The organism is Eggerthella sp. BIOML-A1, from assembly GCF_009875595.1.
In the GTDB taxonomy this organism is placed as follows: domain Bacteria; phylum Actinomycetota; class Coriobacteriia; order Coriobacteriales; family Eggerthellaceae; genus Eggerthella; species Eggerthella lenta.
Genome location: NZ_WWRZ01000002.1, coordinates 1 through 57,671, shown reverse-complemented (window position 1 = coordinate 57,671; position 57,671 = coordinate 1). Strand labels below are relative to the sequence as shown.

49 protein-coding genes (1 of these 49 running past the window's edge) are annotated in these 57,671 nt (G+C 61.5%); 17 read left to right on the top strand and 32 right to left on the bottom strand.

The window, feature by feature from the left end; translation table 11 throughout:
• Window positions 1–1,331: the 3' portion of a hypothetical protein gene (locus tag GT590_RS02025; protein ID WP_161170859.1), read on the top strand. 310 nt of this gene lie to the left of the window's left edge; only the last 1,331 of its 1,641 coding nucleotides appear in the window; the start codon falls outside the window, past its left edge; its stop codon occupies window positions 1,329–1,331.
• 342 nt (window positions 1,332–1,673) lie between these two features.
• Here the strand turns inward: GT590_RS02025 and istA are convergent, their stop codons facing one another.
• From istA to GT590_RS02010, 3 genes are all read right to left on the bottom strand, one after another.
• Window positions 1,674–5,168 carry an IS21 family transposase gene (gene istA, locus GT590_RS02020; protein WP_161170858.1) on the bottom strand — a complete coding sequence of 1,165 codons (3,495 nt, stop codon included), beginning with the start codon at window positions 5,166–5,168 and terminating at the stop codon, window positions 1,674–1,676.
• A 32-nt stretch (window positions 5,169–5,200) separates the two neighbouring features.
• Window positions 5,201–6,442 carry a hypothetical protein gene (locus tag GT590_RS02015; protein WP_161170857.1) on the bottom strand — a complete coding sequence of 414 codons (1,242 nt, stop codon included), beginning with the start codon at window positions 6,440–6,442 and terminating at the stop codon, window positions 5,201–5,203.
• 72 nt (window positions 6,443–6,514) lie between these two features.
• On the bottom strand, window positions 6,515–7,054 hold the full coding sequence (locus tag GT590_RS02010; RefSeq protein WP_161170900.1) for a recombinase family protein: 540 nt from the start codon (window positions 7,052–7,054) through the stop codon (window positions 6,515–6,517).
• A gap of 116 nt (window positions 7,055–7,170) precedes the next feature.
• On the opposite strand from GT590_RS02010, the gene GT590_RS02005 reads away from it, so the two are divergent.
• The 3 genes from GT590_RS02005 to GT590_RS01995 all read left to right on the top strand — a co-directional run bounded on the left by GT590_RS02005 (window position 7,171) and on the right by GT590_RS01995 (window position 9,783).
• Complete coding sequence (locus tag GT590_RS02005; protein ID WP_161170856.1) at window positions 7,171–8,214, top strand: ArdC-like ssDNA-binding domain-containing protein; 1,044 nt, start codon at window positions 7,171–7,173, stop codon at window positions 8,212–8,214.
• Window positions 8,215–8,407: 193 nt separating this feature from the next.
• Window positions 8,408–8,935, top strand: a complete 528-nt coding sequence (locus GT590_RS02000) for a type IV toxin-antitoxin system AbiEi family antitoxin domain-containing protein (RefSeq protein WP_161170855.1) — start codon at window positions 8,408–8,410, stop codon at window positions 8,933–8,935.
• Window positions 8,932–9,783, top strand: coding sequence for a nucleotidyl transferase AbiEii/AbiGii toxin family protein (locus tag GT590_RS01995; protein WP_240129739.1), 852 nt, complete (start codon window positions 8,932–8,934; stop codon window positions 9,781–9,783). The genes GT590_RS02000 and GT590_RS01995 overlap by 4 nt, the downstream gene beginning before the upstream one ends.
• Before the next feature lie 180 nt (window positions 9,784–9,963).
• Here GT590_RS01995 and GT590_RS01990 read toward each other — a convergent pair whose 3' ends face one another.
• From GT590_RS01990 to GT590_RS01935, 12 genes are all read right to left on the bottom strand, one after another.
• Window positions 9,964–10,506, bottom strand: coding sequence for a hypothetical protein (locus GT590_RS01990; protein WP_161170853.1), 543 nt, complete (start codon window positions 10,504–10,506; stop codon window positions 9,964–9,966).
• A 2-nt stretch (window positions 10,507–10,508) separates the two neighbouring features.
• Entirely contained in the window at window positions 10,509–11,717 is a 1,209-nt protein-coding gene (locus tag GT590_RS01985; RefSeq protein ID WP_161170852.1) for a relaxase/mobilization nuclease domain-containing protein, read from the bottom strand.
• A 2-nt stretch (window positions 11,718–11,719) separates the two neighbouring features.
• The gene (locus tag GT590_RS01980) at window positions 11,720–12,124 is read right to left on the bottom strand and encodes a hypothetical protein (protein WP_161170851.1); all 405 of its coding nucleotides are present in this window, start codon (window positions 12,122–12,124) and stop codon (window positions 11,720–11,722) included.
• A gap of 219 nt (window positions 12,125–12,343) precedes the next feature.
• Window positions 12,344–13,294 carry a ParB/RepB/Spo0J family partition protein gene (locus GT590_RS01975; RefSeq protein ID WP_161170850.1) on the bottom strand — a complete coding sequence of 317 codons (951 nt, stop codon included), beginning with the start codon at window positions 13,292–13,294 and terminating at the stop codon, window positions 12,344–12,346.
• Entirely contained in the window at window positions 13,282–14,049 is a 768-nt protein-coding gene (locus GT590_RS01970; RefSeq protein WP_161170849.1) for a ParA family protein, read from the bottom strand. The genes GT590_RS01975 and GT590_RS01970 overlap by 13 nt, the downstream gene beginning before the upstream one ends.
• Window positions 14,050–14,126: 77 nt before the next feature.
• A complete protein-coding gene (locus tag GT590_RS01965) occupies window positions 14,127–14,372 on the bottom strand; it encodes a DUF6870 family protein (protein ID WP_161170848.1) in 246 nt (81 codons plus the stop codon).
• Window positions 14,373–14,755: 383 nt separating this feature from the next.
• Window positions 14,756–15,127, bottom strand: a complete 372-nt coding sequence (locus GT590_RS01960; protein ID WP_161170847.1) for a YraN family protein — start codon at window positions 15,125–15,127, stop codon at window positions 14,756–14,758.
• 267 nt (window positions 15,128–15,394) lie between these two features.
• Entirely contained in the window at window positions 15,395–16,918 is a 1,524-nt protein-coding gene (locus tag GT590_RS01955; RefSeq protein WP_161170846.1) for a recombinase family protein, read from the bottom strand.
• Window positions 16,915–18,585, bottom strand: a complete 1,671-nt coding sequence (locus tag GT590_RS01950) for a recombinase family protein (RefSeq protein WP_161170845.1) — start codon at window positions 18,583–18,585, stop codon at window positions 16,915–16,917. The genes GT590_RS01955 and GT590_RS01950 overlap by 4 nt, the downstream gene beginning before the upstream one ends.
• Window positions 18,575–19,024: a hypothetical protein gene (locus tag GT590_RS01945; RefSeq protein WP_161170844.1), complete on the bottom strand. Its 450-nt coding sequence runs from the start codon at window positions 19,022–19,024 to the stop codon at window positions 18,575–18,577. The genes GT590_RS01950 and GT590_RS01945 overlap by 11 nt, the downstream gene beginning before the upstream one ends.
• Complete coding sequence (locus tag GT590_RS01940; protein WP_161170843.1) at window positions 19,021–20,652, bottom strand: recombinase family protein; 1,632 nt, start codon at window positions 20,650–20,652, stop codon at window positions 19,021–19,023. Before GT590_RS01940 ends, GT590_RS01945 begins: the two co-directional genes overlap by 4 nt.
• 132 nt (window positions 20,653–20,784) lie before the next feature.
• Window positions 20,785–20,991, bottom strand: coding sequence for a DUF6870 family protein (locus tag GT590_RS01935; RefSeq protein WP_161170842.1), 207 nt, complete (start codon window positions 20,989–20,991; stop codon window positions 20,785–20,787).
• Between the two features lie 190 nt (window positions 20,992–21,181).
• On the opposite strand from GT590_RS01935, the gene GT590_RS01930 reads away from it, so the two are divergent.
• The 12 genes from GT590_RS01930 (at window position 21,182) to GT590_RS01875 (ending at window position 35,575) form a co-directional block, all read left to right on the top strand.
• Window positions 21,182–22,219: a helix-turn-helix domain-containing protein gene (locus GT590_RS01930; protein ID WP_161170841.1), complete on the top strand. Its 1,038-nt coding sequence runs from the start codon at window positions 21,182–21,184 to the stop codon at window positions 22,217–22,219.
• Between the two features lie 55 nt (window positions 22,220–22,274).
• A complete protein-coding gene (locus GT590_RS01925) occupies window positions 22,275–22,940 on the top strand; it encodes a hypothetical protein (protein WP_161170840.1) in 666 nt (221 codons plus the stop codon).
• Window positions 22,940–24,817 (top strand): VirD4-like conjugal transfer protein, CD1115 family, encoded by a 1,878-nt coding sequence (locus tag GT590_RS01920; protein ID WP_161170839.1) that lies wholly within the window; start codon window positions 22,940–22,942, stop codon window positions 24,815–24,817. The genes GT590_RS01925 and GT590_RS01920 overlap by 1 nt, the downstream gene beginning before the upstream one ends.
• Window positions 24,818–24,898: 81 nt before the next feature.
• Window positions 24,899–25,120: a hypothetical protein gene (locus GT590_RS01915; RefSeq protein ID WP_161170838.1), complete on the top strand. Its 222-nt coding sequence runs from the start codon at window positions 24,899–24,901 to the stop codon at window positions 25,118–25,120.
• Between the two features lie 9 nt (window positions 25,121–25,129).
• Complete coding sequence (locus tag GT590_RS01910; protein ID WP_161170837.1) at window positions 25,130–25,453, top strand: PrgI family protein; 324 nt, start codon at window positions 25,130–25,132, stop codon at window positions 25,451–25,453.
• A 70-nt stretch (window positions 25,454–25,523) separates the two neighbouring features.
• The gene (locus tag GT590_RS01905; RefSeq protein WP_192925273.1) at window positions 25,524–27,926 is read left to right on the top strand and encodes a VirB4-like conjugal transfer ATPase, CD1110 family; all 2,403 of its coding nucleotides are present in this window, start codon (window positions 25,524–25,526) and stop codon (window positions 27,924–27,926) included.
• On the top strand, window positions 27,916–29,517 hold the full coding sequence (locus tag GT590_RS01900) for a glucosaminidase domain-containing protein (protein WP_161170835.1): 1,602 nt from the start codon (window positions 27,916–27,918) through the stop codon (window positions 29,515–29,517). Before GT590_RS01905 ends, GT590_RS01900 begins: the two co-directional genes overlap by 11 nt.
• A gap of 13 nt (window positions 29,518–29,530) precedes the next feature.
• Complete coding sequence (locus tag GT590_RS01895) at window positions 29,531–30,295, top strand: hypothetical protein (RefSeq protein WP_161170834.1); 765 nt, start codon at window positions 29,531–29,533, stop codon at window positions 30,293–30,295.
• A 125-nt stretch (window positions 30,296–30,420) separates the two neighbouring features.
• Window positions 30,421–31,335 (top strand): type IV secretion system protein, encoded by a 915-nt coding sequence (locus tag GT590_RS01890; RefSeq protein ID WP_240129753.1) that lies wholly within the window; start codon window positions 30,421–30,423, stop codon window positions 31,333–31,335.
• Window positions 31,336–31,553: 218 nt separating this feature from the next.
• A complete protein-coding gene (locus GT590_RS01885; RefSeq protein WP_161170833.1) occupies window positions 31,554–32,042 on the top strand; it encodes a DNA gyrase in 489 nt (162 codons plus the stop codon).
• Window positions 32,043–32,055: 13 nt separating this feature from the next.
• On the top strand, window positions 32,056–34,803 hold the full coding sequence (locus tag GT590_RS01880; RefSeq protein ID WP_161170832.1) for a VaFE repeat-containing surface-anchored protein: 2,748 nt from the start codon (window positions 32,056–32,058) through the stop codon (window positions 34,801–34,803).
• A gap of 61 nt (window positions 34,804–34,864) precedes the next feature.
• Window positions 34,865–35,575, top strand: a complete 711-nt coding sequence (locus tag GT590_RS01875; RefSeq protein ID WP_161170831.1) for a class B sortase — start codon at window positions 34,865–34,867, stop codon at window positions 35,573–35,575.
• 113 nt (window positions 35,576–35,688) lie between these two features.
• Here the strand turns inward: GT590_RS01875 and GT590_RS01870 are convergent, their stop codons facing one another.
• Window positions 35,689–39,780: an NACHT domain-containing NTPase gene (locus GT590_RS01870; protein ID WP_161170830.1), complete on the bottom strand. Its 4,092-nt coding sequence runs from the start codon at window positions 39,778–39,780 to the stop codon at window positions 35,689–35,691.
• A gap of 353 nt (window positions 39,781–40,133) precedes the next feature.
• Between GT590_RS01870 and GT590_RS14655 the strand changes: the two genes are divergently transcribed.
• Window positions 40,134–40,952 (top strand): sigma factor-like helix-turn-helix DNA-binding protein, encoded by an 819-nt coding sequence (locus GT590_RS14655; protein WP_161170829.1) that lies wholly within the window; start codon window positions 40,134–40,136, stop codon window positions 40,950–40,952.
• Between the two features lie 314 nt (window positions 40,953–41,266).
• Here the strand turns inward: GT590_RS14655 and GT590_RS01860 are convergent, their stop codons facing one another.
• The 16 genes from GT590_RS01860 to GT590_RS01785 form a co-directional block, all read right to left on the bottom strand.
• Complete coding sequence (locus tag GT590_RS01860) at window positions 41,267–42,496, bottom strand: Coenzyme F420 hydrogenase/dehydrogenase, beta subunit C-terminal domain (protein ID WP_161170828.1); 1,230 nt, start codon at window positions 42,494–42,496, stop codon at window positions 41,267–41,269.
• 5 nt (window positions 42,497–42,501) lie between these two features.
• The gene (locus GT590_RS01855; RefSeq protein ID WP_161170827.1) at window positions 42,502–43,905 is read right to left on the bottom strand and encodes a lipopolysaccharide biosynthesis protein; all 1,404 of its coding nucleotides are present in this window, start codon (window positions 43,903–43,905) and stop codon (window positions 42,502–42,504) included.
• Window positions 43,906–43,953: 48 nt separating this feature from the next.
• A complete protein-coding gene (locus GT590_RS01850; protein WP_161170826.1) occupies window positions 43,954–45,096 on the bottom strand; it encodes a polysaccharide pyruvyl transferase family protein in 1,143 nt (380 codons plus the stop codon).
• A complete protein-coding gene (locus tag GT590_RS01845) occupies window positions 45,077–46,318 on the bottom strand; it encodes a hypothetical protein (protein WP_161170825.1) in 1,242 nt (413 codons plus the stop codon). The genes GT590_RS01850 and GT590_RS01845 overlap by 20 nt, the downstream gene beginning before the upstream one ends.
• Window positions 46,318–47,382: a glycosyltransferase family 4 protein gene (locus tag GT590_RS01840; protein WP_161170824.1), complete on the bottom strand. Its 1,065-nt coding sequence runs from the start codon at window positions 47,380–47,382 to the stop codon at window positions 46,318–46,320. Before GT590_RS01840 ends, GT590_RS01845 begins: the two co-directional genes overlap by 1 nt.
• A gap of 1 nt (window position 47,383) precedes the next feature.
• Window positions 47,384–48,487, bottom strand: a complete 1,104-nt coding sequence (locus GT590_RS01835; RefSeq protein ID WP_271802104.1) for a UDP-N-acetyl glucosamine 2-epimerase — start codon at window positions 48,485–48,487, stop codon at window positions 47,384–47,386.
• A gap of 21 nt (window positions 48,488–48,508) precedes the next feature.
• A complete protein-coding gene (locus tag GT590_RS01830; RefSeq protein ID WP_161170822.1) occupies window positions 48,509–49,369 on the bottom strand; it encodes a sugar nucleotide-binding protein in 861 nt (286 codons plus the stop codon).
• Window positions 49,369–50,424: a polysaccharide biosynthesis protein gene (locus GT590_RS01825; protein WP_161170821.1), complete on the bottom strand. Its 1,056-nt coding sequence runs from the start codon at window positions 50,422–50,424 to the stop codon at window positions 49,369–49,371. The genes GT590_RS01830 and GT590_RS01825 overlap by 1 nt, the downstream gene beginning before the upstream one ends.
• Window positions 50,425–51,639 (bottom strand): glycosyltransferase family 4 protein, encoded by a 1,215-nt coding sequence (locus GT590_RS01820; protein ID WP_161170820.1) that lies wholly within the window; start codon window positions 51,637–51,639, stop codon window positions 50,425–50,427.
• On the bottom strand, window positions 51,636–52,439 hold the full coding sequence (locus tag GT590_RS01815; RefSeq protein ID WP_205289539.1) for a sugar transferase: 804 nt from the start codon (window positions 52,437–52,439) through the stop codon (window positions 51,636–51,638). Before GT590_RS01815 ends, GT590_RS01820 begins: the two co-directional genes overlap by 4 nt.
• 215 nt (window positions 52,440–52,654) lie before the next feature.
• Window positions 52,655–53,185 carry a sugar transferase gene (locus tag GT590_RS01810; protein ID WP_240129742.1) on the bottom strand — a complete coding sequence of 177 codons (531 nt, stop codon included), beginning with the start codon at window positions 53,183–53,185 and terminating at the stop codon, window positions 52,655–52,657.
• A gap of 91 nt (window positions 53,186–53,276) precedes the next feature.
• Window positions 53,277–53,795, bottom strand: coding sequence for an antiterminator LoaP (gene loaP / locus GT590_RS01805; RefSeq protein WP_015761186.1), 519 nt, complete (start codon window positions 53,793–53,795; stop codon window positions 53,277–53,279).
• 254 nt (window positions 53,796–54,049) lie between these two features.
• Window positions 54,050–54,703 carry a CpsB/CapC family capsule biosynthesis tyrosine phosphatase gene (locus GT590_RS01800; RefSeq protein ID WP_009609354.1) on the bottom strand — a complete coding sequence of 218 codons (654 nt, stop codon included), beginning with the start codon at window positions 54,701–54,703 and terminating at the stop codon, window positions 54,050–54,052.
• Window positions 54,703–55,539: a CpsD/CapB family tyrosine-protein kinase gene (locus tag GT590_RS01795; RefSeq protein WP_114516547.1), complete on the bottom strand. Its 837-nt coding sequence runs from the start codon at window positions 55,537–55,539 to the stop codon at window positions 54,703–54,705. The genes GT590_RS01800 and GT590_RS01795 overlap by 1 nt, the downstream gene beginning before the upstream one ends.
• Before the next feature lie 13 nt (window positions 55,540–55,552).
• A complete protein-coding gene (locus GT590_RS01790; protein ID WP_009306552.1) occupies window positions 55,553–56,212 on the bottom strand; it encodes a YveK family protein in 660 nt (219 codons plus the stop codon).
• Between the two features lie 41 nt (window positions 56,213–56,253).
• Window positions 56,254–57,474 carry an LCP family protein gene (locus GT590_RS01785; RefSeq protein ID WP_009609431.1) on the bottom strand — a complete coding sequence of 407 codons (1,221 nt, stop codon included), beginning with the start codon at window positions 57,472–57,474 and terminating at the stop codon, window positions 56,254–56,256.
• Window positions 57,475–57,671: the final 197 nt, after the last annotated feature.

Genomic DNA, 57,671 nt, shown 5'->3' with positions numbered 1-57,671 from the left:
GGAAACTCGGCGAGAAATCCGGAACCCCAGATCTCGACAAGGAGAACAGGAAAATCCTCATTGAGCTGGTCTCCGAAATAGCCGTCCAGCTTTTCGGCAAAACCGACGTCTCGGAAGAGGACAGGAACAGAATCCGGAATAGACTTTGCTCCCTAGAACGAACCATGTCTGAGAAGGTCCAGAAGAAAACAGCTCCCGCCATCGACCTTAGACAGGCGGAAACCATCTCCGCTTCCGTTGACCTCCTGATGAAAGGCCTGGATCTCCCCGACGAAAAAGGCTTCTTGAAACCAGAGGACGAGCAGAACGCATGGAAGGCCCTATCCAACACCTACTGCGGCGGGATAAAAATCGACACCATCATCCAATCAGGGCTCGACCTAGGGCTGTTCGACCGCTACGGGGCGCAAATCGAGGTGATGATGCGGCATTTCGCATCAAAGTTCAATCTCAAACGCGGCAAGGTGGAGAAGAGCAACAACGATTTGGGACGCTTGACCAGAGCCCTTGAAAGCAATCGGTCCAAGATTGACGGCACATGCATTTTGAGAATGTCCGCGCTGGCGGAGATAAGGAAGCTGACAAACAACGCCGTGCCATCGGCCGAGCACGTGAGTCGTTTCGAATTCGCCCTGGGATCCCTGAAGGACCTCCGCTATTGCTCGGACGGTTACAAGGCATACGAAACGGCATCGGCCATAGGGGCGGAAGTCACCAACGCCTTGGCTAAGGGGCCGGCAAGCAACGGCCCCGCGATTGCTGGCCTCGAGAAACTGACGGTCGAGCACAGCGAGATGATCGAGCAGTTTCCTGAGCAATTGGGCAACCAACAAGTCGTCGCCATCTCCCTCCGATGGTTTATGGAACTGTCCAAACTCGCCGGCAAACCCGCCTCGGATAGAAACACACGGGTGCTTTTCGGAATCGCCGTCGATGGGCTGCAGGAAGCTCGCATAAGGAAGAATTCCCTCTTCCATATTCAGTGCGTCATGGTCATCTCGATTTGCGCCATGTGCGAGGGGCACGAAGACTTGTTCTTCTCGCTAGGTTTCATCGTCGCCAAGCTGAAAAACGCCTTCGGCATAAAGGAAACGCAGGAGGGGGTATGGCAGCTTATCTCCATCATGAATTACATGAAGAGGGGATCATCCAAAAAGCTGCTAGCCGACCCCAATCAGCAGATGAATCGCATGAAGGATAGGCGTTCGCCCCTCATCGGCTGGACCATGAGCCTTGACAGCATGTACCGCAACCAGGTAGAAGACCGCAAGCAGGTATATAAGGTCGATATCGAAAACGAGATCCTGAAACTCGAAGCCTTTCCTTCTTAGCCCACGGCAAAAGTTCGCCCGTACGTAAAAAATGGATCGAATCGGAATTTCTTTCGAAACGGACACCCTTCTTTCGACCTCATTAGTGAAGCCGCGAGGATACGCGGAAGAACCCGGCGGGAAACCCGCCACGACAAAGGAGGTCATCATGGAACCTGAGCGCGACGAACTTGGACGTGTCTGTGGGAGCGATGGAGGGGTCATCCCCGAGGACTATCGCATCGAAGAGCGCGACGACGATGGCGACGAGGACGACGATTAGCTTAGACTCGAACTAAGACTGGCGTCCATCTGGGGAAGGGGCGGCGATGCCGTCCCTTCCCCTTTTTTGCGTCAAAGAACCTACTTCAACTTGACGGGGCGCTCTATCTTCATCCGCCTCGAGCATATCGGGCAATATCCCGGCTTCGCCCTCGCTTTCTTCCTTATCGAAAGCATGAAATGATGCCCGCAAGGAGCTATCCACCATGCCTTTTTCGAACTGCTGGGAAGAATCTCTCGTGGATCCATCCTCCGGTTCTGAATCTTGTTCCATTCCTTCATGAGCTCGGGGTACGTCGTCGCAAGGTCGTTGAATCCAGGCAGCGCTTTCCTGCCCTTGCAGTACGGACAGCCCGGATCGCGTTCTCCCGCCCGCCTGAAGATCTCCATGGCAAACGAATGCCCCTCGCCGCACCTCCACCAGACCTTCTTGTGCGAACGCGCGGTCACGTCCCTTGCCTTGAGGCTGCCGTTCCTTTCTTCATCCCACTGCTTCGCCAGCTTCCTGTGCGTGGTCTGCAGGTCGTTCACCCCGGAAACGCACTTCTTATTGCTGCAGACGGGGCATCCGCTGCTGTTGCGATGGCGGTTGTTCACGCTATCCGCCCACTCGTGGCCATGCTCGCAAATCCACCAAATTCTGAGCCTGCTGCTGCCCGGCATAACATCGTCGGGACCGAGGTCGCCGTTCTTCGTCGGGTGCCACTGCGCCGCCAAGGCCGGATCCGCGGTCTGCAGGTCGTTGAATCCTTTGAGCAGGCGCTTGCCCGAGCAGTAAGGGCACCTCCCCTCCGAGGCCACCGCGCTCGAAACCTTCATCTTCCACGAATGCCCGCACCCCTCGCTTCTCCACCAAGCAGCCTCCCCCGAGTTGAAGCGGACGGTATCCGGGGTCGCTCCCCCGTTGAGGTCTGCATCCCACAGGGCGGCGACATCCGGCCTCACGGTCGCCAAGTCGTTGAACCCCTTGAGTAGCTTCCTGTTGCCGCAGTAGGGACACGGCTCGCCCTTGATCGCGGATACCCGATCGATCCTCGCCTTCCACACGTGGCCGCACTTCCCCCTCCACCAGAACGGTTTCTTCGCCTTGGTGAAGCACTTGTCGAGGGTCATCCTCCCGTTGAGATCTCCGGCCCACAGCTCGGAGAGCCTCTCCTTGTCCGAGGCCCGGTTCCTCCCCGCAACCAGATAGCCCGATCTTTCTCTGTTGCAAGACGGGCAGGTCCTCGAATGCGAATTGGTCTTGCGCAGGCCTTCCTGCCACTCGTAGCCGCAGACGGGGCATTGCCGCCAGAACCTGCGATGGTCGCGATCGCTCACATCTGCGGGAGTGAGATCGCCGTTCTTCGTCAGATGCCACAGCTTCAACGTCGCGGGAGCCAGGGATGCCGCACTGCTGTACCCCGGAAGGATGCGCGCCCTGCTGCAATACACGCACCCGTTGTCGTCGTACACCCTGTCGCGCACCGAAGCGCGCCACTCGTGCCCGCACGAGCCCTTCCACCAGACCTTCTCCTGGCTGCTGTACGGCACGTCGCGGGGAAGCAGTCCACCGTTGCGGTCGCCGTCCCATTCTTTGAGGAGGTCCTCGTGATTGAAGGCGAGGCACCAATCCTGCAGGCTCATGCCCCGCAGGCCCGTTCCGGTGATGAACCGCGCCCATTTCACGGTGGACTTCCCTTTGCCCAACCTCTGCATAGAACTCATCTCACAGGAGGAATCGATCGCCTTGGCCTCTCTGCAGACGGCTTCGAACGGCTCTATCCTGTCAGCCATACCATGGCGCACCATCCACGACCTCGGGGTTTCTCTCCAGATACGCGTCAGAGGGCCATCCCACAGATAGACCGCATGCGGCGCCAGGATGCTCATATCCTCCGGCCTCAGCCCCCTGTTCTTCGCCGGGTGCCAATGCGCCGCAAGCTCAGGGCACACGGTCGCCACGTCGTTGAAGCCCTTCAATGCCTTCCTGCCCGAGCAATACGGGCACAGCCGTCCCACCGCGCTTCCCACGCGCTTTGCAATCGGAGCGCACCACTCGTGTCCGCATTTGCCCAGCCACCAGACGCGCTGCCGGTAGTCGGAGAAGACCTCAGAAGGCGACAGCGGGTTCTTGTCCGGATGCCACTCCTCCGCGATCTCGGGGAACAACGTCGCCAGGTCGTTCTTGCCCGCAACGAGCTCGACCCCGCAGCAGGCGAGGCAATCGTCGAAGCCGCGCTGGGTGCGTCTCGCCACGGCCTCCTCCCATTCGAAACCGCAGTCGGGGCATTTCCACCACACCTTCTTGTGCGACTTGCAAACGATGTCCCCAGGGGTAAGATCGCCGTTCTTCTGGAAATCCCACTGGTCGAGCAGCAGGGTCCTGCCGTTGCCCGTGCACCAATCGGCAAGCGGTCGGAACCTGTCGGGGCAAACGCCGGGCAACCCGTCGAAGGTCTCCGATCCGTCCTCGCGTCGGGGGTACTCGGCAAGGAGCTGTCTGCCGTCTCCGGTGAAGATCGAGATGTCGTGCACTCCGATCCTCACCCTCGCCTTCGAGCCCGCATGCCCCTCGGGAACGCCGTAGTAGTTCCCGCGGACGGCGACGACGTCGTCTTTCGCCACGCGGCAGCTCCGCCAGCTGCACGGCGAATACGGCTCTTCCGGCAGCCGCTGAAGGCAGGGCAGCTCGTCCACGACGAACAGCTCGTGCCTACTCATGCCGCCCAAGGCAGGGCTCGGCTTGGAGTTGTACAGCGCGAGCAGTTCGGATACCGCCCGGTTGAGCTGGTTGATGGAGCTGAAGCTCAGCCCTTCGAGCGTCTTCATCGCCCTGTTTGCCATGATCCTGACATGGCCCTCCACCGCGCCCTTGTCGGTTGGCGTCGCCACCCTCGTCGGCTCGACCATGATCCCGTAGTGGTCCGCCAGGTCCTGGTACTTGCGGTTGACGACCTTCCCGCCGCCTTTTTTGAAGTAGACGGCCTGCGCCAGGTTGTCCGGCGCGAGCCAGATGGGAACCCCGCCGAAGAACTCGAACATGCTGCAATGATGCTCGAGCCAGGTCTGCATGCCCATGTCCAGCGATGCGCGGATGAAGGTGTACCCGCTGTACGGCATGGTGGCGACGAACAGGAACGCGGGCGCCGTTCTCCCATCCGCGCCGACGATGTCCAGCGTCCTCCCCGCCCAATCCACTTGCACTTCCTCGCCGGCCGCCCAGTTGATCCTCATGGAGACGCCTTCGCCCGAAGGCCCAAGCCAATTGAGCAGGGCGCGCTTGAACGTTGCCTTCACGTAGGGTTTCGTGGAGGCGAGCTCCGCCTCGGCGACGTAGGCGTCGTAGGCGGCATCGAGGTCCTCCTCTTTCAGGTGGCCGCCGAGGATCTCGCGTATCACCGGGAAATTCGGCTGGTGCCTGCGCCAAGGATTGAGCGGATCGACCAACTGCTCCAGCTCGTCGTCGCTGAGCTCTGCGGGCACGGGCCATCCTATGCCGAGCCTTCGTGCGGAGCCGATCACTTCGCTGACCTTCTTCACGCCGCACCCGCACAGGCTTGCGACCTTCCTCTCGGACAGCCCGACGGACCTCATCTCGATTATTTCCCTGTAAGGCAAACGGGGCATCAGGCTCTCACCGCCATCTCCTGGCGTACCGCTTCGACGGAGAAGGGGTCGCCGGACCCTATGGCCTTCCTGCACGCCTCGTCGAGCGTTGTATGCGAGGACTCTTTCGATAAATCGATGAGCTCCTTGCATCTCTTGAAGCCACGCCCCTCGGATCGGCACTGGCGCAGCGCGACCTTCATCGCTTTGACGACCCAAGGTCCCAGTTCGGACGCCAACGCAAGGAACCTTCTCTCCACCCTCTTGGCGAACCACCTATGGCCGGGAGGCCTGTGGGTTTCATCGGTTACCGTCCTCGCGGTCGTTCCTTTCCCCGGCATGACGTGTCGGGCTACGAGCTCTCCCATGTGGTACGCCTCGATCGCTCCATCAGCGACGCGGACCCTCACCTCCTCGAAGGCGTAGCGGAACGGCACGGAATAGCGAACGCCTCCGTAGAGGAAATGATGGTCCCGTTGAACCGTGCGCCTCGCCCATCGGTCGAACCCGTACTCCCCTTCGGGAAGCAGGAGGAGCAGCTCGGCCTCGGTCTCTTCGAAAAGGGTGCGGCGCGACGGCTCGCCGCCGAACGACGTGGAGTTGTAGAGGTCCGCTCTGTCGACGATCAGGGCGTTGGCTTCGTCCTCCGACAGGAAGGCCACGTGGGCGAAGTCGGCGCGCACATGGGAGGCGACGAATGAGGAGCCCTTCTCATCGAGGAGCCCTCCCCTCCTGACCGCCGTCTTCATCGATTTTGGTCGGGCTCCGTAGAGGACGGTCCTGAAATGCGCGGCAAAGGCCTCGAGCGTGGCCGCCCCGTCGCGCGACAGATTGGGATAGGGGCAGCAGGTGACGTAGGGAACGCCGCCGAAGTATTCGTACGCCGCGGCGCAGCAGCGCATCCAGTCACGGTAGCTACGGCCCTTCGAGGCAAGGCAGAACGTCATATCGCTTGATGAAAGCTGGGCGACGAACAGGTCGAGCCGCCCCTCCCTCTCCCCGATGGTGGACCAGTAGGTGGTCGCCCTCTCAGCGGGGTACCACTCCCCCGTTTGCTCCGCCCTCACCTGCTTGCGCCATGCGAGAAGCTCACGGCAGAAGGAGTTGAACGAATACGCGCGGAACCCCTCCCTCTTGCAGGCCTGCTCGTACTCCGCGTAAAGGTATCGTCTCCAATAATGCCTCTGGGAATCCATCTTCCTGCTGAAATACTCGAAGTTCGGCAGCGCGCAACGCCTCCCCGTCCCATAGGGCGAGAACACGAGCTGGACCCCGTTTGTGGAATCGGCGCTATGCGGGAGCGGGCCTTCGGGAGCCTTGGCGCCCCCTGCTCTCTATGTATCGCCGGCGCCGGCCTTGCCCAAATGACGGTAGAGGGTCGCTTTGCTGACACCCGTCGCCTTGACGATCTCCCGGACGGTGAACTCGCCGCTTTTCTTCATGCTCATCGCCTCTTCGAGTGCGGACGAGTCCGCCGCCGGCCTCCCCACGCTCCCTCCTTTGGCGCGCGCCTTTCCCATGCCGTTCCGTATGGTTCGGGATCGGGCGCGGGAAGCCACCTTCGACAACGCGCCCATATGGGAGAAGAACGGGTCGCCGGGAGCTGCCTCTATCCCTTCGTCGAGCGCCATGAAAGTCGCCCCCGCGCACTCGATCCTAGCCAGCGCGTCGAGGACTCCGCACACATCGGGCGCGAGCAGCGACAGGCTGGGGACGACGACGGTATCCGCATCGGAAGCGCCTGCGACGACCTCATCGAAGAATACCCGGGAGCCCGCATCCGCCGACACGGCGTCGCAGCCATGCTCCTCGAGAGCCCTCACGGCGGCATCCCTTTCGGCATCGTCGCTGCTCCTGGCATATCCGTAGATCATCGCATGCCCCCTTTCGCGTTCCAATTATTTTACGACGCGAGGAACGAGCTATCGAAACGACGCCCTCTTTCTCGACCACGTAGTCAGGAAGGCAGGCAAGAGAGAGGCGGATGACGATGGCGAAGAGCAGCTGGAAAAGCGCAGATGCCGCAGCGAAGCGAGAAGAGGAGCTGCAGCAGACCCTCCAGAGATTGGAAGAGGGCGTCGAGGAGATCTTCACCTCGGGGAAGTACATGGAATACCTCACCGTGATGTCCCACTTCCACAACTACAGCTTCAACAACTGTATGCTCATCGCATGGCAGAGGCCGGACGCCACCCTGGTTGCGGGATACCGCGCTTGGCAGGACAAGTTCGGAAGGCACGTCAAAAAGGGAGAGCGAGGCATCCGGATCCTCAGCCCCATCGTCGTGAAGGGCAAGCTGCCCGAAGACGAACAGCATGACACCGGCGATCCGGATGCCGAGAAAGCCGAAGCGAAGCGCCTCGTGGGTTTCCGTCTCGCCACCGTGTTCGACGTGAGCCAGACCGAAGGCAGGGATCTTCCGTCCATGGGCGTCGATGAGCTGCAGGGCGATGTCGGGGAATTCGAAACCGTGATGGACGCGATCGGGAAGATCAGCAAATACCCGATCTCTTTCGAGGAGATCAGCGGCGGCGCGAAGGGCTTTTTCTCCCACGCCGACCCCAAGAGGATCGTGATCCAGGAAGGGATGCCTCAGGCGCAGACACTCAAAACCGCCGTCCACGAGCTCGCCCACAGCGTCATGCACGACTTCGAGCCCGAAGACAAGAGCCGCCCGCTGCCCGACCGGAACACTCGCGAGGTCCAAGCGGAGAGCGTCGCCTTCGTCGTCTCCAACTGGCTCGGGCTCGACACGAGCGACTACAGCTTCGGCTACATCGCCTCATGGAGCAGCGGCAAGGAGATCTCCGAGTTGCGCGCGTCGCTCGACGATGTTCGCCTGGCATCGCACGGCATCATCGACGGCATCGAGGAGCAGATACTTGGGACACGAAAGCCGGGAGAACGGGAACGCGGAGAGATGGAGAGGACGCCAGGGCGCGATGCGAGGCGCCTAACCGAGCGCGCCGGAGCAGCCCGCACCGCATCCGCCGAGAACCGAACCGCCGAGAGAGCCGTCGATGCAAGCCGGTAGAACGCGCAAACTAAGAGACATCGTCCGATTTGTCAGTTCACCGTAGCCGCTTCGTCTATCTTCTCGAAAAGAGCGTACAGCTAATCAGAAACGAGGTAAGGACTTTCCTGAACCCGCAGGATAGCCTCCTATCTGGGAATTGCCCTTCTGTACGATACTGTCAAAAGGCATACAGAAGTGTTAGTATTTTGGCATGGCTCATTTCGACGACATATACGAGATCGCGGCCGACGGGCACGGCATCGTGACCGCTTCGCAGGCGCGGGAGTCGGGCGTGACGACCGGGGAGATGACTCGCTGGTGCAACGACGGCAGGCTCATCCGCAAAGGGCACGGCGTCTACAAGCTCGCGCGCTGGGTGCCGACCCCCTACGACCCGTTCGCCGAGGCCGTCGCCCTTGCGGGCGACGGGGCGTACCTGTGGGGCGACGCCGTGCTCTCCATGCACGGCCTGGCGCTGGTGGACCCCGCCGCCGTGACCGTCGCCACGCCGAGGCGCGTTCGCAGGAGGCTGCCCGCATGGGTTCGTCTGACTCCGGCGCCGAAAGGCTGTTCCCCCACGCTCTACGAGGGGATCCCCTCCCAGAGCGTGGCGGACGCCCTGCGCGCATGCAACGGCTCCGTCATGCCCGAACGCCTGCTCGAAGCGGCGGACGAGGCGAGGGACAGGGGCCTCGTCACCGAAAAGGAATACAGGGCCCTGAAGGAGGAGCTGGCTTGACCGAACCGAAGACAAAGGCGCCCAACAGCAGGCGCAACCTCGACATCGCCATAGACAGGCTCTGCGCCCGCATGGGCGACGACCCCAACCGAATCAAGCGACTCATCGCCTCGGTCATCGTCGGGCAGATGCTCCCCGACGGAGCGGCCAAGGGCGGCAACGCGCTCAAGATCCGCTTCGGCAAGGACGAGACGCGGTTCTCCCGCGACTTCGACACCGCACGAGCCTCCTCGCTGGAGGATTACATCGGAAGGCTCGAGGAGTCGCTCGCCGCGGGGTGGGCGGGCTTCACCGGCGTAGTGGTGCCCAAGAAGCCCCACGCGCCCGAAAGCGTCCCTCCCGCCTACGTCATGCGCCCCTACGAGCTGAAGCTGTCCTACAACGGCAAGTCGTGGATGACCCTGCCTCTCGAAGTCGGGCACAACGAGATCGGCGATGCCGACGATCCCGACCTGGTCGAGTCCTCCGAGGCGGCAGCGGTCCTGGAGGAGCTTGGCTTCCCCGAACCGGGCCCCGTGCCCTGCATGAAGCTCGAGCACCAGATCGCCCAGAAGCTGCACGCCGTGAGCGGTGCGGGCAGCGAACGCGCCCACGACCTCATCGACCTGCAGATCATCGTCAACAACGGCGACGTCGACTACGGGCTGGCATGCAGGACATGCGAGAGGCTTTTCGCCTACAGAAAAGAACAGGCGTGGCCGCCGACCATAGCCAAGGGCGAGGGCTGGGATGCCCTCTACGCTGCGCAAGCGGAAGGGCTCGACGTGCTGGAGACGGCAGGCGAGGCGGTGGCGTGGGCAAACGCCCTCGTAACGAGAATCTCGTCCGCAGCACAGGACGACGCATAGGATCAACTCGCAATCATTCCCAAAGGTAATCGCAAGTGACTTGCAGCCGCCTGCGTGCCAGGATTCATCTCCGAGGTTTTTCGTTTCCTATCGAAGCGTGACTTGGCAAGCCTCACATGAACCAGCGGAACACGGCCTTGAAGAGCCATCGGAAGAATCCGAACACGCATCTGAACATGGCTATACCTCCTCGTCTTCCTCGGGTTGGGCGCTCTCCGCCTTCCTCGCCTCCACGAACGCCTCCACCGGATACCCGAACAGCGCGCAGATCGCCTCGGGGTCGCCGCGAAGGTCGGGGCGGGCCGCTTCGAGATAGTCGTAGATGCTGCAGGCCTTGTAGTTGTCCCCCGCGTTGGGGGAGTCCGAATACCAGAGCCGCTGCGCCCGCTCGAAGCGGACCCCGTCGACGAAACGCCCCGCCTGCCTCCAGGTGACGACCCGGTCGTCGACGATGACGCTCTCGATGCCGTCGAGCTCGCAGGGTTCCGCCAAGCAGACCCGATATCCCCTGCATCGGTCCGCGAACGGAACGTCGGCGTCGTCGGCTTCCGCCGCGATGTCGTGATGATGGATGTCGAGGCAGATTCCCTCGCGATCCGCCATGTCGAAACGCATGACGAGCTCTGCCGTTATGCAGGCTCTCCCGAACGGCTGGCCGGCGACCAGATTCGCGGTGTCGAAGACGCCGATCCTCCCGTCGCCGTAAACGATCTCCACCCTCATCTTCACCTTCCCCTTTCGTCCCTGTTCCTACCGCCTTGCGATGGGGGATGCTGTCGCGGCGCGCCTCCGCGAGGACCCCTCTTCGTCATCGCATGCTCGTCGTCCGGGGCCACCCTCCTGCGCTTCCTGGCGGAATGTTGCGGCAGGATGCCCTTCTCCTCGGCGTAGTCTCGGTATTCCGCGAGACGCTCCATCGACTCGTAGTCCCCGCCGGCCTCCATAGCCGCGATGCGCGCTTCGCAGTCGGCGATGCTCCTGATCCCCTCCCGCGAAAACGCGTCGAGCGCGTCGGCGAGGGCGTTCAGGTCCTGCAGACTTCCTACTTTCACGGCGTTTCGGGCGATCTCCCTCACCACGTCCGCCTTACGGGGCGCCGAGCGCAGCGCAAGCTCCTGCCGCACGGCGCGCTGGCCGAAGGAGGTTCCCAGGTTCTCGCCCCTGATCCGCCTGGCCCCCTCGCCGGAAAGCCCGTATACCCAGTCGGCGGCTCCGTTGCGGACGGCGGCATCGGACACCTCGATCCCGATCTCGTCGAGGATGCCGAGAAAGTCCGCTTCGTCCCGGGCGGCTCGCCTGGCGATGAGGACCCTGTTCCTGATGTCGGCGACCCACGAGTACCCGCCCTTCTCGAGGAGCTCTTTCTCCGCCCTGCGGAAATGCACGCTCTCCCCCGGGCGCCCCCTCCTCGAGGGGAACCTCGACGGGGAACCCGCCTGCCGATCTTCGGAGAAGAAGCTGAGGCCCCGTTCCTCGGCAAGCCGCTGGATCGATCGCATGAGCTCCTTCGGGGCCGGGTCCTGAAGACGGGAGCCGGTGTCGAGGTTGGTGTTGTTCACCACCACATGGGCGTGCATGACCCCGTTCTCGTTGTCGTCGTGGTAGACGATGGCGACCTGGAAGCCGGGGAAGTTCTCGCCCACCCAGGCCTGCGTCAGTTCGCGCAGGGATTCCAGCGAGATCTCGTCGGTGGGATCCGGGCTCACAATGTAGTGCTTGTAGGTGCGGGCGGGCCTGCCCTTCCAAGGGGTGTGGTTTCCGAACGCGATGCGCGTGAAGTCCATCTCGTCGGCCCACCCCCGGAACCCGCAGGGGTGCTCGGGGGACCAATCGAGGTTCACCAGGTCAACCGCGAGCGCGCGGCCGCCCTTGGTGAGGTAGCGCTCGATCCCTGCGCATCCCGTATGCCCGCTGATCGGTTTGACGATGGGCATCGCTAATCCCGCCTCACGGTGATGGATTCGGCGATCTCGCACAGGGCGTACTCGAGGTCGCGCCTCCCGCCCTCGACCTCCTCGAGCAGCATGCCCACATGCCCCAGCCTCGCGTCGAGCTCGGCGGGGTTCGACGGCCTCCCCTTCCTCATGTACAAGGCGATGGTGTTGAGGGCGTGGACCGCCTGGTTGTAATGGCGGCCCCAGCGGATCAGCTCGGTCGCCAGCTTCCCCATCGTCTTGCCGTCCACGGCGTAGACGGTCGTCTGCGACCTCGCCTCCGCCGGGATGCGCAGAAGCGATCGGAGGTACTCGGATTGGGACATGCCGGAGCGTGAGACCGCCTCGCCGAGCACGTCCCTGTCGTAGTCGTTCAGCCTGCAGCTGATCATGTTCTGGTAGGGCATGGGCTCGTTCCTTTCTGGGGCGCGGGGCCACCCCCGCATCGGCCTTCAGGAGCGGCACGCGGCGCTGCCGGGATGGCGCTTCTGAAGGCGCACTGCCTATGGCGCGGGCCATGGGCAGTGCGCGCTGCTGTCGTGGCGCAGGGCTCCGGAGGGCCCTGTGATACGCAACAGGCTGCTTGCTAAAACTGCCCCGGAACGGGGTTCCAGGGCAGCCGGCCGCTACATCGACGACCGGACGGCGGCCAGCTCGCGCTCGGCCTCGGCCACCGACTCCGGGCTTACCGCGGCGCCCGCGGCCATCGCCGAACGGGCCTGCCGGAGGAGCTCGGCGGCCTGCGAGACGAGCGCGGAAGGGTTACTGCGCAAATTTTGCGCAGTTGCATCTGACCTGCGCTTATCGCGCTTTTTCGAGGCGTTTTTCGAAGCCCGCTCCGCTTCCTTGATGAGCTCGGACACCGGCTTGCCCGAGGGGGCGGAGGCGGCGAGCTCCGCCTGTTCGGCGCGGCCCATCCTCGCCAGCCTCTGTATATCGGAGTCGCTCAGCTCGCCGCCCTCGGCCCTCTGCCTCCATTGGGGCTCGAGCTTCGTCTCGACCGCGCGGGCGATCCGCTCGTGGTGCTCGATGGTCCTCGGGGCGATGTCGCGCCCGGTCTGGGCCTTGATGATCGCGGCCTTGATGTCGGCGCCGCGAACCCCCTTGAGGCCGGGGTCCGCCTCCCGCATCCGCTTCACCTCGATGCCCAGCGCCTGGGTGGCGCGAGCCCTCTCCATGACGGTGAGCTCGCGCGTGAAGTAGTTTGCGGTGTGCAGGAGGGTCCGCGACTCCTCGTCGCTGATCCCTTCGATGATCCTGCAGGGGATCTTCGAGAAGGCGTCGTCCTCTGCCGCCAGCAAGGCGAACGCCGCCTTGCGGCGGTGCCCGCTTATCATCTGGAACGAGCCGTCCTCCATCCTGCGCACGAGCGGGATGTCGGTGAGGCCGTCCCTCCTGATGGAGTCCGCGAGGGAGCGGATCGCGTCCCCGTCCATGCTGTAGGCCCCGTTGTCCGGATGGTCGGCGATGGACGCCACGTCCAGCTCGACGATCGGGTACTTCTCCCGCGCCCGGGCGTTCTCGTCGAGCACGCCCGCGAGACTGAACCGCCTCGCTATGTCGTCTACTCGTCCCACAGTCCCATCTCCTTTCCAAGCGCCGCGTAGTCCTGCGCCGCGCGGTTGCCGGGCATGAACGAGACGATGGGCTTCCACTCCCAGCTCCCCTCCATGACCTTCGCGGAATGGTGGATGACCGTGTCGTACTGGCGGTCGGGGAAGAACCGGTCGAGGACCGCCGCCCCCGTGGATTCGGCGATGGTCGCCCGCCCGGGAACGCAGGTCCGCAGGATCCTCCAATCGGGCACCGGCATGCGCAGCTTCGTCGCCACGCCCTGCACCGCGGCGACCGCGGAGGCAGTGCCCCGCATGACCGTCGAGTCGAGCTTCACCGGGATCACCACGGTCCCGCGTCCGCTCGTCGCGATGTAGGCGCACATCGCGAGCTGCTTGGCGCTCGGCGCGCAGTCGAGGATGGCGACGTCGAAGTCGCCTTCGGCGTCGTCGAGGGCGAACCTCAATCGCTGCTCACGCAGCATGAGCTCGTTCTGGTCGATGAGGTCGAGCGTCGTCGGGACGCATCTCAGATGCTCGACCCGGGTCCCGTGGGCCGCCTCCGAGATCGGCATCTCCTCGTAGAGGAGGGACACCGAGTTGCGTCGCGATTCATCCGCGGCGTCGTAGAGCCCGAAATAGTCGCTCGCCGACGCCTGGGGGTCCAAGTCGACGAGGAGGGTCTCCAACCCGTGCGATGCGCACAGCACCGCGAGGTTAACGGCGGTGGTCGTTTTGCCGACCCCTCCCTTGAAGTTGCTGGCGGTGATTACCTTCATGCTGTCTTCCTTCCTTTCCGGACGGGGCGATGAGGCCCCTTGCCTATAAGGTCGTGATACGGTTCCGATTTCGACTTTCACGCGGCGCTCCCCGCGGAAGCGCCAGCCGCCTCCGGCAGCGGGAGGGGCGCGTCGTCGATCCCGAGGATCCGGGCGACGGCTCCTTCGATGGGTATCTGGCCGGCGAAGCTCAGCCTCACCTCCACCCCATGAGTCGTGAAGTGGTACGGGTCGCCGATCTGATCGGCGAACGAGCGGACCCTCTCCTCCACAGGAAGGCTCGCATCCACCGTCACGTCTTCGAGATCCCTCAGCTCTTCCACCTGATCCTCCAATCGGTCGCGTTCGGGCCCGCCGGATGCAGGCCCCGCCCTGCATCCCTTGGATGCCGCCCGGCGCGCGGTCGCCTGGACGGAGGCTCCTGCACGAAGCGGGGGCGCCATCCCCATCCAATGCGCGAAGCGGATTTGTGGCGATGTCGTGCGGGAGCCGGAGCAGAGGCGTTCGCGCGCCACAGCCCAGGCGGCGCATGAGCCGGAGACGTGCCCGACCGGCATGGAGGTCGAAGCGGGGTTCCCCAAGGGCGCCGGCGCCCTTGGGCGCCCGTGCGGGGGGGCGCTCCCCCGCGCCGCCGCGCTCGCGGCGGCATCGGACGCGGAAGGCGAGTCCCGGTCGCCCGGGGCCCGCCTTGGGACGCGGAGGGGCTCTATGCCACCGCGTCCGCCGTGCCGAACCTGTTGACGTGATGGCGGAGGAAGGCCCGGCTGTCGTCGATGACCATCATCGAAATGGCGTCGAATCTGACGGAGATGTCGACAGGCTCGTCGTCGTGCTCCGCGAGCCACTGCGCCGCCGCGGATTCGAGCCTCTCGCGGGAGGCCTCCGTGTCGATCGGGAAGCCCTTGTCGGCTCCGACCCGCGCCTTGACATCGACCACCACGATGACGCCGTCCTCGTCGCGGGCGACGATGTCGATCGCGCTGCCGCCGTTGCTCCAGTTGCGGTCGAGGATCTCGTAGCCCCTGCGCTCCAGGAACGTAGCCGATGCTTTGATCGCGCGCTCGAGCAGATCCTTCATGATGTGTACCTCCTTGACCTTTCGGCCCGCCCCTTTGGCGAGCCTCGTGGCGCGCATGGCGCCGGCGGCGAGGAGAGCGCAAGGGAGAAAAGTCAAAGGCTGCCCCGGCAGCCGTTTGTTTTCCCATTTGTTTTCGCCGCGCGACGCGCGTGGGGCGGAAAGAAATCGGAAAAGAATCGACGCCCTTGCGCACGACGCGGACGTCGGCGACTATCCGCGTCCGAGGTGCGGCGGCGGGCCTGCCGAGAAGGAGCGTCCCCATGGAGCTCAGCCCAGCCGCTCGAACACGTCGGCGTACTTGAGCGTGATGCGGACCTCGTCGTCGCCCAGAAGCTCGATGCGGTCGACGAGCGCCTCGAGCGTCTCACGGCAGAGTTCCTGCCCCTCGAGTCGCAGCGCGATCTCGAACGCGCGCTCCGCATCGATGAACGCGGAGGCCTTCCTCTCGGCGGCGGCCTCCATGCGCTCGATCTCATGCCGGACCGACTTCCCTTCCGTGTCCATGGCGGCCTTCAGCGCGGCGAACTCCTCGGGGCTCCTCTCCCCCATCCGGTACTCCTCGTAGGCCCGCATCTTCCGAGCCGACAGCCGCCTCAGCGACGAGCGCAGCCCCGCGATCCTCTCGGGCGACGCCTCCGCCGCCTCGATCGCGTCGGAGAGCCCGAAGAGCAGTTCGACATGGGTTCGCACGACCGACGCGACGGCCTCCTCGAGGTCGTGCAGGGCGATGGAGGGGGCTTCCCGGAAGCACCCGCAGTACGCCGTGTAGCAGGCGAGCCCCGGCCTCCTTCCGGCCCTGAACGAAACCGCCTTCCCGCAATGGGGGCAGAACACGAACCCCGCGAAAAGGTGCCCGAGGGGCTCTACCGTCCCCCCGCGATCGAAATCGACCATCGAACCTTGCGCGCGGGCCCAGTCCGCCGCTCCCACGATGGCCTCGTGGGCGTTCTCGAACACGAACCTCTCCCTCGGGGCCGTCTTGCGCGCCGCGCAGAGGCCGATCTCGTTCCTCCTCGTCTTGCCGAGGACGAGCGTCCCCTTGTAGTGGGGGTTCCTCACTATCCTCTTCACCATCGTGCCGGTCCAGCGCTGGTTCGGCTTCGCCTCCCATCGGCACCCTTTGCCCCGCAGCACCTTGAGGTTGTGGGGGGTGATGGCCCCTTCCTCGTTGAGTTTCGAGGCGATCTCCGTCTGATTGAGGCCGTCTAGTGCCAGATCGAAGATCCTCCGGACAACCGGGGCGCCCCTCTCGTCCACCGTGCAGGTGTACTCGCCTTCCCCTTTCCGGTAGCCGAACGGAACCGTGTGGAGGTTCATGCCCCGAGCATGCTCGCTCCTGATGCTCTGTGTGACCTTGCGCGAGAGGTCCTTCGAGTACCAGGAGTTCATGATCGCCTTGAATCCCAGCTGCATTCCCGCCGAAGCGTTCTTGCCGTCCCGCCTGGAGTCGTAGTTGTCCACCACCGCGATGACGCGCACGCCCAGCGAGGGCAGCTCGTCCTCGACCATGCCGACGCAGAAGAGGTTGTCGCGGCTGAGCCTGGACAGGTCCTTGACGACGACCGTGCTGACGCGACCCTCGCGGCAGCAGCGCAGCATCTCCTGCAGGGCCGGCCTGTTCTCGGCATGCGTGCCGCTGATCCCATCGTCGACGAAGAAGCGGTGTTCCTCGCCTTTGAGGTCGTCGCGGGACGCGACGAAGTCGGCGAGGATCAACCGCTGGTTCGCGATGGAATCCGATTCTCCCCCGTCGCCGTCGGCGACCGAGAGCCTGCAATAGAGTGCGATCATGACAGCGCCTCCTCGATCTGCTTCATCCTGCTGTAGGCGTCCGTGAATCTGAGCCGGACCGACACCCTGTCGTCCCCCTCGAAGGTAACCGACTCGATCGCCATGTCGGCTAGCTCCGCGCTGAAGCTGTCCATGAGGGACGCCCCTGCCCCTTCGGCGAACAGTCCCGCCCCGTTCTCGGCGATCGAGTCGAGGAGGTCGCGGCGCGCCACCAGGTCGTTGCGGCGCTTCTTAGCCTCCTCGAGCTGCGACCATAGCGTGCGCTCTATGCGCTTGTAGTCGCGCGAGGATATCCCGCTGCCCATGTGCTCCCCCTTGAGCTTCAGCGCCCTGTCCTCGATGTCCTCCATTTCCCTCTCGATCGCGGCGATGCCCTTCGTCGCCTCCGCAAGACGCCTCGAGAGCGTTCCGTCTGCCATCTTGGAATCCACGAGCCGTTCGATGGACACGCGCTGCTCTATCTGGCTGCGGATGACGTCCATGCAGATCGTCTCGACCAAGGGGACGGCGATGCGATGCCGCCCGCCGCCTTCCCCGGCGTCTTTCCTGTTGCACATATACTCGGCCCCCCAGAAAACGCCGTCCTCTATCCAGCGGCAGATCGACATGCGCGCGCCGCAGATGCCGCAGCGCATCTTCCCCGGGAGCCTGTCGGGGTGCTTTTGCCTGATGCGGTCGGTGGCGGCGCGCTTCTCCCTCTTCTTGGCGACCTTCTCGTCATGGGCGCGCCTTAGCTCGTCGAAGCGCTCGGGCTGCACCAGCGGCTCGTGGGCGTTTTCCACGACGAGCCATTCCCTCTCGTCGTTCTTCTCGTGGGGGATGCCCAGGTAGCGCTTCTGGGTCCACTTGTTCATGACCACCCTGCCTGCATAAACGGGGTTCTCGAGCATACGGCTGACGTTGCGCGCATGCCATCGCCTGGAATCCCTGCTGGTCGCTTCCATGCCCGCGCGAGCGTACTTAACCTCTCCGGCGGTGGGTGCCCCGACCTCTTCCAGCCAACGTGCGATAGCGGCGTTCGCCTTGCCCGCGATCTTCATGCGGAACATCTCGCGGACGATGGGAGCGGTCGCCGGATCGGGAACCAGATGGTGGGTATCGTTCGGATCGCGCAGGTACCCGTAGGGGATGTTGCCCAGGATGAGGGGGCCGCGGCGACGCGAGGATTCGAAGGTCGCGTGGATCTTCCTGCTGAGGTCCCTGCTGTACAGGTCGTTGAGGAGGCTCCTCATGTCGATGGCGAAATCGTCGAGGGTGGCGTTGTCCTTGCTGTCGACCCTGTCCGACACGAGTATGAGGCGAGCGCCCAACGAGGGCAGCATGTCCCTGATGAACGACTGGCATTCCACGTAGTCGCGGCCGAGCCTGCTGGCGTCCTTCGCCGCTATGCCGTCGATCCTCCCCGCTCTCAGATCCTCGATCATCCTCTGGAACGCATCGCGGTCCTGGTTGGTCCCGGTGAAGCCGTCGTCGACGTAGTAGGCCGCCACCACCCCGTCGGGAAGCCTGTCCACATGGTCGGCGACTATGCGCTGCTGGTTTGCTATGCTGCAGCCGTCGTCGTCGTAGCTTTTGCTGGTCCGTGCGTAGACTCCCATCCTGCACACCCTGCCCTTTGACTCCGGCTTCGCGTCGACGGCATCGCTTCTCCTGCTCCTACGAGCCATTCCCATCCCTCCTTTTCCTGGCGTTCTTCTCCATCCTCGCCATCGAGGTCAGGTGGAACGCGTACTTTCTTCCGCCCATGATCCCGGTGTCCCATCCCTCGCCGATGTCTATGACCCGCATCCCGGCGGGCACCATGAACCGCCCGATATGGAAGAACGCCGCGCGCTCCGTGGGGCCGAAATGGTTCCCGCCGCAGATGACGAGGCAGTCGTACCGCCGGTTGATCGCGTCCTCTATGAGGCGCTCGTAATCGCCCGCTTCGCCGTTCTCGTATCGGTTGCGGTAGGTGCCCACCCTCTTGAGGTAGGGACGGGCTTCGATGGCCTCCCTGCACCGCGCCGATTGCTCGGCTATGGGGATGTCGCGCCGGGTGAGCGGGGCCCAGTTAGAGGCACTCGCATATATCGCCGCGCGCAGCGTCCTATTCCCCTCCATCACGCCACCTCCCCTTCCGAGAGCCGGATTCCGGCGCGCTCTACCACGTCCTGGATGCGGAAGCGCACGTCGACCGATTTGTCTTCGTGCACGTCGATCCTCTCGACGAGCTCGACGACCTTCCTGCGGTCGAGCTCCCCAATGCTGCCGTTTCTCGCGAAGCGCCGCAGGGCGGTCTCGGCGTCCGTCACCAGCTGCGCCACTTGCTCGCGTTCGCGCTCGAGCTCGAGCACCGCGGCGCGCGCCTCGCTGATGCGCGAGGCGTAGGCGGATGCGAACAGGTTGTATTCGTCTTTGCTGATGACGCCCGCCTCGAGGTCCTCTATGAGGCCGTGGCGGAAATGCAGCGCTCGCTCCTGGCGCCTGCGGGCCTCGTCGATGCGCTCGTCCACGTCCGCCGTGCGCTCACGGACGAGCTCCTCTCGGCGATCCGCGGCGAACCGGGCGGAGTCGACGCTCATGGCAACCAGCGCCTCGGCGGCCTCGGAGACGATCCCCTTCAGGCGCTCCTCGTTGAACAGGTGCGAGCTGCAGCTACCTTTGTCGCGCTTGTTGGTCGAGCAGGTGAGGTAGCGGTTCCCGTTGCGCCCCGTGCGGATCAGCATCTGCTGGCCGCATTCCGCGCAGTAGACGAGGCCGCTGAAGAGGGCGACCCTCTTCGATCCGGGGGCGGTCCTGGTGTCCCTCAGCATGAGGTCCTGGACCACCTCGAATTCATGGCGGCTCACGAGGGCCCTGTGGGTTCCCTCCTTGCGGAACCACTCCTCCCGGGCGCGGGGAAGCGTCTTCCTGCTGCGAAAGCTCGGCGTGTAGGTCCTGCCCTGGACCATCGTGCCCGTGTATATCTCGTTGGACAGGATTCGCATGACCGTGTTGGGGCCCCATTTCGGCCTGCCTCCCCCGGCGAAGGGCATGGTGAACCGGATGCCGTTCTCCAGCTTGTACAGGCCGGGGCAGGGCTCGCCCAGGCGGTTGAGCTCGTCGGCGATGGACTGGGGCGACATTCCCTCGAGCTTCATGCGGAAGATCTTCTTGACGTTGGCGGCGGCTTGCCCGTCGGCGACGAGGTGCCCTCTCTTCTCGGGATCGTTCTTGTATCCGTACGGGGCGAAGGAGCATGCGCGCTCCCCGCGCTGCATCTTGGCGTGCAGCCCCGCGCGCGTCTTCACCGACGTGTCTCGGCTGACGTTCTCGTTGAGCATGCCGCGGAACGCGAGCATGATGCTCGACATGTAGGGGTCGCTCGACGCGGAGTCGTACCCCTCCGATATCATGATGACGCGGACCCCCCGCCCGCCGTTCATCTTGGGGAATTCCTTTTCCAGGAGAAGTCCGCTCTCGATCGAGTTGCGCCCGAATCGGCTCGAGTCCTTGACGACGAAGCCTTCGATGACGCCCGATTCCAGATCGGACATGAGCGCCTTCCAGCCCTCGCGGTCGTACGTCGTGCCCGACACGCCGTCGTCGGCGTACTCGCGCACGATCCTCAGGTCCTCCGGGCTTCTCTCGCAGTATTGGCGGATGATCTGCTGCTGGTTGACGATGCTGCCGGACACCCCGTCCAAGTCGTCGCAGCGCGACAACCTGGCGTAGCTTCCCAAGCGCACCGCCCTGTTCTTTGCTCTGGGCATAAAAAATCGACTCTCCTTCGTTGGGTGCGTGCGACCAAGCACGCGCCCGGAGAGTCGACCAAAAACGTCGCCGTTCAGCTGTTTTTCCTCAGCGACGATTCTAGCACGCTCCGGGCGCGCGCCGATAGGGCATTACTCGGATTCCAGGCCCAGCATCCGCGCGACCGCGTCCTCGATGGGCACCTGGCCCGCGAAGCTGATGCGCACCCTCACTCCATGGCTGGTGAACTCGTAGGGGTTGCCCACCTGCTCGACGAAGCTCGCGATGCGCTCCTCGACGGGGACCCCCGCGGGGATGGCGACGTCCGTCAAGTCCCTGATCTCGCTTCTCTCTTCCACGCGCGCTCCTTTCGACGGATCCTGCGGGCCCGGGCGGGACCCCCTTCGCCTATGGGGTCGAAAGGAGGGGCCGCGTTTCGAAGAATTGGGGAAATTCAATCGGGAATCTCGGGAAGCGTCGAAATGCCGGGGCATGTCCCGACCCCATAGACGTACGAGGATGGTCCCCGCACGTCGAAAGGAGGCCGGCATGCAACACAACGACAAGAGGCCGGGGCCAAGGGTCCCGCCCGAGAGCTTCTACTGCATCTTCGAGTTCATGAGCTGCAAGGAGGGCCTTTCCCTCAAAGGGGTCGAGCTCGCCGTGTACGCCCTCATCTATTCCTACAGCCAGGGGAAAGGCGGCTGCTACTACGGCAGCAACGCGATGACGGCCCATCGCGCGGGCTGCTCCGAGCGCCACGCGATCGATGTGGTGCACGGGCTGGAGGCGCGCGGGTTGATCGTCAACGTCGGGGAGCGCAAATGGGGCGGCAGGGTGACGAACATGTACGCCGCGACCCTCGAACCGGTCGCCCAGGCGATTTCGAGATGCGGCGGAGGAGGCACCCCTGAAGCCACTTCACCCGTAGACGGCGGGACGGATGAAGCCATCTCACCCCTACCCCTGATCTGGGATCAGGGGTCACCTGAGGGGAGGCCACCCAATAAGAAAGGAATAGAAAAGCCTACTAAAGATGATGGGGGGCGCGGCCTTTCGGAGCCGCGGCGGGAAGGGTCTTCCGGCGGCGATTTCGAAGCCGCCTTCGCCGAGATCTCGCGAAGCTACCCCTATATGAAAAGCGAGAAGACCGCACGTAGGCTCTACGAACCCCTGCACGGCAAGGGCGTGATGCCCTGCCATATCGCGAAGATGCTGAAGGAATGGGAGAAGCTCAACCCGCCGAAGGAGGGCAGGCGCCCGTTCTACCCGGAGCTCGGCAAGTTCCTCGACCCCAACAACCCGGAAGGCTACTGCGCCTTGGCCGAGAAGGCGAACGCGAAGGCGAAAAGAAGGCACGCGAACGAGATCAGGAACCGCACCCTCAGCTGCCCGACCGACTTGATGTACGAGCTCTACTCGCTCGACGGATGCGATCCGAAGGCGAAGGAGCTCTACGAGGCGATGCAGGCCGACGGGGCATGCCGCGGCGAGAGCTGGGACCGCTGGTACCTGTACATGGCGCGCAAGCACGACATCGACGCCCGCGAGCACTGGCTCGAGGCCCAAAAGCCCGAGGAGGGATAGCCGATGAAGACGGCATCCGCGCCAGCGCACGCGCCCCCCGACGAAACCCTCGGGCATGAATGACAACGAAGAAAAAGACCAGATGGGAGTGATCAGGATGGCAGACGATTTCGGCGACGACGCCGGCGACAAGCTCCTCGATTGGAGCATCCGAATCATGGTGGAGCGCGGGCGCCACCATGCCTACGCAAGCTCGTCGAAGCTGGCGGGCGCGCTGCGCAACGCCCAAGGACGGGTCATGGAAAGCAGCGGGGCCCCGATGCCCGAAGCGGTGGAACGCGAGGGCTGGGCGAAGCTCGACCTCCACGAGTTCACGGGCATCGACGGATGGAACGACCTCAAGGAGATCATGGACAAGGATCTCGTGGCCCGCGGCATAGTCCACGAATGGTTCGAGGACGCTTCCGACGGAAGGCGGTACCTGCTCTTCCGCACGGCCGAGGCGAAGGATCTCTCCGATGCGTTCGGGAACCTCGCCGACCGCGTGGAGAAGGCCTATGAGCAGGCGGTGAGGGCGATGGAGCGGGCAAGGGAGATCGGCAGGGACGACCCGGAGCCCGAACAGCGCGGCGAAGGCGCGGGCAAGGCCGACCCCCGCAAGGAGAAGAGGCTGCAGGAACGGGTCAGGACGGTGCGCAGGTACGCCGAGGAGGCAAGGGCGCCCGAACGGGAGACGCGCGAAACGGGGCGCGTCGAGAAACGGGAGAGGGAACGCGTCTGATGGGCAGGGTATCGACGGCGGGGATCATCGCCGCGGCAGCGGGCTCCGTCGCTGCGTTCGTCGCGGGGAACTCCTACGTCGCATGCCTTTCGGCGCTCGACGGCGCATGGACGGCCAACCTGCCGGCAGCCGCTGCCGCGCTGCCGTCCTACGTCATAGAGAACGGGCCCGTAACGCTCGAGCAGATGCCGCTCCTTGCGGGCGCGATATGCGCGATAGCGGTCTGGATCGCCTGGAGCCAGATAACGCTCGCGTCGGGCAACTTCCGGCATGGCGAAGAGCACGGCAGCGCCCGATGGCTGGCGCCGGCGGATGCGGCGAAGAGGTTCTCCGACCGCAAGCACCCCGACAACAACATCATCCTCACCCGCCACGTCGGGCTCGCTGTCGACCAATCGTGCTTGAAACGCGCCTACCGCAGGGCGAAGAACATCCTCGTCGTGGGCGGGACGGGAAGCGGGAAGACCCATATGTACGTCATGCCGAACGCGCTCCAGGCGAACCAGGACTTCTTCTTCACCGACACCAAGGGGACCCTGTCGAAGAACCTGGGGCAGATGTTCGCCGACCACGGCTACGACGTGGTGGTCTTCTCGACCAAGGACCCCGCGGCATCCGCCCACTACAACACCCTCGCCTACCTCGAAAACCCCATCGACATCATCGAATGGGTGAGGGCGTTTACATCCATCACCAACGGAGAGGAGGCGAAATCGGAGGAGGCGTTCTGGACGAACACGACGGTGCTTCTGCTCCTCACCCAGGTGAGCTACCTCGTATCCTACTGCCCGGACGAGGACCGCAACCTCAACGGGCTCATCACGCTGCTGAGCCTCGCGCAGGCGAGCGAGGAGGACGAGTCGTTCGTCAGCCCCTACGAGCTGCTCATGCGCGAGATCGCGGAAGGCACCATGCTCGTCGAGAGGCGCTCCGAACAGGCCGAGCCGCGGAAGGGCCGCCGCGATTTCAAGCGGGCGTCCTCGAGCTCGTTCGAATGGCGGCAGGTGGCGGACCCGAAGGCCCCGGAGGAGGACTTCACACTGCTGTGCTGGACGCTCCTGAAGGCCGCCGCGGGCAAGACCCTGAAATCGGTGATCATCTCCACCAACTCCCGCCTGCAGTCGATGATGGTGCCGGAGATGCGCGAGCTCACGATGTTCGACGAGATGGGCCTCGACCGCTTCGGCGAGGCGGACCGCAAGCGCGTCGTCTTCGCGGAGACGAGCGACACCACCGACGCCTTCAGCTTCCTGATGGCGATGATGGTCTGGCAGACGATCCACGTCTGCACCGAAAAGGCGGACAGGGACCACGGCGGGGAGCTGCCCCGCCCCCTGCACCTGATGTGCGACGAGTTCTACAACCTGGGGCGCCTCAGCCAGATGGACCACGTCATCACCACCGTCCGCTCGCGCAACATATCCATGTCGATCATGCTCCAGTCCGTCGCCCAGCTCGAGGCCCGCTACGGGGAGCACGAGGCGCAGATCATCATCGACAACTGCGACGTGCTCCTGTTCCTCGGCGGCAAGTCGACGAAGACCAACAAGATGCTGAGCGAGATGGTCGGCAAGGAGACGGTCGACTCCGAGACCTGGAACGTCACCCGCGGTACCACCGGGTCGACCACCAGGAACCGCAACAAGCTGGAGAGGGACCTCATCCAGGCGAGCGAAGCCGGGAAGCTGCCCCGCGACAAGGCCATCGTCATCTTCAGCGGTTCGGATCCGGTCATCGACGGCAAGTACCCCGCAGACGCCCATCCCCGATGGAGGGAGGCCGCCGGCCATGAGGGCTCGATGCACCCCGAGCCGTTCAGCTACCCGAGGCACAAAGAGGGCCTGGGCATGGAAAAAATCGAAGCGCCTTCGAAATAAGCGGGCCCTGCCGACCTCATTGATAGAGGGGAGCCGTCGCCAGAAGGGCGACGGGCCCCGCGATCACGGAGGAGGCATCACATGCTTGCGAACATCATCAACCTCGTCAGCGGGTGCGTGGCGTTCCTGGGCGGCTTCATCGTCGTCTGGGGCGCGGTCAGCCTGGGCATCGCCATCCGCTCGGAGACGGGCGCGGGCGGCGCGCAGCTGGCGAGCGCCATCGCGACCATCGCCGGCGGGGCGATCATCATCGCCGCGGCGGTCTACTTCGGGCAGCTCGACACGAGCTGGATGCCCAGCTAAGGAGCCGTCATGCAGCACACCTACGTTCACAAGGACATCGGGGAATACGAGGAGAAGATCGTCGGGAAGCTCTCGGCGCGCATGCTCGCCTGCATCGCCGCGGGCATAGCGGCGTCGGTCGCGTCCGCGGCGATATGCCATTTCGGGCTCGGGGTCCCCGTCGCGGATGCGAGCCTGCCGATCATGGCGTCGTCCATGCCGTTCTGGCTGCTCGGTTTCTGGAAACCCAAGGGGATGCGCCCCGAGCGGTTCGTGCCCCTCGCGCTGCGCCATCACACCTCGGCCGGGACCCTCGTCTACGAATCGTCGCTCTGCCTGGCGGAACAACCGTAGGAGGAGCCCGTCAAGCCGGCGATCACCCCGCGAAAGTTCAAGAAGCTCATGAGGAAGGTCGGTGAGAACTATGAGCCCACGTTTCGTCAAGAAGAAGCCCAAAGCAGCCGATGAGCAGGGCAGCAAGGGAAGGCGGAAGCGCGCCGGCAACGTCGCGGAATCCATTTCCTACAAAGCGCTGTTCCGCGACGGCGTCGCGATGAACGACTTCGGAACCTACAGCCGCACCTACCGTTTCGGCGACATCAGCTACCAGTCGGCGAGCAACGAGGCGCAGGCTGCGATATGCAAGCGCATGCGGATGCTCTACAACGGCCTCACGCCGGACGTCCGCATGCAGATGACCCTCGTCAACCGGCCCATCCACGACTCGGAGATCGGCAACCGCACCTTCTTCGAGGTGCGCGACGACACCACCGGCCCGCTCGCCGCGGAGTACAACGACATCCTGAACGCGAAGATGCTCGAGGGGGTGTCGAACCTGGTACGCGAGCGCTACATCACCTTCGCGGTGGAGGCCCAGGATGCCGAACGCGCCGTCCCCATGCTCGCGCGCATGCGGTCGATGGCCTCGAGCGTGCTGACCGGCATCCGCAGCGACGTCGTCCCGCTGGACGGCTCCGAGCGCACGAGGCTCATCCATTCGATCCTGCGTCCGGGCGAGCCGCCCCTCAGCTTCGACTGGTCGGAGCTCTCCGCGCACAGGGGCACGACGACCAAGGACCTCGTCTCGCCGAACCTCATGGACCTCAAGCCCGACGGCTGCAACGACAGGTTCACCGTCGACGGCGTGTGGTGCCAGGTGATGTCGTTCCGCCGCTTCGAGAGCAACCTTTCGGACAGGTGCTTGGCCGACATGGTTGACCTGCCCATCCCCCTCATCATCTCGACCCACATCAGGGCCCTCGAGCAGAACAAGGCGCTCTCCTTCGTGAAGCAGCGCCTCAACTGGATCGACAAGGAGGTGGTTGAGGACCAGATGAGCGCCGTCAAAAAGGGCTATGACTACACGCTGCTCCCCGCGGAGCTGCGCTACACGCGCGACGAGGCGCAGGACATGTTCGACCGCCTGAAGGACGACAGCCAGCACCTGTTCCGCTACAGCGGCCTGGCGATGACCTACGCGTCGAGCCGCGAGGAGCTCGAGGACCAGGTCATGCGCCTGGTGTCCACCGCCCAGGCGAACGGCATCGAGCTCGCCCCCTTATGCTATCGGCAGCTGGAGGGGCTGAACTCCGTCCTCCCCCTGGGGGCGAACCAGATCGACATCGAGCGCTACATGCTCACCGACGAGATCGCCATCCAGAGCCCCTTCGCCACCCTCGAGCTCAACCAGGAAGGCGGCGGCTACTACGGCCAGAACCGCCATTCCCTGAACCTCGTCATCGCCAACCGCAAGAAGCTCGCAAGCCCCATGGGATTCGTGGGAGGCAAGCCCGGAAGCGGCAAGAGCTTCCAGACCAAGCGCGAGATCACCAACACGCGCCTCGCCTACCCCGACGACGAGATCATCATCCTCGATCCCGCCCAGGAGTTCGGCCCCACCACCGTGGCCTGCGGGGGAAGGCACGTCCGGCTCTCCCCCGACTCCGGGAACTTCCTCAACCCGATGGGCATCGCCGACGTGACCCACCAGTCGGAGCAGCTCCAGATCGCATCGAAGACCGAGGCGCTCATCGCGCTGTGCGGCGCGTCGATGGCCGACGGCGACGAGCGCCAGACCGACGCCGAGCGCTCCATCGTGAGCCGCTGCTTCAAGCAGGCCCTCGCGAAAGCGCAGGAGGAGGGGCGCGAGATGCTCATCGGGGACGTTCACGAGGAGCTGAAGCACCAGCACGATCCCGAGGCGCGCTTCATCGCGCTTCGCCTGGAGCGATATGTGGACGGCGCGCTGTCCATCTTCAACCACCCCAGCAACGTGAAGTTCGACAACCCCATGATGTGCTTCAGCTTCCGAGACCTCCCGGACAGCATGCGCGCGTTCGGCATGGTCGCCGCCCTCGAGTTCATCCGCAACCGCATGTACCGGAACTTCGACCGGGGCGTGACGACATGGCTCTACGTCGACGAGGTACAGGGGCTCTTCGGGCATCCCGCGACCATCAGCTACCTGTCCAGGCTGTGGGCGGAAGGCAGGAAGTTCGGCCTCATCGCCACCGGCATCACCCAGAACGCCACCTACCTGCTGGACAACCCGCAGGGACGGACCCTCATCTTGAACAGCGACTTCCTCATGCTGTTCAAGCAGTCGCTCACCGACGGCGAGAAATGGCGCGAGCTCCTCAACCTCTCGGAGCAGGAGCTCGGATACATCGACGACAGCGTGAAGCCCGGCGAGGGCCTTCTCATCGCGGGAGCGGCGCGCGTCCCCATCGTCGACGACTGGCCCCACGGCCGCCTCTACGACCTGTGGAACACCAAGGCAGACGAGATCGCCGCGCTCAAACGCGCAGGAGCCAGCGATGGAAGCTAGCGGGACGGACCGGCGCAAGGCGGGATTCAGCTCGACCGAGCAGTTCGACGAAGGGCGGGATATGTTCCGGTCGTTGTCCGACGGCGAGTTCGGGCAGAGGCGTCCCCGGAAAAGGGAGGCATCCCCCAGCAGCGCACGGATCAAAGCTCAGGAGGCGGGGCTTGCCGCGATGAACGCGGCAATCGAGGAACTCGACGAATCGGACGAGCTGGAAGGCATCGCGGACCCCTACCGCGCCGCCCGCGCCGCAGCCGATGCCCGCGAGCGCCTATCCGGCGGGAAGGACGCCGCGGGAGCGGATGGAGGCGCCCTCGCCGAAGACGAAGCAGAGCCTCGCCGGCCCCGCGACCCATCCCTGCCTGGAGGGAAAAGCGAGGCCGCTGGGGCGCGAAGGCGCCCAGCGGCCGATGCGGACCCGCCCAAAACCCCCGGGCGCGAGGGAGCGAGAAGCGGGAAGAAGCCCGACATCATGCGCGAGCTGCAGAAACGCCGCAACTACGCGGCGTCCCGGGCGGCGGCGGAATCGAAGACGGGGGAAGCGGCGGTCCAGGGGGCGGCCAAGAGGAAGGCAGGCGCGGTAGCCTCCGCGATCTCCTCCATCGCCGCCCCCTTGGGAGGCATCCTGGCCGGAACCCTCGCCGCGGTGCTCGCCGTCGTCATGCTCTCGAGCCTCGTCGGCGCGCTCTTCGGCTTCTGGCAGAACGAGGCCTCCAAGGCCTCCCTCGAAGGGCTTCCTCCCTACATCACCGTCGAGATGGTCGAGGCGGCGCTCGAATGCCAGGAGGAGTACGGGCACCCCGCCGGATGCACCATCGCGCAGATCATCTGCGAATCGGGGGCGGGCGACCGCCTCTCGGGGCTGGCGACCAGGGACAACAACCTCTTCGGCATCAAATGGTCGTCGAGCTTCGCCCAATGCCCCGAGGTGGCGGGCAAGTCCAGCTGGCAGACCGGGGAGGAGTACGGCGGGCAGCACGTCACCGTCATGGCCGACTTCACGAGCTTCAAGTCCGTGCGCGACTGCATCGTCTTCCGCAGCAAGGTGCTGCTCCAGAGCCCGCGGTACAAGGACAACCCCCTTATCAGGGAGGCGATGGAGAAGAAGGATTCGGACCTGATGGCGGAGGGGCTCAAAGATGCAGGATACGCCACCGACTCAAGCTACGTGGAGACCCTCAAGACCATCATGGAGGCCTACGGCCTGTACCGCTTCGACGGGATGAGCCTGGAGGATTGGAAAAGCGGCGCGGCGACGGGAAGCGTCATCGTACAGGCCGCCTACAGCCAGCTCGGCGTCCCCTACGTCTGGGGAGGCTCGACCCCCGAGGTCGGCTTGGACTGCAGCGGGCTCACCCAATACTGCTACCGCCAAGCCGGCATACGGATCAGCCACTACACCGAGGACCAGCGCCGCGAGCTCGCCGCGTTCCCCCTGTCGCAAGCGCAGCCGGGGGACATCCTCTACCGGCCGGGCCACGTCGCCATCTACATAGGAGACAACCGATACATCCACGAACCCCACTCGGGCGAGGTCTGCAAGATCTCGACCGGAATAGAAAGCTTCACCTGCGCCCTCAGGCACGTGAGCTAGGAAGGAGACCGACATGAAACCGAAGGACAGCAAAACGAAGGGCAGGGTCATCGCGATCGCGGCGGCAGGAGCGCTGGCGATCCTGCTGGCATCGACGTTGGTGCGCTGCACCGTGGCCGGCATGGACGGCGGCGGGGACGGAAGCCAGAACGCGCCCGCGATCGAGCAGCAGCAACGTCCCGAAGAAAGCCCGGAAGAACCGGGAAGCGCCACCGCGCAGGAATCGGAGACAACGTTGGAGAAGGCGTCTTCCGCGAGCTGGGTATCCGATGACGGCAGCGGCGCCACCCTCCAGATCACGGACGCCTCCTTGATCGAGAAGGGCGCGGACGGCGCCATCCACACCATCGCCTACTCTTCGGCCGACGAGTCGGCGACGAACGGGCAGACGCTCGTGACGCTGACGCTCGAGGACGGGACGCCCGCCACTCTCATCATCGCGCTCGACGAGGGCGAACCTGCCGCGATCGTGTCCGACGTCCTCTCATCGGCGGAGCGCTACGTCGCCAAGTCGAACGGCGGCGCCGGGGAATCCTTCACGGTGACGGGGCTCGACGAGCAGTACCTCGCCATGATCGGCGGCAATGAAGAGGGGCTGACCCGGGCGATCGCCGAGTACGCGTCGCAGAAAGCGCCCCAGGCGAGCAGCGCCTCCTTCGACGACGAGGTGTACCTCGACCTCGAAGAGGGCATGGTTTCGGCGACCTTCCACCTGGACGACAACGCCTCGACCGTCGCAACCGTCCTGTTCAAAGACGGCGCATTCGAGATCCTGTAGGGAGGTGAGGGGAAATGGAGAGAACGAAAGGGGTCGCCCTGGCGCGACCACGCAACCCCGACGCACGCAGGCGCTTCCTGCTTGCCGCGATCGGCTCGTTCGCCCTCGTGCTGTCGCTCGTGCTCATGCCGCAGCCTGCGTTCGCCGACATCGCGGGCGACATCAACGCATGGCTTTGCGAGCAGCTGAAGGGCATCTGCAACTGGATCTTCGACGGCCAGGTCCAGGTGCTGGCGTCGATCGGATACGACGGGATCCTCTCCGAGGGCTTCGACCAGATGCTGGGAAACGCCGGGGGCATCACCATGTACGACATCGCCTACGGCGCATGGGAGAACGCCATCCTGCCGATTGGATGCGGCATCCTGTCCTTCGTCTTCACCGTGCAGCTCATAAAGATCAGCCAGCGCATGGACGGCAGCCAGTCGATGCCAGCGGTGAAGGAAGTGGTCTTCCTGCTCGTCTTATTCGCGGTGTTCCTGTCCCTGCTTCAGCACAGCTTCGAGCTATGCCAGGCGGTCTACGAGGTGACGCGCTTCGCCATCGAGAAGATCGTCGCGCTCTTCGGGTCGGGCAACCAGCTCAACCTCGATGCCGTGAGCCTCGTCACCGAAGAGGACGACGTCCCCTCCCTCATCGCCATGATGCTCGTCGCGGTGATCAGCTGGCTCGTCGTGATCGTGGCCTACGTCGTCGCGCTCGTCGTGAGCTGGGCCCGCTGCATCCAGCTCTACATCTACGCGTGCTTCGCGCCGATCCCCCTGAGCCTGCTGGCGCTCGATGACACGAGGCAGCTCGGGGTCGGCTTCCTGAGGAACTTCGCGAGCGTCTGCATCGCGGGAATCGTCATCCTCGTCATACTGGTGAGTTTCCCCATCGTGCTCTCGGGCCTCAACGCGGTCTCGGCCGGCACCCAGACCCCCATCGACTCGGTGGTGGGAGGCCTATCCTATGCGCTTCAGTACCTCGCCATGTGCATCCTGCTCATCCTGAGCCTCATCAAGAGCGGCACCTGGGCGCGCGACATCATGGGAGGCTGATGACCTCCTGGCCCAGAGCCGGAAAAGTCGGACGAAATTCGAAATGGGAGGACCCGTCCCCACCTCATAGGTGAAGGCGGGTCCTCTTCCTTTTCCGGAAGGCGTCTTTGGCCCGCCCATCTGTTCACGCGAAATCGAGGAGGCGGCGATGGGACCTTAGAGGAGAACCGGCATCCGAAACAACCAGGCAAACACTTGAAGAGACAGGAGAAACACCGATGAGCGATAGCGCCGAGAAGGTATACCTCTCCTTCCACAAGAGCTTCGTGAAGGAGAACATCCCCTACATCGACCGCAGCACCGGAGAGGACAGGACGTTCAACTCCGTGACCTTGCCCTCCGACACGGTGATCGACGGGAGGAACGTGGGCGGCTTCCAGTTCAGCCCCCTCTACGTCGACCCGAGCAAATACGACGAGAACCAGCGCGTCGTCCCCCTCCTCGCCAACCGCGAGGTGTGGCTCACGAAAACCGCACGCGATGCGGACGGCAACGTGCTGCTCGACCAGGACGGAAACCCCGAGAAGGAGACGCTGAAGGTCATGCCGGCAGCAATCAAGGAAGCTTTGGCGGAAGCGCGCAGGGCGTGGAGCCAGCAGCACTCCCAGGAGCGCAGCCTCCAGGAACGAGCCGGCACCGCGCGCAACGGCGCTGGAGCCATGCACCGCGAGGGCGACCGGCTCTCGGACCGAGACATCCCCTTTTAGATTGGAGGAACAGATGAATGAGAAGACACGAAAAGTCGCGTCTGAGAAGCTCCTGCGCTGCGCGCTTGCGCTCCTTCTGGCAACCACGGCGATGCTCTCAAGCGCGATCCCGGCGTTCGCGAAATCGAACGACGTCCAGGTGACCATCGGGGACAGCATCCCCTACGCGGGGTATTTCACCACCCATATGGCGACGGATGGCAACATCGCCTACTGCGCGGATCCCACCTCCGCCCCCCCCGCCCCGGGAACGTACTCCAAATCGCCCGTGACCGAAGCCGACCTCACCGCCGCCATGTGGTACAGCTACGGCGCCCCCGGATTCGATCCGGCCATGTTCCCGAGCAGCTGGTACGACGGCTCGGACTGGAACGAGGACAAGTACATCGCCGCAAGCCATGTGCTCCTGGCGTACGTGTATCAGGGGTCCAAGTCCGATGCGACGTACGGCACCGACCCGGCGTTCGACGCATGGGCGGACTCCGAGCTGCTGGGCACCACCTGGCAGAAGATGAGGGAATCCGCCGGCAGGGTGTCCGCGGGCTTCGAGGCCTTCCTCATCCCGACCGGCTCCAGCACCCAGGTTCTCGTGAGCTTCACGTGGGAAACCGGGGGCTTGAAGATCGCCAAGGTCGACGATGAGGCAGGCAACGGCCCCCAGGGCGACGGCAGCCTCGCCAGTGCCGTGTTCGACGTGGTCAACAGCACTGGAAAGCACGTTTACGTCGACGGGAAGTACTTCGCCCAGGGCGAGACCGTGAAGAGCATCGAGACCAAATGGGACTCCGCCGCCGGCAAGTACACCGCGCAAGCGAGCGGACTCCCCTGCGGAAACTACACCGTAGTCGAATCCGCCGCCCCCAAGGGGTACACCGCAACCGAGAGCCACAAGCAAGTCACCATCGCCGAGAACGGCCAGATGGTCGACCTGACGGGCGAGCCCGTCGAGAACGCGGTCATCCGAGGCGGCGTTCAGGTCGTCAAGTCCGACAAGGAGCTGGAAGCGTCCGAGGCAATCGGCGGCAAAGACCACGGTTCGGCCACCGGCCCCAACCTCAACGGCATCGAGTTCACGATCACCAACATGAGCGCGAACAGCATCAGCGTTGACGGCGAATGGCACGAGCCCGGCTCCATCGTCATGACCATCTCCACCGCATGGAGCGAAGAGGCGGGCGCCTACACCGCCCAAACGAAGCCGGACGCGCTCCCCTACGGCACCTACTCCATCCAGGAGACGGCGACCAACGACAGCTACCTGCTCAGCGACGGCACCCCCAGGACGTTCCAGATCCGCGAGGCGGGCAAGGTCGTGACCGCCTCCTCCGACGGGGGCTCCCTCGAGTTCTACGACCAGGTAGTGCGCAACGACCTCGAGATCCACAAGAAGGCGGAGGAGACAAACGCTTCCCTGCAGGTCCCCTTCCTCATCACCAACGTCACCACGGGCGAGCAGCACGTGATCGTCACCGACAGGAACGGCGATGCGTCCACCGCGAGCAGCTGGAACAAGCACTCCGACAACACGAACGCAAACGACGCCCTCATCGGCATGGAGGGTATTACCGCCGAGGACATGGACACCGAGGCGGGAATCTGGTTCTCGATCGGCGAGAACGGCTCCGCTGCCCCGGTCGACGACGGCCTTTCCGCGCTGCCCTACGGCGAGTACACCCTGACCGAGCTTCCCTGCGAGGCCAACGAGGGCTTCGTCCTGATCGAGAAAACGTTCTGGATCGAGCGCGATTCCACCGCGGCGAAGGCGGTCTGGATGAACCTGGACAACCAGGACGGCCCGCGTATCGGGACCACCGCAACCGCAGAGGACGGGAGCAAGCAGATTGTTCCCGGCACTGAGGTGACCATCGTGGACGAGGTGGCATACGAGAACCTCGACACGTCGAAGACCTACGAGCTCGTCGGGACGCTCATGGACAAGTCGACCGGCAAAGCAGTGCTCGACGCCGCGGGCAACGCCGTGACGAGCGCGGTGGAATTCACGCCGTCCCTCAGCACGGGCACCCAGAAGGTCGAGTTCACCTTCGACGCATCCATGCTCGGGAAGACTCAGATCGTGGCGTTCGAATCGTTGCGCTGCGAGGGCGTCGAGGTGGCGGCCCATGCCGACATCGAAGACGAGAACCAGACGGTCGATCTGGTGCCTGAGATCGGCACGAAGGCGTTCGACAAGACAGATGGCGATCAAACGATCATGGCGGGCGATGTCGAGGTCGTGGACGTCGTATCCTACGCAGGGCTCATCCCGGGAGAGGCCTATTCCATGCAGGGAACCATCATCGATAAATCGACCGGGGAACCGTTGGCGGGAGCCGATGGAAGCGAAATCACCTCTTCGGCCGAATTCGTTCCCGAAGCCGCAAGCGGCGAGATCGAAGTGACGTTCTCCTTTAACACCGGCGACCTCGCCGAGGGGGCGGAGCTCGTCGTGTTCGAGAAGTGCCTCGACTCCGAGGGCAACGTGATCGCGACCCATGAGAACATCGAGTCCGCCGACCAGACCGTTACGGTCAAGGTCCCCGAAACGCCCGAAGAGCCCCAGGAACCCGCAGAGCCGGAGAATCCCGCAGAACCCGAGGAGCCGTATGCGAAGACGGGTGCCCACACCCCTGACCCCGTGTTCGGAGCCGCGATGATCGCGGCAACGGCGGCCGTCGCAATCGGAGGCACCGCGCTGGCGATTCACACATACAGGAAAGATCAAGAAGACGAGAAGGAAAGCGAAGAGGTCGAAGGCAGGTAGTCTTCAGCCTCCAGCACGAGGACCCCGAGCCTTCGGGGTCCTCTTTCTAAGGAGGGAAGGTATGAGGAAATCATTCGCAGCCTCGCTGGCGATCGCCGCAGCCGCCGCAACGTTGACTGCGTTCATGATCATCGCGAACATCGCCACGACTGAGAGCATCCCGTACAAGGTGGCGGAGGTTCCTCGCGAGGCAGCCGAGAGCACGGTGCCCGAACAGGCGATCGCCCCCGGTGAGGAAAGCCGAATCCCCGATCCGGCAGTCGCCTGGATCACGATCCCCGGCACCACCGTCGACTACCCCGTCGTCCAGGCAAGCGGCGACCCCCCGGATTTCTATCTGACGCACGACGCGAGCGGAGAGCGCTCGGCCTGGGGCGCGCCTTTCATCCACAGCGGATGCAGGGAAGGCGTGAACAGCCCTTTGGTTATCGTTCTCGGCCACAACATGAGCGACGGGACCATGTTCGCCCCGCTCGCCAACTACTCCAGAAGGTCTTTCGCCCAAGAGCACAAGACCATCCTCGTTCGCACGGAAGAAGACACTCGCAAGCTGGAGGTGTTCGCAGCGGACGTGCTCGACGCCGATAGCGAAGGGATCGTTGCGGGATTCGACGGTAACGACGGCCTCCAGTCTTTCATCGACGACAAGCTTCGATCTTGCGAAGTGGTGCTGAACGAACCGAAAGACCTCGAGCAGGTATGGTGCTTCGTCACCTGCAGCTATCAAACCGACAACTCACGCACCGCGGTATACGCCATGGAGGTGGAATGAATGATGCACGCGATACTCTTTGCAATCGGCATGTTTATGGGAGCATGCACGGTCACCGCATTCGCCTGCTGCAAGGTAGGTGCCGACGCGGAAAGGGGATCGAACGGCCAAGCTTAAGGCAAGCCGACATTCCGAGCCCCGCTTGCCCGCACCATCTCGGCAAGCGTCTCGTTTTCGAATCGAGCTCCCTCGAAGTCGGATCCGATAAGCACGACGCCGGAAATCGGCTCTACGCATTCAATGCTTTCCAGCGTTTCGATATCCCTCGATTCGAGCCAGCCTTTTGCGGAGCTGATGAAGAACCTGCCCGTCTCGGAAATGGCGCAAAGCCCCATCAGCTCATCCCCGCCATCCTCGACCGAAACGCCGAGCACCTCGCGAGAGTCGATATCCAGCCTTACGATAACCTGGAATACACCGCCGCTATCGAAGCTCACCGCCTCGAAAGCGAGCAAGGCCAACCTCGACCCGTCGAACTCGCAGCAACCAATGCGGGCGTACTCCGGCGAAACGATGTTGGGCTCTTCATCCTCGACGCAAAATTCCCTCGCGATTTCTAGAATCGATTCGCAGTCGGAGGAGGAAAGCAGACTCCAGACGGAAACCCTCCATCGTTCGGTGAGGTCGGGAATGCCCCAGCAGATGACATAGCCCTCCGCCGTCAAGCCAAGGGCCAGGCTATCGGGTGCCGCGGAAACGGCGACCAGCTCGCAATCCATCGGGATTTGGACGATGCTGTGCAAGTCCCCGATCGACAGACAATGAAGCGAAGGGCCGTTGTCGAGAGCCAAGACATATAGGGTATCTTCCGAAATCTGAACCGAGTGGAACCTGTTCCTGAACTCCCTCTCAAACGATCGAGAAGGAGAAAGCACCTTTATCTTGTTGCCGTAAGTCAAAACCCACGTTGGGCCGCTGCACACATCCCAGTAATCGGGAGGAACCAGCCCCGCGTGAATCACGTCACCGATGCTCATGCTCTCCACATCCCAAGCGACAAAATTGCCGGTGCCCATCGCTGAAATTAGCGACCCGGAAGAAAGCTTTGCGACATAGCCGATGGCGTTCTTCTTGTTGTCGATGGAGAGCACTGGGCGCTCATCGGGGGAAAACGACGGCCTCGTATCCCAGACAGTAACAGCATTGTTCTCATGGATGCACATCACCTTATCGCCGCTTGGCGAAAACCCGAGCGCCAGCGCTTCATTGGGAGCTTCAGCAAGAAGAGGTACCATGATGAAATCCTTGAGAAGGGAGCCGTCGGCGATGGAGTAGATCCTCATAATGTTCTCGTCCGCGATGGCAATCATCCCATGCTGGTACGAAAACCCGACGGCATCTCCTGTCCCCAGGTTAATGGACTTATCCTCCCACTCCTCTAGCTTATCGGAATCGGACTCATAAAGCTCATCATCAAGCGTAAGGACCATCATCCTCTCGCCATCCTCGCTGAGCTGCAGGTCGGCAATCCCGTCGAACAACGAGGACGCCGACCTGAAGCGTGGATTGTGAAGGGGATCGACAGGGTCCAAAGTCCAACAGGCCACTCCTCCGCTGTCGTACATTACCGCCAGAACGTCTCCCGTTCGCGAATAATGCAAGCGGCATATAATTTGCCAACGGTAGCTATCGGAAATCTCTTCGGGCAGATCCAAGGTTCTTTTCCTGAGGTTCTCCAAGTCGAGAAGGGTCAATCCCTCCTCGTCGTCAGCGTACGCAAGAAACCTGCTCCCGCCCAAGAAAGCCATAGCGCCCACGCGGGACATGGAGGACGATGGCAAGGCCGTCCTCTCCTCCGAACCTATTGCGAAGATATCAAGTCCGTAACCCTTTGCCGACATCGCCAGAAGCGCCCCATCGGGACTTACCGCCATAGCGTCATAGGGAATCATCTTCTCGTTAACAAGCTCATGGATCGGGGCGCCCGACCTCCTATCCCAGACCACTGCGGTCCGTCCGAAAGTAACCATGAGATCGCCATCGGCGCCAATGCCGTCCGGAATCCATTCGACGGAAGAGACCGGCTCCGTATGCCCGATGGGGATGAAGGTCTTGTTCGAGATCCTTGCCGATTGAAAATCGCACCTCTCGCATGATATCTCTCGATTCTGCAGCATGGTGTAGCGCAAATCGACGCCCCTGAACCCCAAAGTCGTGATGTCTAGCTCGTTTCTGCTGGCAATCTCGAGGAGATGGAACACCGTGGCGCTGTCCTTGCGGACCTCCATCCCTCGCATCGAATCCCACAGGGACTCGAAAAGATTCTCGTCCACCAGAACTGCGAGCATATCGAGCACCTCGCCCGAAACCGCCTTCTCTGCCCAAACGTCGCTCTCCTCCGGAACAAGCAGCTGTCCGAACGGACGAAGCTCATCACGCATGTACAAGGCTGCGTAGAAGTCGCGGAATTTCTGATGCAGGAAGCCCACGACGTTGCGGTTTTCCGCTCCATCATGACGATCGCCAAGCGCTGCGTCTCCCTCATTGCCGAACATGAGGCCGACGCCGATCAACAAAGCGTCCTCGATGTCCTCGACACTCCATTCGGCGTGCCTCGATTGAGTTTCTTGCCTGGCAATGCTCACGTAGTCGCTCCCACGCCACGCGCTTTCGAAATGTCGTCCCGCCTCTTTGATAAGCTCCAGAAGATGGTCTCTGCTTATCCTGAAGACTCCGGCACTTTCCATCTCCCAGCCGATATAAGCAGCTGCATAGTTGATGGCGAGGATATCGGGGAAAGCCGCTCCGCGCTGCTTGTTCACCAGCATCGCCTTGTTTATCTGGCATTGAAGGAAGTTCCAGATAATCGCGGATTGCGAACGCGAGCGATCTCCGCCGATAAAGTTGCAGCAATGATTTCCAGAGCAGTTCTCATACTGCGTTTCACAGCATGAGAACAGGGTGAGCATAAGGGGATTGGAAATCACGTCCCAGATGGGATCATCTTGCTCTGGTATCTCTACCTTGTTCGAATTCAAATAGTCCAAAATTCTATTTCTATTAAGGCGTTGAACCTTCGAATACGCCCAAGGGCGATACCACGAAACGTTCGAGTCCATTCGTGCACGACCGGCGATAACCACCTGAATCCTCGAACGAGATTCGACAGCAGTCTCAATCTCCTCTTTCAGGATGTCCGAAAGCCAACCCGCAGCTGTTCTCTTCTCGCTGATTTCGTTCCAGCCATCCAGAAGAAGCACGAGCCTAGGGGCATTGTTCACGCATTGCTCGCTAATGAGAGCCTCAAGATCCAACCGAAGGTTACTGTTCCCGCAAAGAACGGCCCCCTCGATATAAGTTCTTATAAAACTACCTGGGGAATTGTAAAAAGGAAGCATGTGGAGAGGGACGTAAATTGCCACAGTGTCTTTTTCCGATAACGCTTTTGCCGCATTGAGCATGGCAACCGTCTTTCCGATGCCGCCTTCGCCTACTAGCATGAGATTCTTCCACCCAGGAGCTCGCCAGGTACTTCTAACGAGCTGAACCAGCGGGGAAATCTGCCCATCAAGCTCAAACAGAGAGCAATGCTCTTCTTCTACTATCCCCGGAAACAGATCCTGAACGATTTCCTCAAGTCTGTAGGTGCCGCTTGATTTTTCAGCCCTTTCGTTATGTTGCCGGATCGCCTCCCTCAGCTGGACAAAGGCTTTTCGCGAACCAGCAATGGGAAAAGAATCGATCCTTTTTGACAGCGCGTGCTCGAGTGACTTATTGACCGAGTCAACATTTGCCCCACTGCCTTCGTGCGGCAAACAAGAGAGCATTATCTCGAGGAGCCCACACAGCTCCTTTGCCTTAGCGGATAAAACCCCTTCGTCTTCCTCTTTCCCCATTACAAGCAGGGATAAATCAAGGGCATTCGAAAAAGCAGAAAATTCCTCCAGCAGTTCAACGAGCGCAAGAGAGATCTCCTCTCGACTTCGTATGAAAGTCTTTCCTTCGTGAATTAGATAGCATCCGCTACTTAACAGAAATCGATAGATGCTCAGCAATTTCAGATCAAACTGTCTGGCTCCGAGATATCTATGATGGGCAACGCAACCCCAAAAATACGTAGACCCAACCGTCACATCTCCCTCATACCCCTCTAGAGAAGAACCAGCCAGGTAGATTGTTCCTACCATTTCTGTCGTAAGCCGGTGGATCAACTTTTCATAGTCAAGTCGACCATCAGCAATCAAACCGTCGCCAACAGACGCCATAAAGAACACCTCCAAGCAAATTGAGATAGGAAACTTAATTTGAGATAGCTCCCTCTCCTGCTCAATTGGTGAGTAATACACGCTCCTTCACAATTTTACTAACGGGAAAACCTGGAGGCTTGCCACCAGCGGCAACGCCCAGGAATTCTCGGTAGCTGATCGTTGAGCTGGCTATAGACGGCTTAGATCAGCCGATCCAATCAATAGCTCAGCGGCGGCCTGCCCCAGGTCCTGACGACGCATGCCCATGCGCCGGCCTAGCCATCGATTGGGATCGGCGGGTCGGGTATGCCGTCGCTGAGCAGCCATTCCTATCGCAGGAGCCCACTGGTCCTCGAAAAGAGGACAGAGCAGTGGATAAGAACAGCCTCGAGTATCAGTATTCCCTGAAAGGCGCAAAACGCTCCGCAGAGTTGCGCCGCAAATACGCCAACGAAAAGACGAAAGAGGTCATCCGCGACGCAATTACCGGCCGCCGAATCGTTATCAAAGAAACCGTCGCGTTTCGCTACAACGGTCGCCGCCATACGCTCATTCCCCTTGACCTCGTGGACGAGTACCCCATCACCTTCGTTTTCGACAACCGCGCAAGCGATTCAATGGGCGATATCTTTGTAAGCAAGGCGCAAACCGAACGAATCAAGAAAATCGAAGTGAAGGGATCGATGGCGGAATTCAAGCGCCACGCGCTCGCAATGGCCGCATCGGGCACGATGGTTGACGAAAACGGAATTGCCGAGAAGCTGGTTCTCTGGCCGGAAGACTTTGGCATTGGGAAAGAGGCTTGGTACATGCGCTTGGAAATTTGGGCTGATCTCCTAACCAAGGAAATCGATCGTCGTCGCGATTCGTTGTATCTCTCCGCACCCTCGGTCAATCATGATGAAGACCCCTTTCTCGGCGCATACAACATCATCGATTGCTTGCCGGACGCAGAATCGGACTTCTTTGAGAACCTCGCATTCTCCAGCATAGTTGAAGACCTGATCTCCCACCTGGATGAACAGGATAAGAAGATTTTCAGCATGCGCGTACTGGATGACAAGATGATCAAGGATGTCGCAGAAGAGCTGGATTGCGCCATCTCGACAATCAACTACCGTATGGAAAAGAAAATCATTCCTACTATCCGCAAGCTGGCGACCAAGGAAGGACTTTTCTCCCAAGGATAGGAACGGAATGTTGTTTTTGATGTCATATTTTGCCAGGTGACTAACTTTGCTGTCAGCTAACGTGTCTACAGAGAAATCAGTGGCAAAATGAACGTCACTCTGGTTGGGCCAAATGCTTTCATCAACAACAAGTGCTACATGATAACTGGTGGGTATCTTGAGCATCTGTTTCACATTTTGACGGTACCCCTCGTCATCGCCATCTCCATCCATAGGAAAGCCCGTCTTCCTTGTCCAGCGAGCAAAGAAAAAGCCTGCACCCATCAAATGGGTGCAGGCAATGAAACGGTCACAGTATTGGATTTAAACTATATTTATGAAATTAAACGTGCGCGCACTTCGAGCAATTTCTTTCGGATTTTTCTCGGCACAAGGTACGCATGATTATTGAAATACAGATTTGCACGATGCTTGAAACCTCTCTTTATCGGAGCCAAATATGTATTCCTTACAGCCTCGATTCCACCTTTCTCGTAATCATGCCAGAACTCGCTTCGCTTTATATTTGCCTCTATCCTACGCCTAAGAGGGACATTACCCCTGATCGCTTCTTCCAATGGCTTCTCAACTACTACCAATTCATCAGACGCTTCAGAGAACCATTGCTTCCCAATGGCTGTGTTGGGCATCACCAAGCTGATTCCGTGCTCATCGTTCCTCGTCGCCCTGCCCTCGGAAACATAGCCCCAGAAATCGGCGAGGGTTATGTCGCCAGAACGCCTTATCCCCACATACCGACAGGAGTGGCAGCACTCGCGCGAGATGTAGTCTCCGAGAAAGGCCCTCAAGTAGAGGTCCTCGACTGTACACCATGCTTGGGAACGGTGTTCAGTCTCGAATGTCAGTTCGAGACTGAACACCGTCCATGAAGGGGTCTTCTTACGAAAGCGGGCACCAACCACAGTGTCTCCAACTTGCTCCTCCCGATAATCAAGGTAGTCGCGCCAAAATCTAGGGGACGGCGCCCCATGGCACAGCACGTCAAGCGTGAACAGCTTTCCGGCATATTGCTCTCCAGCAAGTTCCCTAATCGCAGCCACCTGGCAGGGAGTCCCAGAGAAGAGGACGCCCCCGCCGTTCCGAAATACCTCCAGACAGTCTTTCATGGCGTCACGGACATCGCTTTGGACGTATTTCGACCCCCGCATCGCCTTGATCGTCTCAATATCGCGCGTGAGAACATGGTGAACGGAGAGGTTCTCTCCGAGCACCGCTCCGCAAACCCAGAAGCCTTTATCCACAGCGAGGTCGGCGAGACGCATGAACATTCCGCCCGAAGTCGCCGCCTCCCGCCGTGCGAAATCCCTGTCCCAGCAGGCGAAGACCGTCGACGGGGCGTCGTGGAGGCCCACAGGCCTCATCTCCGGGCACGACCTCTCGCAAGCGCCGCATCCCACACACTTATCCTTATCGACATAAGGCCTAAGAAACCCCTCCGAATCCGGACGCATTTCAAGGGCCCTGAAGCCGCAGGCGGCGTAGCACGCAGCGCAGCCCGTGCAAGCCTTGCTTCCCGCAAGCCTCGGTATCGCACTCTCATTCATGCAAATCAAGCCTTTCTGCCTAACATAGATATCACTTTTGCAACTATCGAGCGATTTCTCACCACTGAGAAAACCAAGAGGAACGCAAAGCAGAGCATCGCGAAAGGGGTGGCGAGGGGGAGGTTCGCGGCGAGCGCAACGGCCTCGATGGCGAGCACGGCGATTCCGATGCCCTGATACCGTAGGTCGCACCGAAAGCTCACGAACTTCTTAGTGTCAATCGCCCTCGTTAGCGAGATTGTTGAGTACGCGACGACCGAGCCGATAACAGGCCCCCATACGCCTACAGAGAAACTGAGCACGATTCCCATTACGATGTTCAGCGTTGCGCCCAAAATCGTCGTCACGAAAATCATGCCGTTTCGCTTCGCGGCATTGTAGAGCGTGCCGAAGTACGTCGAGTACCCGTTAATCACCGCGCCGAGCATGAGGGGCGGGACGAGGACCCACGCTTCGTAAAACTCCCCACTCAGCATCAAACGAGAAAGCGGCTCCGAAATAGCGATGACCAGGGAGCCCGAGCAGAGCAGGCACGCGGTGTAGACTCGGAAGACCATCGCGAACGATTCGGACCGGTCGTTTGAGGAGAACTCCCGAGCCGAGAAGATCTGCCAAGCCTGCTGAAAGATCGTCACGAGCATCACCATGATGGACGGGAGCTTGGACGCTGCAGTATAGAGACCGGCGGCAGCCGCTCCTTGCGAAAGAAGGACGATATAGCGTCCGGATAGGTTCACGAACCACCACGCGAGCGCGTTGGGAATCATCGGGAGGCTATACCCGACCAGCTTGCCTGTCATCTCCCGCGATATTGAAGCGAACGAGAAATACCTCCAAATCCTGGAGCCGCACGCCGTGATCAGAAGCTGCACAAATTGGGCAAGTATGAGCGCGAGCAGATATCCGACTACCCCCATGCCCCAAACCCCGAGAAGAAGGAAGCCAGCTCCACACAGTATCAGAGCCCCAGCTATGCCGGAGGCCGCATACAATATTGTTTTACCGATGCCTTTCGCGAACTGAAGACATAACATCTTGAGGGACGAGGCGAGGCAGAGCACAACTAGATACCAAGTGTAATCGAAACCTGTAAATGAGAACCCGAATACACCAGCAGCAATGACGACAGGAATCAAGCTAAGAGCTATCAGTGCGCCGGTGGAGAAAACTTCCTTTCTATCAGCATCCCTGTCAAGCGAAAATCGAAACACCCCTTCATATATTCCGATACAACAAAGCGGGTACAACAACTCGGACAGGTTGTTGACGAGTTCTCCGATACCGTACTGCTCTGCAGAAAGCAGCGCTGTGTACATCGGAAGAAGGAAGAATTGAATCGCCTTCGTCAACATATTGCCGACCGCGAACACAGCGGTATCGCTAACCAGGTTCTTGTACGATTGTCTCATTTGACACTTCCGAGCTTTTTCGTCTGAAATAAGTAATCAGACAGGTTCTTAACAATAGCTTTTTGGAACAGATATTGGAAAACCCCTCTTTTCAAGCAGGGCTGGAAGTTCGCTATAAAACCTCTGACGAAACTTGTCGGTCGGATGATCGGAACGAATACCCGACAGGTATTTGGCTATGAGAGCCTCTGCCGTCTCGGGCGAGTCGGCCCTTACTATTTCAAACGATGGGTCCCCGATAAACCAATCAGCTCCAGTTGTAACCTTATGGTCGTTCGTCGCGAGAACGACAACCGGCGTCCTCGCGATGAGCGAGAAGATCATTCCATGGAAACGGTCGGTAACAGTGACCTTGTATTTTGCAAATTCATCAATCTGGTCAATGACCACTTTCATAAGGTCTTCGTCAGACGCTTCTGGGTTAAGGTTTGCTTTAGTCGTGTCAGTAACCGAAACTGGTATCCTGCCCTCATAGTTTTTAATAAGCCGCGACAGTTCGGAAGGTGAGTAGAGCTTTTCCGAATCATTGCGCAAACAGAAAAGCACTCCTTCTCTAGAATCACAATCCCCGTAGTTCCGTGATCCGATTAGTGTTGTAACGATATCTGGGTAAAGAGCGGAAAACGTGTCAGGGAAATGTTCGCAGGCGGTCCGATATGAAACGGAATCTCGAGCAAGAAGAACCAGCTTGTCACTAGAGGCGAACGCATCGGCAGTCTTTTGTAAGTTAATATCAGTTTTGTACCTTATCGTCTGCGGCATGACAAGCACAGAATGCTCGGGAAACGTCTGGGGGATTAACCTGTGAAACGACTCGTCGCCATGTTTGTCGGACATGGTATAACCGCTCTGGAATACAAAAAGGTCACTCTCGGATAAACGGGATTCTATATACGATATTGCTTCTTTTCCGGCGTATTCGAAACAGATACCTGGAATGCGCACAATCTCATGAGAGGGGAAAAAGGTCTTTGCCCAATCAAGGATACAAAGTTTCTGGGCAATATCACCCAGATTAGCATGCCGCGGATCCCCGCAATACCAGAGAGTCTTCTCCGTCTGCGCATTCACGCCTTCTAAGAGCTCAAGTGCCTGCTTTCTTCTCCTCGAATAAACCGCAGCGCGATAAAACGGCCTTATCGCATTCTCAGCAAAAGAAGACTGTTTCAGTTTATTTATCAAGTAGCTCATTAGTACTCCTATCAACGGGATAAGATTTGCCCACTATCGCACCGAGTATCAACGCATAAAAGGGTCCGTAAAAATTAAAAAAGGAAGCATCCGATGTGCTTAAGATGAGAAGGTAGAGAGGAATTGCACCATATGCCGCAAACCAACACCCAGCATTTCGCGCATCTTGCGATAAAGACCGATATGTCTGAGCAAGAAGAGCAATCAGTACGATTAAGCCGATAGCTCCAAACTGAGCGATAACGGCAGGCCAGAACGTATCTGATGCGAAGGAGGGGTTTGTTGGCGTGAGACCCCATACGACATTGAGCCCATACTCGTAATACAAGGGCGAGTAGTACTCCCCCGACATGTAGGTTCCGAAGGTGGCGAACCCGGACCCGAAGGGGAACAACTGCTCGGCGATGGCGAGACCGTCCTGCATCAGGAGCGATCGGGCTGCCGTGGAGTTCAGGAAGTACTCCTGGATCTGATCCATTCCCAGAAACACTGCGCCTGCACCAAGAAATAGGAAAACGAGCTTCGAGGGTTTACCGCCGTCTCGCTTCGCCGCTCCGTAGAAGAGGAAGAACAGAATGACGAATGCCATCGCGACCGCTTTCGCCCTTTGAGTGGAGATGAGAATCAGACACGACAGCACCAACCAGCCGATCTTCGGCTTTTTTCCAGCGAACATAAGCGCGGAAAACCCGACACAGTATGCTGCTAGGTTCGTGGGATGGCTGAATATGAACTGGTAGCATGGGATCCCGAATGTTACCCTGCCTGACCCGAGCTGGACGACGCCCGCCACGTGGAGCAGTAGCCCGCAGGCAGCCGCAACGAGAAAGATCTTGCCGATGGTTTGAAATGCTCTCAGGCAGCGACCCTTTCCGCGTAGCACGATGCGAGCGGCGAAGTACGCGACGAAGATCTTTATGCAGGTGAAAAGGTCGACGGCTATGGCGAAGGCGCTACCTTGGTAGCCGAAGACCAGATTGCCTACGAGTCCGAGAATGCACAGCAGCCCAACCGCTACAAGTCCTCTGCGCTCATGAACACCGACCTTCTCCTCGCATCGGGCAAGAAGCGCCCAGAGGACGAGAAGTATGGTTATTACCTCGTCCGCATAAGAGAAGATCCCCCCGTACGCCGCATCGAGCATGGGGGCGCAGAGAAGGACGATGAACAGCAGCGTTATGGCGATCTCGGAGAGGAGGGGGGTTCTGTCAGCGGCACGCATCAATGGCTCGCCCCCAACAACTCATCGTATATTTTTTTGAGTTGTTTGCTGTATGCGGAAAACGAACGCGTCTCGGCGCTCTTCTTCGCTTCTGAACTCATCGCAGAGCACTTCTTGGGATTGCCCAAGAGAGCAATCAGCGCCTTTGAAATCGATTTTACATCCCCCGGCTCGCAAATGTAGCCGTTCTTCTTGTTAGCAACGAGTTGTGGAATGCCGCCCACATTGGTCGCAACGACTGGAAGTCCCAACCCCATCGCCTCTAGCACGCACATGGGCATTCCCTCACCGTAGGAAGGGAGGAGGAAAACGGATCCCTGCTTTAGTATTTCTATTTTACGATCGACTCCGATCCAGCCTAGAAGCTTAACCCTGTCATCGAGCTTGCGCTTCCTCAGCTCGACCCGAAGAGAATCGCCCATCGAGCCCTCTCCGCAGATGAAAAACTTTGCGTCTGGGACTCGCGAAAGAACCTCATCGCATATTTCGGGAAGTATGTCGCAACCCTTGATTCTCTCCAAACGACTCATAAATATGACGGTTTTGCTATCCCAATCGGGAATGAAGCCCTCATCATATACAGGAGAAAAGTTCTCGAGAACTACGATTTTGTCATCAGAAACGACGGTCGATAGGGTACCTGCCCATTCTTGAGACAGGGCTATGATTCTGTCGCAGCTGGAGTAAACCTCTGCAATCCTACGCTTCTTATCGTCCGTTGCCTCTTCATAAAATGGTCCCCAATCGTCTGCGTGGATATGATTGACCAGAGGAAGCCCTCGCTTTGAAGCCATGCGAATGAATGGAATCGACCTGGTGAAACTTGCTCCGAATGCCGAATGGATGTGGACGAGATCGTATGCACCCGGTCTCATCCATAGTGCGCACTTGGCAAGCGCAGCACCGGCTATGGCGATTTTTCCCGTAGGCCCACGATCCGCATGGGTAACGATATGGTCGAAGGAATAACCCTCCAAGCGGATGTCTTCAACGAATCCACGAACCACTGTGCCGATTCCGCCCTTTGATTCAGGGCTTGTCCCGAGCATGCAAACGTGTCTCATGCTATACACCTTTGCTCCAGACCCACTTGTTCACGTAGCCCGTGTATCCCTGGATGAGCTTGACGACCTTGGACGAGACGCTGCCGTCCCCATAGTCGGGCACAGGAGACTCACGACCATTAAGCTCGACCTCAACCGCCACGGCCTGTAGCAACCCCTCCGCTGCGATGGAGCCGAGCGTGAAAACGCCGCGATCGACGACCTCCGGACGCTCGGTAGAGGTGCGCAGGCTCACTGCGGGGAACCCGAGGATCGCCGACTCCTCGGCGAGCGTGCCGGAGTCGGAAACGACGCAGAGGGCATTCTTCTGCAGGGCGATGTAATCATGGAACCCGAACGGCTTGTGAGCGCGGACGAGCGGGTGGAACGAGGCGCCCCGCGCCTCGATGAACTTCCTCGCGCGCGGGTGCATGCTGTAGAGAACGGGCCTGCCGTACTCCTTCGCCAGCGCGTTCACGGCATCAACAAGCTGAGCGAAGTTCCGCTCGTCGTCAATGTTCTCCTCGCGGTGGGCGGAGAGCAGAATGTAACCGCCGGGAACCAGCCCCTCGCGAGCGAGCACGTCCGAGACCTTGATTCCCTCACGGTTGGCCCCCAGCACCTCGCGCATGGGCGAACCCACCACAAAGGTGCGCGCCGGGTCGCAACCCATAGCGACGAGGTTGCGACGCGCGTGCTCCGAGTAGCAGAGGTTCACTTCGGAGACCGTGTCCACGATGCGGCGGTTGACCTCCTCGGGGAGGTTCTCGTCGAAGCAGCGGTTGCCCGCCTCCATGTGGAAGATTGGGACCTTGAGGCGCTTTGCCGATATGGCGCACAGGCACGAGTTGGTGTCACCGAGGATGAGCAGCGCGTCCGGGCGGATCTCCTCCATGAGCCCGTAGCTCTTCGAGAGGACGTTGCCCATCGTCTCGCCGAGGTCGGCGCCCGCGACCCCGAGATAGTGGTCGGGCTCACGCAGCCCCATGTCCTCGAAGAACACCTGGTTGAGCTCGTAGTCGTAGTTCTGCCCGGTGTGCACGAGCACGTGGTCGAAGACCTTGTCGCAAAGCTTGATCGTCTCGGACAGCTTGATGATCTCCGGTCGCGTCCCCACGACTGTCATGAGTTTCAGTCTCTTCATTCCCTAGCCTATCTCGTAATGAGGGTACAACCCCCGGTGTGCTCGGACCCACCCGGCCATCTCGGCGACCTGCTCGGCATAGCCGGCGGGACGGAAGGACGAGTCGAAGTTCGTCCGCACGAGGGTCTTGTCCAGCTGAATAGAATTGTCTGGAACAATCTCAACGGAGCCGCCGCGCAGCTCTTGGTTGAAGAGCAGCAGCAGGTCGAGCTTGCTGATGCTCGCGGGCGGCACCATGTTCACGAGGCCGTGCACACCCTCGGAGGCCGCGCGCTCCATGGCCTTCGCGAGTTCCAGGGTCGTGAGCCCCGTCCATATCGCGCCCGAATAGCCCTTGATCGGGCCCTTCTGGGCCATGAACCAGTTGAGCAGGCCGATCCCATCGGGGTCCGTGTCCGGTCCCACGATGGAGCAGCGGAAGGTGAGGTTCTTGGAGTCCCGAAGCTCGCCAGCGGCTTTTGTACGGTCGTAGACCGTCTGACCGTCCGGCACCGAGTCCTCTGTATAGGGGCCGGTGTTGCCGGCGAACACGCAGTCGGTGCTCATGTGGAAGACGCGGGCGCGCGCCCCTTCGGTGAGTCGCACCAGGACGTGCGGCAGCTCGCTGTTGAGGAAGGTCGCCCCCTCTGGGTCGCGCTCGGCGAAGTCGTTGAGGACGCCTACGCAGTTGACCACCGCGTCGAAATCCCCCTCGGAGAGAGTCTCCGAGAGCAGCGCCTCGTCGCGAGCGTCGCCTGTCACCTGCTCGTCCAGGAAGGGGACGCCCCTGCGGCTGAAACCAACCACGCGGTGGCCGCGCTCCTTCAGGTATATCGAGATTGTGTGCCCCGCCATACCGGAGCAGCCCAGCACCAGGAAGCGCATCACTGCACCGCCTCGGACTCGCGGCCCTCGAGCGCAAGCTGCACGTACTCGGCAGTCTTGATCTTCTCGACCGTCCCCGCCACGTCTAGTCTGCGCGTGTTGTGGGACGTGTAAGACTCGTCCGCTTGCGTGCGCACCTCGCCGTCCACGAAGAACTTGTCGTAGTTCAGATCGCGCGAGTCAGAGTGCACGCGGAAGTAGCCACCCATGTCCTCAGCGCGCAGCATCTCCTCGCGTGTCATGAGGGTCTCGAAGAGCTTCTCCCCGTGGCGCGTGCCGATGACGCGGGTGCCGGTCCTGCCGAAGAGCACCTGCACCGCCTCGGCCAAGTCGCCGATGGTCGATGCCGGCGCCTTCTGGATGAACAGGTCGCCGGGGTTCGCGTGTTCGAAGGCGAATTGAACGAGGTCGACCGCCTCGTCGAGATTCATGAGGAAGCGGGTCATGGAAGGATCTGTGACCGTGATCGGCTCGCCTGCCTTGATCTGCTTGATGAAAAGGGGGATAACCGAGCCGCGGCTGCACATGACATTGCCGTAGCGGGTGCAGCAGATGGTGGTGCGGCCCGCACCGTTCCTCGCATTGGCGTAGATAATCGACTCCATCATAGCCTTGGACTTGCCCATGGCGTTGATGGGGTAGGCCGCCTTGTCCGTGGAGAGACACACCACGCGATCCACACCCTCGGATATCGCAGCGTGCAGCACGTTGTCGGTGCCGATGACGTTTGTCCTCACGGCCTCCATGGGGAAAAACTCGCAGGAGGGCACCTGCTTCAATGCCGCCGCATGGAACACGTAGTCCACCCCGTGCATGGCGTCGCGCACACTCTGGAGGTTGCGGACGTCGCCGATGAAGAAGCGCACCTTCCTAGCCAGCTCGACGGATCGCTCCTGCAGACGGTGGCGCATGTCGTCCTGCTTCTTCTCATCCCGACTGAAGATGCGGATTTCCGCAATGTCGCTCTCCAGGAAGTGCTTGAGCACGGTGTTGCCGAAGCTGCCGGTGCCCCCGGTTATCATCAATGTCTTGCCGCTGAACGCGTCGGTTCCCATCTATCTTCCTTTCGCCGTCTCCGCGAGCAGAGACTCCATCTCGTCCATGTACCTGCCCCGCGTGAAATTCTCCCGGAAGTACGCGCGGCCGCGTTCGCCGCACGCCGTGTACCTCCCCCTGTTGTCAATGAAGTCGGCCATGAGAGCCGCCAGCCCCGTGCTGTCGGTCGCGGGCACCGCGACGCCGCACCCCGACTCCGCGATGACCTCCGCCGCCGACCCGTCCACCGCCGCCAGCACGGGCTTTCCCGCCGCCATGTAACCCTGAAGCCTGCTCGGCAGCGTCGAGCTGATCCAGGGGGCGCCGGGCACGTGCAGCGTGAGCACGCAGGCGTCCGCCATCCGGTAGAAAGAGGGCATCTCCTCGACCGGGTGGCGGCCGTGAAACACGACGAGGCCCTCCAACCCGTGTCCCGCGACGAACGACTCAAGCTCGCCGATCGCGGAGCCGGTGCCCACGACATGGAGCTCAAAGTCCCCGCGGCCCTTAAGCATGTCGACCGCCTCCATGAGAACCCGCAGGTACTGGAGCTTACCGATATTGCCCATGACCATAAACCGCGCCTTGTCCGACGACCCGGCGGACAGGTCCATGTCCAGGTAGGAGTCGTCCGCGTACTGCGGAACGTAGCGGCAGCGCGAGCGCTCGACCCCGTGGACCCGCTCGAAGCAGTCGATGTAGGCGCGTGAGTTGGTGGCTATCGCGTCCGCGCCCCGATATATCCAGGTGCTGACGGCGCTAACGGCGGGTGCGAGGAAGGAGAGCCTGTCGGGCAGCATCGCCCTCACGGCGTCGGGCCAGATGTCGGCGCAGTACAAGAGCACGGGTGCGCCGAAGAGGCGCTTGGCACGCATCGCGGGCTCAACCATTAGGACCGGAGAGAGCTGATAGGCGAGGATGACGTCGTAGCGGCCCTCCAGGTCGCGGAGCCTCCTGTCCGCCCCGCGCATGTAGCTCCAGTAGTTCCGCGCGAGGCCGATCACGCCGGGTTTCCTCGGCACCTCCTCGGCCCGCACGATACGGACGCCGTTGCGCTCCTGCTCGCGACTCCTCCCGTCGAGGTACTCGTCGGGCACGACGCCGGTCGGGTAGTTGGGGATACCCACGAGCGCGGTCACCTCATGCCCACGGCGAACGAGCTCCTCGCATATGTCAGTAATTTGGAATTGCTCCGGCCAGTAGTGCTGGCACACCATGAGAATTCGCAGACTCATCTCCCCGACCTCCTTCGGCCGAACATCACGCCGAAGGTGCCGAGAATGCAACGCATGTCCTCGGCAAGACCGCGATTGCGGACGTACCCGAGTTCAATGCGCTGACGCTCTTTGGACTCGAACGTCGCTTCGTTGCGTGGCCCGGACTGCCATGCTCCTGTGATACCTGGGCAAACGGAAAGAAGGATGGCGCGCTCCGCCTCGGTGAAGTGGCTGTACAGCTCTTCTTCGGTTATCGGCCTCGGCCCGACGACGGACATCTGGCCGAGCAGCACGTTGAGGAACTGTACGGTCTCGTCAATGCTGGTGGCCCTAAGGACGCATCCGAGTCTCGTAATCCGAGGGTCGTTATCGACCTTTCGCTCCCTCTTCCACACTTCAAGCTGCTCGGGAGTGAAGTACTTCTCCACGTTGTCGCTGTCAGCGACCATGGTCCTAAACTTGTAAATTCGGAAGGGCTCGCCCCACTTGCCCACACGAACCTGCGAATAGATCGGTGAGCCCTTAGTGTCTATGACAATGGCTATAGAGAGGAACAAACTGGGAATGAGACCCACGACGACGACACATAGGCTGAACACTACGTCGAAGAAGCGTTTCAGAAACCGATAGCCTAACGAGCGGTGGCCTAACTTTCTGCACCTGGCGGCGAACTCCGGCGTACCCAGCTTTAGCTCCTCGTGAGCCTCCTCCGGTTCTTCAGCCTTAAGCTCCTGGAGCGGGTCGTCGAAATCAATGGTAGTTACGACATGCCCCATGTGCTCGCTACGCAACTCTGCGGCAGCATTCGCCTCCGTCATTGCATCTCACCGCCTTCGAAATGGAGAGGAAAGAAGAACACCCCTCTGCGTAGCCCCGTAATGGAGCGGAGGGAACAAGTGATGAAATGCGAGTGAACGTACGGTTGAAAACACCTCGAGCATCCCGAAAAACAACTACAGACAAGAATTGAAATCGCTTATACTGGGTTCTAGCGAAACAGCAGAGTCCCGGGCGACGCTCGCATAATTGCAGGTCAAGTGAGGAATTTGCTGAACGCGATAAGGATTTGGTCGACTCCCCGTCGCCCGGTGTCCCTATTATTACCGAAGCCCGAGTGCTTGCGGATGAACTTCCCGATGCGCGTGACGCGAGGGTCGTCCTTGATCTTGAAGAGCGGGCCGTCGGCCTCGTTCAGGTCGGCGAGCTCCGCCAGGCGCTCGTCGGCGTCCTTGTGCATGGAGCGGAACTTGTACATGTCGAAGGTGCGGATCTGGCCGTCCCGGCCGATGCGGCCGACGCGCTTCTGCGAGTACAGGGGGTTGCCCGGACTCTCGAGGCGGATGGCGGCGCACAGGACGATCGAGGGGATCAGGAGGACGGCGATCGCGACGAGCGAGAAGGCGATGTCGAAGGCGCGCTTCACGAAGCGGTAGCCCCAGCGCCCGTCGGCGCGGGCCGGCGCCCGGACCGGGCCCTCGGCCTCGCTCGTGAGCTCCGGCGCTAGAAAAGCGAGGTCGGAAGCCTCGAGTTCGCTCGACTTTACATAACCGCGCTTATCAGACATTGGGGGCGTGGAAATCTCCTCTTGCTCCCCCGCTGTTGCGAAGTCGTCTACCAGCGCGACGGCTCCGTCGGCGGTTACGTCTATTGATTTGTCAGGGTTTCTTTCGAACAATCTCTAATCCGACTTTGACGGTTTTCACACGACCAAGAATCTCTATCTCCAGATACGCCAGGCGCTTGTGGCGATCGAGCTTCTTGATGAGACCCGTCTGGTTCATCAGCGGGCCGTTGAGGATCACGATCTCGTCCCCTTCCATCACGCCGCTCGAGAACTCGACCACGCGGTGGTCAGGCTTGGTGAACGCGTTGATGAAGGCGACTTCTTGATCGTCGAGAGGAGTGAACACATCGTTGTTGCCGAGGAGCCTAGTGAACTTGGGGACGCTTCGCAACGCCTCACGCAGCTTTCCAGGCTGGTCTGTTATTACGAAAATATAACCAGGTAGCAGCACTTCTGAACGCATTTTCCATACGCCCTGGATGCGCTTTTTGACTTCGTACTGGGGGATGAAGGATTCTTGGATCAGCTCTTCGTCGACAAGCTTGTTGATCAGGTCAAGCACGTGCTTTTCCTGGCCGCCGACCGTTTGCACGACGTACCACAATGCCATCACCTCCCTGGCAAGACGAAATAAAGATACGGCTTCGCCCTAGCCATTCAGGCCAAAACGCAACAACGATATGCATCCTCTTGATCGATCCGGAACGCGTACCCAGCGACGATCCCGCTTTCCTCAAGATATGTATGCTGCCGTGTTTTTCACACATCGCCCTGTCGTATCCAGAGCTTGCAGCGGTGCAGTTTCCTGCCGTTAGATCACAGGTCGAACCTGTGGCCTAACGGCAGGAAGCCGTCAAACCGAACCTACAGACGCGCATGCGCTCCTCGCGTTCGGTACGTCCGCTTCGCTTCGGCGAAGTAGCCGTAGTGCTCCACCCGATGCGCATCGCTTGCGATGTACGCGTACAGGTTCTCGTCGAACAGGCGCTTGGCGGGCTTGCGCTCGGCTCCCATGCGACCGCCGGCAATGAAATCGGCCGACGCTTGCAGCTTGCAACCCATCTTCACCAGACCGCGCGCCACCTCGACATCCTCCTGGATGGCGCGATAGCGCTCGGGATGAGCGATGATCACTTGGTAGCCCATCCCCTGCAGTTCGAAGATGGTCCGTTCGTATATCTCGAAGTCGGGCTTGCCCGCCCTCGTAGACAGCTCCAATAAAAACTCGTTCGTGCCGTCGAAGTGCAGATGCTCGGCCCATTCCATGCCCAATTGCATAAGCTTGGAATGGTTCACCTCGAAGCCCATCGTCAGCGGGAACCCGTCAGCGTGCGCCACGAGCAACTCGTAAGCATCCCACATCGCGTCGTAGTCGAAGTAGGGATCGCGCACATGCGGGGTACACACGATAGACGTGATTCCCGCAGCCTTGGCGGCCTCCAGCATGGCCAGAGACTCGTCCAGGTTGCGCGCACCGTCGTCGACGCCGGGAAGGATATGGCAATGCAAATCCCTCATCAGGCCCTACGCCCTCTTCCTGCCACGGGATCCTTAGCGAATCCGCCGCGACCGCCTGCAGGAACGGGGCTGCCCTGCGCACCGCGGGGCGCACGGCGCCCGGCCGTGGGAACCGGCGTGCGCGTCTCGGCCTGCAGCGCGGAAACGTCGCCGTCATCCTTCACGCGGCTGCCGTCCTTGGTGTAGTACGCGTAATAGTATTCGGAACCGGTGCCTTCGCAGAACGTGGCGCAGATGCCGAGGATGTTGGCATCGGCCTTCTTCAGCTGCTCGCACGCGTCCACCAGCTCGGAACGCTTCGTCGAGCCGGGCTTGACCACCAACACCGTGCCGTCCACCAACGTGGACAGGATGGCGGCATCGACGAAGGTGCCGACCGGCGGCATGTCGTAAATCACATAATCGTAGCTGTCCTCCAGCGTGGCAACCAGCTTCTGGTACCGCTTGGACGAGATGATGTCGGCCGGGTTGGGTATGTTCGGCTCGACGTCGAGGAAGAACAGGTTGGGAGTCTGCGTCGGCGTGACGGCCGTCTTGAGCGGTGCCGCATCGGTGAGGACGGCGTACACGCCCGCCGCAGGACGCACGTTCAGCAGGCTGGCAAGCGTGCGACGGCGCATATCGGCCTCCACGAGCAGCACCGTCTTGCCCGACGTGGCGATAGCGCGAGCCAGCTCCACGGAGCACGTGGACTTGCCCTCGTTCGGCACCGAACTCGTCATGACGATGGAGCGGATGGGGTTGTCGGGCGACATGAAGCGGATGTTCGCAAAAAGCGTCTTCGCCGCGTTCTGCACCTCGAGCATGTTGGACGCCTGCTTCTTTTTCTTAGCCATGGCCTATACCCTCCTAACCCTTGATCGTGGGGATACGGCCGATGACCGGAATGCCCAGCAGTTCTTCAGCTTCTTCAGGGTTGCGCACCCGCGTGTTCAACATATCCAGCACCACCACGATGGCCACTGCCAGGAAGATGCCCGCGAGGAACGCGACCGCCGTGTACATGGCGCGCGGCGGGCCCGACGGATCCGTGGGAACCTCGGCCGCGTCGACCACGTTGACGCTCTCGACGCCCATGACGCTTTGCGCGGTGGTGGACAGAACGGTGGATATCTCATTGGCGACGATGGCAGCCGCATCGGGCTTGCCCGCCGTCACCGAGATGCTGATGACGCGCGTGGTGGTGCCCGCTTCGACGGAAATCTTGTATCCGCTGAGCGAAGACATGCCAAGAGCCTCGGCCGTGCGCTTCTGCACGGTCTCCGACTTCGCCAAAGTCGCTATGTCGTTCGCCATGAGCTGGCTGGCGGTGAGGTCGTTGTACGCGGTGGTGCTCGAAGAGCTCGCGTCGTCCTTCGCAGTCAGCACGTACACGGACACCGTGGCCGTGTACTGGTTCTGCATGAGGCCCCAGCTGAAGCCTGCCGTCGCGATCGCGAGCACGACGGGCAGCACCACCACCAGGGCCAGGTGCTTGCGCAGCAGTTTGAATAGTTCGAGCAGTGTCATTCGTTCGTCTTTCTCTTCAGCGTCGTACGTACGCTGCTTGCTTACTTGCCGTTAACGGTGGTCTCGGCAGCTTCGGGATTCTCGCCGGCGTCGACCGCCTTCATCAGTGTAGCCCAACCCTCGGGATCCTCGTAGCACAGCCACAGGCCGCCGTATTCCTCCATGAAGTCGCCCTTGTACGGACCGGTGCACGTGTAGATGGTGGGGTTGCCCGCCTGTGCGAAATCGGTCGCAAGCGAGATCATCGTCTGCAAGTCGATGCTCGTAGACACGCACTGGGAGAGGTTTTGGATCAGGCCGGGGATCTCGACCGGAGGAGCTTGCAGCACGTTCTTCATGAGCGCCATGGCCATCGCGCGCACGTTCGACTGGCGGATGGCCTCCTGGTCGTCGCCATAGGCGGTGCGCATGCGGGCAAGCGCCACGCACTGCTCGCCGTTGAGCAGCTGGTTGCCGGCCTCGATATGGACGGGCGCCTGATCCTGCGTGTACACCTGGTAGTCGATGGTGTAGGGCACGTCCACGTAGATGCCGCCGATCGAATCCACGAACTCGGCCAACCCGGCGAACTCGATTTCCACGTAGTCGGAGATCTTCACACCGGTGAGGTCCTGCACCGCTGTAACGGCGCCAGCCGCCCCGTTCACGGCGAACATCTGGTTGATCTTCTCGACCTTGCCGTTGTACTCGTACGGCGTGTCGCGCGGAACCGACACCATGGTGATGACGTGGCCCACCGGATCGATGCGCACGAGCACGAGGGCGTCGGAGCGCTCCCCGTACGTCTCCCAGTTGTCCGAGCCCACCAGCAGCACGTAGAACGGCTCCATCTGGGAATCGGAGGGGGCGAGAACGCTGCTCAACTCGCTTTGCTCCTGAGCGTCGAGCGCCATGTTGCTGGCGAGGCTGCTCGTGTACCAAGCGCCGTACGCGGCGACGCCGCCCACGAGCACCACGACGACGGCGAGCGCGATAAGCGCCGCCCGCTTCAGCTTGGTGTGCTTCTTGCGCTTCTTGCGCACGCGCACGATCTCGTCAGCTTGCGAAGCGTAGCCGTAGTTCGCCGGTCGCTGGTTTGGATACGGCGTCTGCCCCGTCGGGCGCGAAGCGTACCCACCGCCCTGCGGATAAGGCCGGCTGCCATGGGGAGCCTGACCGAAACCGTCCGCGGGAGGTTGCCCATAGGCGTGAGAACCTCCGCGCGAAGCGGAGGCACCATGGCGACCCGAAGCCGTCTGTCTGTTGTTGTCGTCGAATCCCATAGGGAAAATGCGTTTCCTAACCGTCCGTCTCGCTCGTCGCGAATCTCTTCAACACTCAATTGAGCCGGAGCGCTCGTCTGTTCCGTCCTCATGATAATAGCACGGTTTCAGTTTAGCAACAGAAAAATCGGTCTTCGGTGAGGGGGGGGGGGGGGGGGGGGGGGGGGGGGGGGGGGGGGGGGGGGGGGGGGGGGGGG

Coding starts and splice junctions, on each gene's coding strand:
- istA (WP_161170858.1), bottom strand. CDS start 5,168: ATGAGGTCCGTCGGGCTGTCCGAGAGGAAGGTCGCAAGCCTGTGCGGG.
- GT590_RS02010 (WP_161170900.1), bottom strand. CDS start 7,054: ATGATCTACGGATATGCCAGGAGCAGCGACGATGCCGAAAGGGATGCC.
- GT590_RS02005 (WP_161170856.1), top strand. CDS start 7,171: ATGGCGAAGAGCAGCTGGAAAAGCGCAGATGCCGCAGCGAAGCGAGAA.
- GT590_RS02000 (WP_161170855.1), top strand. CDS start 8,408: ATGGCTCATTTCGACGACATATACGAGATCGCGGCCGACGGGCACGGC.
- GT590_RS01990 (WP_161170853.1), bottom strand. CDS start 10,506: ATGAGGGTGGAGATCGTTTACGGCGACGGGAGGATCGGCGTCTTCGAC.
- GT590_RS01985 (WP_161170852.1), bottom strand. CDS start 11,717: ATGCCCATCGTCAAACCGATCAGCGGGCATACGGGATGCGCAGGGATC.
- GT590_RS01980 (WP_161170851.1), bottom strand. CDS start 12,124: ATGCCCTACCAGAACATGATCAGCTGCAGGCTGAACGACTACGACAGG.
- GT590_RS01970 (WP_161170849.1), bottom strand. CDS start 14,049: ATGAAGGTAATCACCGCCAGCAACTTCAAGGGAGGGGTCGGCAAAACG.
- GT590_RS01960 (WP_161170847.1), bottom strand. CDS start 15,127: ATGAAGGATCTGCTCGAGCGCGCGATCAAAGCATCGGCTACGTTCCTG.
- GT590_RS01955 (WP_161170846.1), bottom strand. CDS start 16,918: ATGATCGCACTCTATTGCAGGCTCTCGGTCGCCGACGGCGACGGGGGA.
- GT590_RS01950 (WP_161170845.1), bottom strand. CDS start 18,585: ATGGCTCGTAGGAGCAGGAGAAGCGATGCCGTCGACGCGAAGCCGGAG.
- GT590_RS01940 (WP_161170843.1), bottom strand. CDS start 20,652: ATGCCCAGAGCAAAGAACAGGGCGGTGCGCTTGGGAAGCTACGCCAGG.
- GT590_RS01930 (WP_161170841.1), top strand. CDS start 21,182: ATGCAACACAACGACAAGAGGCCGGGGCCAAGGGTCCCGCCCGAGAGC.
- GT590_RS01925 (WP_161170840.1), top strand. CDS start 22,275: ATGAATGACAACGAAGAAAAAGACCAGATGGGAGTGATCAGGATGGCA.
- GT590_RS01920 (WP_161170839.1), top strand. CDS start 22,940: ATGGGCAGGGTATCGACGGCGGGGATCATCGCCGCGGCAGCGGGCTCC.
- GT590_RS01915 (WP_161170838.1), top strand. CDS start 24,899: ATGCTTGCGAACATCATCAACCTCGTCAGCGGGTGCGTGGCGTTCCTG.
- GT590_RS01910 (WP_161170837.1), top strand. CDS start 25,130: ATGCAGCACACCTACGTTCACAAGGACATCGGGGAATACGAGGAGAAG.
- GT590_RS01905 (WP_192925273.1), top strand. CDS start 25,524: ATGAGCCCACGTTTCGTCAAGAAGAAGCCCAAAGCAGCCGATGAGCAG.
- GT590_RS01900 (WP_161170835.1), top strand. CDS start 27,916: ATGGAAGCTAGCGGGACGGACCGGCGCAAGGCGGGATTCAGCTCGACC.
- GT590_RS01895 (WP_161170834.1), top strand. CDS start 29,531: ATGAAACCGAAGGACAGCAAAACGAAGGGCAGGGTCATCGCGATCGCG.
- GT590_RS01890 (WP_240129753.1), top strand. CDS start 30,421: ATGCCGCAGCCTGCGTTCGCCGACATCGCGGGCGACATCAACGCATGG.
- GT590_RS01885 (WP_161170833.1), top strand. CDS start 31,554: ATGAGCGATAGCGCCGAGAAGGTATACCTCTCCTTCCACAAGAGCTTC.
- GT590_RS01880 (WP_161170832.1), top strand. CDS start 32,056: ATGAATGAGAAGACACGAAAAGTCGCGTCTGAGAAGCTCCTGCGCTGC.
- GT590_RS01875 (WP_161170831.1), top strand. CDS start 34,865: ATGAGGAAATCATTCGCAGCCTCGCTGGCGATCGCCGCAGCCGCCGCA.
- GT590_RS01870 (WP_161170830.1), bottom strand. CDS start 39,780: ATGGCGTCTGTTGGCGACGGTTTGATTGCTGATGGTCGACTTGACTAT.
- GT590_RS01860 (WP_161170828.1), bottom strand. CDS start 42,496: ATGAATGAGAGTGCGATACCGAGGCTTGCGGGAAGCAAGGCTTGCACG.
- GT590_RS01855 (WP_161170827.1), bottom strand. CDS start 43,905: ATGAGACAATCGTACAAGAACCTGGTTAGCGATACCGCTGTGTTCGCG.
- GT590_RS01850 (WP_161170826.1), bottom strand. CDS start 45,096: ATGAGCTACTTGATAAATAAACTGAAACAGTCTTCTTTTGCTGAGAAT.
- GT590_RS01845 (WP_161170825.1), bottom strand. CDS start 46,318: ATGCGTGCCGCTGACAGAACCCCCCTCCTCTCCGAGATCGCCATAACG.
- GT590_RS01840 (WP_161170824.1), bottom strand. CDS start 47,382: ATGAGACACGTTTGCATGCTCGGGACAAGCCCTGAATCAAAGGGCGGA.
- GT590_RS01835 (WP_271802104.1), bottom strand. CDS start 48,487: ATGACAGTCGTGGGGACGCGACCGGAGATCATCAAGCTGTCCGAGACG.
- GT590_RS01830 (WP_161170822.1), bottom strand. CDS start 49,369: ATGCGCTTCCTGGTGCTGGGCTGCTCCGGTATGGCGGGGCACACAATC.
- GT590_RS01825 (WP_161170821.1), bottom strand. CDS start 50,424: ATGGGAACCGACGCGTTCAGCGGCAAGACATTGATGATAACCGGGGGC.
- GT590_RS01820 (WP_161170820.1), bottom strand. CDS start 51,639: ATGAGTCTGCGAATTCTCATGGTGTGCCAGCACTACTGGCCGGAGCAA.
- GT590_RS01815 (WP_205289539.1), bottom strand. CDS start 52,439: ATGACGGAGGCGAATGCTGCCGCAGAGTTGCGTAGCGAGCACATGGGG.
- GT590_RS01810 (WP_240129742.1), bottom strand. CDS start 53,185: ATGTCTGATAAGCGCGGTTATGTAAAGTCGAGCGAACTCGAGGCTTCC.
- loaP (WP_015761186.1), bottom strand. CDS start 53,795: ATGGCATTGTGGTACGTCGTGCAAACGGTCGGCGGCCAGGAAAAGCAC.
- GT590_RS01800 (WP_009609354.1), bottom strand. CDS start 54,703: ATGAGGGATTTGCATTGCCATATCCTTCCCGGCGTCGACGACGGTGCG.
- GT590_RS01795 (WP_114516547.1), bottom strand. CDS start 55,539: ATGGCTAAGAAAAAGAAGCAGGCGTCCAACATGCTCGAGGTGCAGAAC.
- GT590_RS01790 (WP_009306552.1), bottom strand. CDS start 56,212: ATGACACTGCTCGAACTATTCAAACTGCTGCGCAAGCACCTGGCCCTG.
- GT590_RS01785 (WP_009609431.1), bottom strand. CDS start 57,474: ATGGGATTCGACGACAACAACAGACAGACGGCTTCGGGTCGCCATGGT.